Here is a 43,823-nt window from a genome sequence, read left to right on the forward strand (position 1 = left end):
ATAGGTCAGCCACTCGACCCCCTCGACATGGTCGCCCAGGACGTCCAGCAGATAGGCCATCGCATCCGGCTCGGGGCGCGGATGGACCAGATCACTGAACAGCCACTCTCCTAACAGGGCCTGATAGACCTTGCCATCGGACAGCAGGAAATAGTCGTCAAGGCCGATGGTTTCGGCAAAGTCGAAGCTGAAGTATTTTTCGGTGGTCGCGACCCCGGCGTCCCTGGCCATTGTCGCCAGCAGCGATATCCCCAGCGCGGGATGCTGCAGCGAGGAAAACGGCATCGACACCAGGCACAGGCGCTGACCCGCCGCAGGTTGCGACGTCACATGACCCGGCGGCGTCTCGCTCATGCGGGATTACGCGCAGCGCGGGCGAAGCACACCGTCGGATGTCTGTTCGTAGGCTGCCTTGATGTCCTGCATCGCGGTCTTCAGATCCGACTCACCGGCAAAGACCGAACTGATGGCGCCCAGAAGCTTGCGCGCGTGGTCATCCTGATCCAGCGTGATGCCAAGCCGGTCCACGACCTCTTCGGGGTTCTTGATGAACGCGTTGCGGAACGCCTCGTCCAGCACCCCGCGCCCGATGATGGTCTGGACGTCTTCCAAAGTCAGTCCACGAGTATGGTGATCGGTCATTTCTGCCCCCAATTTCTTAAAACCATGCGCGACTGGTATAGTGTTATTGGAGAAAACTCAACGATTAAGCACCCTGCGCCCTCGGCCAGTCCCGGCGGCGACTGCGCCGATGATCTGGCGTCGGCCATACGGATCGGGCTGGAATATTCCGGGCGGACCAGACATACTCGCATCCGACCGGGGGGAGCCTTCGAGAATGCGGAGTCGGGTACAGATCGAGCCAACCGAGCGCCGAATGTGTTCGGTGCTTTTTGCCGACATCGTGCGTTCGACCATGATCATCGGCGACCTGGACCCCGAAGACGCGGTCAGCCATCTGGGGCCGGTGATCGAACAGATCATGACCATCTGCGAAAAGAACGGCGCGACCACGCTGTTCACCGGGGACGGCGCGCTGGCGGTCTTCGGCACGCCCCACGCCGACGAGGACCACGCCGCAAAGGCGATTGCCAGCGCGCAGGAGATCATCCGCCAGATCGCCGGGAAGGGAGATCAGAGCCCCGACGTCCGCATCGGAATCCACGCCGGCGAACTGCTGGTCAGCGATCTGCAGCACACCCAGGGGCGCGAGCAGGCCTTTCTCGGGCCGGTCATGAACATCTCGAGCAAGATCGAGGCCGCCGCCCGCAAGAACGTGGTGACGGTCTCGGAAACGGTCATCCAAAGCGTCGGAACCCTGTTCGACCATGAACCCGTCGGCGAATTGCAGATCGACGGGCGCAACAAGACGCTGAAACTGTTCGAGATCAAGGCCCGCAACGAGCAACTGTCCCGGTGGGCATCGCAGGCACGTCGCGACCGCTCGCCCCTGGTCGGGCGCGAGGCCGAATTGGCCCGGCTGCGCGAGGCCTGGTCCAGGGCCTGCCAGGGTGAGGGCAACTCGGTCCTGCTGCTTGGCGCGGCGGGGGTCGGAAAGTCGCGCCTGACCCACGAACTGGTGGAAGACATCGCGCCCGAGGCGGTCGATCTGTGGGAGTTCAATTGCTTCTCGCTGGATCAGACGGCTGCCTATCTTCCGATCATCCGCGCCTTGAACGCCCGCCTGAAACTGTCCGACTGCCGGTCGGACGCCGAGTTGGAAGCGAAGCTGTCGAAGGGGATCGGGAACACCAGGTTCCTGGACAATCACACCAGACAGGCCCTGTTTTCGATCTTTCGCCGCGCCCGCACCGAAGTCGAACAGGCCGCCGGCGACCCATCGCGCCGGCGCCGCAAACTGAACGACATCCTGTCCAGGATGATCCTGTCGACCCGGAAAGAGAAACCGCTTCTTCTGTTGTTCGAGGATCTTCACTGGGCGGACCAGGGCACATTGGACGTGGTTCAGGAGTTGCTCTCACGCATCTCCTTCCTGCGGGTTCTCGTGGTGCTCACTTCACGCAACGCGACGCCCTTCACAAGCGATCAGAAAGGCAGGTTGCAGCTGCTTCCGGTCCCCCCGCTTGGCGAGGACGACTGCAGGGAATTGATTTCGCGCCTGTTGGGGCCACGGGGCGACGACGGCCTGCTGCGCGACTTCGTCGACACCATGAGCGGCCGCACCCCGTTGTTCGTCGAGGAATTCGCCCACCATCTGCGAGACCGGCTGGACCGGACACAAAACAGCCAAAGCCTGCACCGCAACCTTGCCGATCTGGAAGTGCCGGCCCGCATCCAGCCTCTCATCGCCTCACGGATCGACACGCTGGACAGCGAAAACAAAAAGGCGCTTCAGGTTGCCGCGGTCGGCGGTCTGCGCTGGACGTGGAGTACGCTGACCGAAACGCTTCAGCGCCTGGGATTCGAAGCCCAACCCCGGCTGACGGCCCTGATCGAGAACGGCTTTCTGGAAACCTACGGCCCCGCGGAAAACCAGCAGATCCGGTTCAGCCACGCGCTGGTGCAGAAAGTCGGCTATCGCAGCATTCCGCGTCTGCGCCGATCGCGCCTGCACCGGGCCATCTTCGAGGCCCTGCACGCCGGCGCGGACACCGATGATCTGGAAATCGCCCAGGCCATCGCCCGCCATGCCGATCAGGGTAAGCTGTGGCAGGAGGCAACCGAAGCCTATCTGCGCTGCGGCGAGCTTGCCAGCCGAATGTTCTCGTTCGAGGCGGCGGTTTCGTATTTCGACAACGCGCTGCGTTGCGTCGGCAGGCTGAAGGCCGAGACCGGGGCTCAGAACGTGTACGAACTTGAACTGCGGGTTCGTCGGGGCCTGCGCGTCTCGCTGGTGGCCAGCGGAAATTTCCGCCGCATTCTCGAAATCTCGCAAGAAGCCGAGAAATTATGCGATGACGCGGGGGACAGGGTCTCGAAGATCACGTCGCAGATCGATCAGGGGATCATGACGACGATCCTGTTCGATATTCGTGACGCGCGCCGAATTTCGCAACGCGCCCTGGACAGCGCAACCGAACTGGGCGATGCCCGGCTGCAGGCCAACGCAGCCTTTGCCTTGGCGCAGGCCGCCTGGTTCCACGGAGACTACGAGAGCGCCAAGACGGCGATCGACCATCACGCCGGTCTTTTTCAGAGCGAGTTCCGCACCGTCGAAACCGGAACGACCGGGTCGATTTCAGTGCTGGGAATCGCGACCCGGGCCAACGCCCAAAGCATGTTGGGCCAATTCGACAAGGCCGAGGACGACATTCGCGAAGCGCTGGAAATCGCGGCCGAGACGGGCAAGGTGTATGACCGCAGCTTCGCCCTGATCGCGCGCGGGATCAGTTGCTGGAAGGCAGAAGACGACACGCGAGCAGCAGAGGCATTGCGCATGGCACTGAAGATCTCCAGCGAAGCCGGGATCGATGTTCTCAGTTGCTTTGCAGCAGCGCCGCTCGCCCGTGTGCTGACCCGAAACAGGGACTTCACGGATGCGCGACTTGTCCTGACCAAGAGCCTAGGTCTTGCGCGGGAAATGCAGATGGAAGCCTTTGTCGCCTGGCTGTTGAGTGCCGAGATTTGCGTTCTGCAGGAAGAGGGCCGCGCCGGCGAAGCCGAGGAAGCCGCCGCGGAGCTGGCAGACCTTTGCCGGCGGAACGGATATTTCGGATGCGACCCAACGTTGACTTGTTTCTAACGGCACCAATCACATTCCAGGCAAACTGTCCGCGCCGCAACTTCTGCTGCTCTCCAATCTTTGGGCGGACTTCGACGTAACTCAAGGCCCTCTTTGTTGCGGCTGATAGGGTTGGTTTCGTTTTTTTCGGCCGATGGGCCATAATCGGGGGTTTGCCGCCAAGGGCGGAACGTGGGCGCATGCGAATATAGAACTCGACCAACATGCGGTCGCCTGCCTTTGCCTCTGCCCCCGTCTCCCAAGCGTGCAAGTATGCGCAGCCGCACTTCAGGCTCGGCCACAATCGCTCGACGAAGATGTGACGTTGCTGAACTGATGCGGTGGATGCCCCTTGGAGGAGTTGGCGCACACGAGCTTTTCGCGCGACCACTGGGCCAAATTCCAAAGCACAAACCCACTGGAGCGTCCGAACAAGGCGATCAAGCGCCGAACCAACGCGGTCGGCGTCCGGACGCTCTCTCGAACCGGTGGCGATCACGCGGCGCCGAATGATGCTGGAAACCGTCGCCGCCAATTGCGCCACTGACCCCATGGCCCCGGTGAAGATCGCCGCCCCGTAACTGCGGCCGAGCCAAAGTCGAAGCGCAAGGTTGCATCATGCCCCGGGACACGATCATGAAGTCCGGCGCGAGGCCGAAGTTGCCACAAGGAGGTTCACCAGCACTGTTGAGATTGATCCAGGATTCGCGGGTACACCTGCGACGGAAAATGTTTCGGCACGGACCTGGACACGACACAGCCTTTCGTTCTGTTTCGTTTTGACAAGTCAGCCTCCGGGTCGGCGGCGCAGATACTGGCCAAAGTTCTGAATGCCGAAGCCGTCACAGACAGATTTTTAAGATGTGTGGCTCCGGGACTTTCCCCGGAGATTGCTCTGACAGTCACTCGAAAAGGTTGTTGAAAATCAAACGCCCGCCAAGCGAAAAACCGGCCGGCGTTGCTGTTGTGTCCCGTAACCCGGAATACGCCCCCAGATTCTTTGGGCCTTTTTCATGGCAGCAGAATCGTGCTGCCGGTGGTCTTGCGCGCCTCGAGCGCGCGATGCGCCTCGGCAACTTCATCCAGCGCAAACCGCTGGTCGATATGGATCTTGACCTCGGCGCCGGTGACCTTGTTGAACAACCGGCGGGCCATTGCCTGACAGACCGAGTGGTCGGCGATGTGGGTGAACAGAGTCGGGCGGGTGATCTTCAGCGACCCTTTCTTGGCCAAAATCCCGATGTCGAACAGCGGCACCGGCCCCGAGGCATTCCCGAACGAGATCATCATGCCCAGCGGCTTGAGGCAGTTCAGCGACCCGTTGAACGTGTCGGCCCCGACCGAATCCATCACCACGTCGACACCTTTGCCGCCGGTGATCTCGGCCACGCGGGATTCGAAATCTTCGGTGCGATAGTTGATGCAATGGGTCGCGCCGTTGAACATCGCCAGCCGGCACTTGTCATCGGTGCCCGCGGTCCCGATCAGCTTTATCCCTTCGGACTTGGCCCACTGACAGGCGATCAGGCCCACGCCCCCGGCCGCGGCGTGGAACAGAACCGTGTCGCCCCGCTTGAGCGGCGTGGTGCGGTGGAACAGGTATTCGACCGTCAGCCCCTTGAGCATCATGGCCGCCGCCGTCTCGAATGAAATCCCGCCGGGCAGCGGGCAGACCTGGGCCGCCGGCATCACCCGCGCCTCGCAATAGGCGCCCGGCGGCATGGCGGCATAGGCCGCGCGCTGGCCGGGTTGCAGATGGGTTACCCCCTCGCCCACCGCCTCGATCACGCCGGCGGCCTCCATGCCCAGCGCATGCGGCAGGTCCAGCGGATACAGGCCCGAACGTTGGTAGACATCGATGAAATTCAGCCCGCAGGCATGGTGCCGGATCACAACCTCGCCGGGCCCGGGATCGCGCAGCGGTCTGTCCTCGATCTTCAGGACCTCGGGGCCGCCGGTTTCATGGATGACAACGGTACGCGCCGTTTTCTGCATGCTCACCTCCTGAAATCTGCTGCCAAGCTAGCACGCCTGCACGACAGGGCAATCACCCGATCTCGGAACAGTGAAGTGCATGGCTGCCGGAATGTGGTAGATTGAAGTTGGGCGTTGCCGGGTCATCCGGCCACGGACAACCCGATGCCGGATGCACTCCGCGGCGCGAATGGGCCAAGGAAAGGGATCAAGATGGCAAAAACGATCGGCAATCCAGTCAGCTGGGCCGCCCGCAATCTGGGTGCGACCAGCGAGCATATCGCGGAAAACGTCACAGGCATCGGCAGCGCAGATACACGGCACCTGCCGCAGGTGCGCAGGCTGACCCTGCAGGACCTGCGGGCCTGCCTGAAGGCCGGATACGAGGATTTCAAGGCGGTTCGCGCCGACGCGATCTTCATCGTCCTGATCTATCCGATCGCCGGGCTGGTGATGTTCGGGCTTGGCATGCAGGCCGACATGGTGCCGCTGCTGGCCCCGCTGATCGCGGGCTTTGCCCTGATCGGACCGGTGGCGGCACTTGGCCTGTACGAAATCAGCCGCCGACGCGAACAGGGGCACGAGGTGCATTGGCTGGACGCGTTCGGCGTGTTCCGCTCGCCGTCACTGGGCGCGATTCTGGCGCTGGGCTTCTACCTGGTGATGTTGCTGCTGGTGTGGCTGGCGGCGGCGCATGCGATTTTCTTGCACACGATGGGGCCACAGGCGCCAACCGCGCTGGGCCAGTTCCTGATCCAGGCCGTCACAACCAGCGCAGGGTGGACCATGATCCTGGCCGGTACCCTGGTGGGCTTTGGCTTTGCGCTGGTCGCGCTGGCCATCAGCGTGGTCAGCTTTCCCCTGCTTCTGGACAGGAAGGTCGGCCTGCCGGTGGCCGTCGTCACCTCGGTCCGGGTGCTGCGGCGCAACCCCCGGGTCATTTTGACATGGGGATGCATCGTGGCCGCATTTCTGGTTCTGGGGGCGCTTCCGCTGATGCTGGGGCTGATCGTGGTGATCCCGGTTCTGGGTCACGCCACCTGGCACCTGTACCGCCGGGCCGTCGCCTGAAGCACGCGGGACAGCCCTCCTCAGCCCGACACCTTCAGAACGATCTTGCCGATATGGTCCGAGCTTTCCATCCGCGCATGCGCGGCCGCCGCTTCGGCCAGATCGAACGCGCTGTCCATGACCGGCGCAACCTTGCCCGCCTCCAGCAGCGGCCAGACCGCCTCGTGCAGGTCCTGCGCGATCCGGGCCTTGGCCAGGTCGCTTTGCGGGCGCAGGGTACTGCCGGTCAGGGTCAGGCGTTTGACCATCATCAGGGCAAAGTTCAACTCGGCCACCGGCCCCTGCAGAAAGGCGATCTGGACCAGCCGCCCATCCTCGGCCAGCGCCTTGACGTTGCGGGGGATATAGTCGCCGCCCACCATGTCGAGGATCAGGTCGGCCCCACCCTCGGCCCGCAGGGCGGCCACGAAATCGTCGGTCTTGTAGTTGATCGCCTTTTCCGCCCCCAGCGCCACGCAGGCCGCGCATTTCTCGTCGGACCCGGCGGTGGCAAAGACCCGGGCGCCGAACGCGTTGGCCAATTGGATCGCGGTGGTGCCGATGCCGCTGGAGCCGCCATGCACCAGGAACCGCTCGCCCGCCTTCAGCCCGCCGCGGGTGAAGACGTTCGACCAGACGGTAAAGAAGGTTTCGGGCAGGCAGGCGGCCTGTTTCATATCCATGCCGTCGGGCACCGGCAGACAATGCGCCGCGGGCGTGGCGACATATTCGGCATAGCCGCCACCGGGCAGCAAGGCGCAGACCTTGTCGCCCAGAGCCAGACCCGAGACCCCCGCACCGATGGCGACCACCTCGCCCGACGCTTCGAGCCCCGGAAGATCGCTGGCCCCCGGCGGCGGATCGTAGGCCCCGGCCCGCTGCAACGCATCAGGGCGGTTGACGCCGGCATAGGCCACCTTCAGAACCACCTGACCATGGCCGGGTTCGGGTATGGGGCGCTCGGTCAGTTGCAGAACATCCGGGCCACCCGGCGAGGTGATCTCGACAGCGCGCATCATCTTGGTCATCGGCAAATCTCCTTTGCGCAACGGGTATCAGGCAAATCGGCAAAGGCCCAGCGGGAACAGCCGCTTACCTGCGCGGGTGCAGCATGCCCGGCAGGTCGGCGCGCATCCGGGCCGGAGCCCGCACCTGGCCGGCCAGCCAGTTGGGAACGGCCAGAAACGGCCGCATCAGCGGGTTCTTGTTCACCTGCGCCTTGAGCTTTTCGAACTGCATTACGTTTTCGATGCGACGGTCCAGAAAGTCCCATGTGCGCTGATGGTCGGGGCTGTCATCACCCAGCCAGAACAGCACGGTCGAGGAATATACCCCCGACAGCGTCGCGCGTTTGGTGTACCAGTTCACGTCTTCGGACGTGTCGCCCAGCGCATTCCAGATCAGGTCACAAGTGCCCCAGACCGCCTTGGCGCCGTCACCGGCATACATGGGCAGGGAAAACAGGGCCACGCCCCGGCGCACGGCCTCTTTGTCGGGAACCGCCTGCAGGCGGAACCGAACCGCCGCCGCGATCCGGTCGCGGAATTTCAGATCGCTCAGATCCTCGGATTTCAGCCGTTCCAGCATCGCTGCATCACCCCGGTCGTGAAAGGCCAAGGCCAGATCGACCGCGCCGCGCGGACAGATCGCGCGCGCCAGCCCCTCGTCCAGGCCACAATCGGCAATCGCCGCGCGAAAACTGATGTCAGACCATCCGTCGAAGGGCACATGGGTCAGGATGGCGTCCAGCAGCTGCTGCTTGGCGTCTTCATAGGTCACGGTCATGGCGGCTCTCCAACTGTCTGGCATAGTACTAGACAAGTTGGGCCCGCTTTGCTATACGGCCAATTCCTGCAATTTCCTTGCAACTCGAACTTAGAAAGGTGGTGACAACCACATGCAGGTTAGTGTTCGCGACAACAATGTCGATCAGGCGCTTCGTGCCCTGAAGAAAAAGCTGCAGCGCGAAGGCGTGTTCCGCGAAATGAAGCTGAGGCAGCATTTCGAGAAACCGTCCGAGAAAAAAGCGCGCGAGAAAGCTGAAGCGATCCGCCGTGCCCGTAAACTGGCACGCAAGAAAGCCCAGCGCGAAGGTCTGCTCTGAGCAAACCTCCTCCAGCTTTGGATGACACTATTTGACGACCCCCGAGGCCTGGCCCGGGGGTTTGTCGTTTCAACCTTTGGTCTTGTTTCACCGGCTTGACCCTGTGTGCGCGGCAGGTCGCCATTTCCCGAAAGGCAATTTTTTGCCCGGCATTTTGCAGCGCAGCGCATCTCGCCTCGGCAGCATCGTGTCACCAATGCGCGCCTGCCCAGAGCAGCCCGCCAACACCGTCGATATCCCGCCCCTCATGTGAGCGCCACCGGAAGGACAAAAACACGAATCGAGGCAGAAAATACCGACTGCAAGTGCATTCGAACGCACGATGCTGGACCTGATCAACCAGGACCGCACATCCCGCGGGTTCGAGAGGTTCCAGCGCGACGCAGCGGATGCAAGACGCCGGGTTCGACCTTTGGAGAACCTGGCGGACCGGCGAAAGCATCGCATGGCAGTCCGAACGCGGGCAGCCCTGCATCATCGATGACGTGGCGCATTTGCACCAGAACCTGATCAACAGCCCGAGCCACCGCGCTATATTCTGAACCCGGAACTCAAATATGTCGGGATCAGGGTCGAGAACGGCGCCATGCGGGGTTTCGAAGCGGTGATGCTCACCCAGAACTTTGCCGCAACCGCCGCGGCAGTCATGCTGGAGATCGGCGATACGAATAATCCGCCGACGACGCCGGACGAAGTCGCCGTTCCGAAAGAGCCACGGCCGGAAACGCCGGAAGTGGACGCGGTTGACCGCGGTGAGTCCGACCCCTTCTGCTTTGACGCTCAGGCCTTCCTGGATGAAATCGCCGGCTTTCTCTAAAACCTGCAAGCGCAGATCGACGAATTCGATTGAACGGACGACAGGAACAGCGACACGGTCATGGCAGGCACCGATGATCTCGACATGATGGCGACCGCCGGCGCCACTCCGGAAACCGGATCCGAACCCGTGGGCCCCGAAACAGCGCGCGGCCGACCATACCGGCCTCGCGCGTTCCGGCTCAGGTCTCTGGCCCTCTTCAATAGATCTTGGGCACGTACAACTCGTCGGGCAGCACGCGGCGCTCGTATTCGGGGTTGTATTTCCGGTCGGGCAACGTGACCTTTTCGTGCGGGACTTTGTCATAGGGGATCTTGGTCAGGATGTGCTCCATGCAGTTCAGGCGCTCGCGCTTCTTGTCGTTGCCTTCGACGATGTACCAGGGCGCCTCGGGGATGTTGGTGCGGAACAGCATGTCCTCCTTGGCCTTGGTATAGTCCTCCCAGCGGATGCGCGATTCGAGGTCCATCGGCGACAGTTTCCACTGTTTCATCGGGTCGTGGATCCGCATCAGGAACCGCAGCTGCTGTTCCTCGTCGGTGATCGAGAACCAGTATTTCAGCAGGATGATGCCGGACCGGACCAGCATCCGCTCGAATTCCGGAACGTCCTGGAAGAACTGTTCGACCTGGTCTTCGGTGGCAAAACCCATTACCCGCTCGACCCCGGCACGGTTGTACCAGGACCGGTCGAACAGCACGATCTCACCCGCGGCCGGCAGGTGCGGCACATAGCGCTGGAAATACCATTGGCTCTGTTCGCGCCGGCTGGGGGCCGGCAGCGCGACGACCCGTGCGACCCGCGGGTTCAGGCGCTGGGTGATCCGCTTGATCACGCCCCCCTTGCCCGCCGCATCGCGGCCTTCGAACAGAATGCAGACCTTGGCGCCGGTATGCTGAACCCAGTCCTGCACCTTGATCAGCTCGGCCTGAAGACGCAGCAGGTTGCGGAAATAGACCCGGCGATCCAGCATGTCGGGGTGCTGCTCGCGGTAGATCTTGCGCACCTCCATCGACAGCATCGGCTCGCTGAACTCGATTTCGATATCCTCGTCCAACGTGTCCTGAAGCTCGGCCTCCAGCCAGTCGGGGGTGTCGTCCTCGGCACCGCGGTCGTTTTCGTTCTGGTCGGCCATCGGGGTTTGTTGTTCTTCTTCGGCCATTTGGTTGCTCCTTGTCTTTCGTGGATGCGGGTCTTAGCCATCCCATGTAACCGGGACATGACGCGGCGGCGGCAGCCACCGGACCCCGATCTTGGCCCGGCCGCCGGGCAGACACAACCGCCGCCGGCCGCGCTCAAACCGGCAAAGCCGTGGTCTTGAACACCGTCCGCAACGCGAACGAACTCTGCATCTGCGCCACGCCCGGCAGCCGAGACAGATACTGGCGGTGAATGCGCGCGAAATCCTCGGTGTTTTCGGCCACGACCTTCAGCACATAGTCGGCGGTTCCGGCCATCAGGTGGCACTCCAGCACGTCGGGGATACGCCGCACCGCCTTCTCGAAAGCTTCCAGAACCTCTTCCGCCTGACCCTGCAGGGTGATTTCGACGAAAACGGTGGTCGGAACGCCCAGCTTGCGCGCATCCAGCAGGGCGACATAGTCGCGGATATAGCCGTCGGCCTCGAGCCGCTGCACCCGACGGTGACAGGCCGAGGGCGACAGGTTCACCTGTTTGGACAGTTCCGCATTCGACATCCGCCCCTTGCGCTGCAGCGCGGACAGAATCTTTCGGTCAGTCGCATCCAGGCTCATTCGCGCACTTTCCTTGCGGTTTTGTTTGCAGTTTTCGCATTATCTCCCTCATTTTAGGTCAACCGCGCACCGAGTTTCACAAAAATTGCGCGGCTTTCTGCACATAATTTGTGCAGTTTGTGAACGGAGAGCCCAATGAAAATCGGTTGCCCAAAAGAAATCAAACCGCAGGAGTTCCGCGTCGGCATGACCCCGAACGCCGCGCAGGAGGCCGTCGCGCGCGGGCATGAGGTCATCATCGAACGCGGCGCCGGCCTGGGGTCGGGGTTTGACGACGATGCCTATGTTGCCGCCGGTGCCCGTATCGTGGACACCGCCGCCGAGGTCTTCGCCACCGCCGAGATGATCGTCAAGGTCAAGGAGCCCCAGGCGGTCGAGCGCAAGATGCTGCGCGAAGGCCAGGTGCTGTTCACCTATCTGCACCTCGCCCCCGACCCCGAGCAGACCAAGGATCTGCTGGCGTCCGGCTGCACCGCGATCGCCTATGAAACCGTGACCGATGCCAATGGCGGGCTGCCCCTGCTGGCACCGATGTCCGAAGTCGCCGGGCGCCTGGCCCCTCAGGTCGGTGCGTGGACGCTGCAAAAGGCCAATGGCGGGCGCGGCGTGTTGATGGGCGGCGTGCCGGGCGTGGGGCCGGCCAAGGTCGTGGTGATCGGCGGCGGGGTGGTCGGCACTCATGCCGCGCGCATCGCAGCCGGGATGGGCGCCGATGTCACGGTTCTGGACCGTTCGCTGCCGCGGCTGCGCTATCTGGACGATGTGTTCCGCGGCCAGTTCAAGAACCAGTATTCGACCGCCGGCGCCACGGCCGAGCTGATCCGCGATGCCGACATGGTGATCGGCGCGGTGCTGATCCCTGGCGCGGCCGCGCCGAAACTGATCACGCGCGAACAGCTTTCAACGATGAAGCCCGGCGCGGTTCTGGTGGACGTTGCCATCGACCAGGGCGGGTGTTTCGAGACGTCGAAACCCACCACCCATGCCGAGCCGATCTACGAGGTCGACGGGATCATGCACTACTGCGTGGCCAACATGCCGGGCGCGGTCGCCCGGACCTCGACCATCGCTCTGGGCAACGCAACCATGCCCTTCATGCTGGCGCTGGCTGACAAGGGCTGGCGGCAGGCCTGCCAGGACGACCCGCACCTGCTGGCCGGGCTGAATGTCCATGCCGGGCAGTTGACCTACTACGCCGTCGGCAAGGCGCTGGGGATCGACGTGGTCTCCCCGTCGGTTGTGATCAAGGGCTGATCCCGCATCGGCAGAAACAACCGCGCCGCGCGTTTCGCGCGGCGCCACGCCCAACCGGAACAGGGCATTTCCAATGCCCGCCTGACGGGCGGGAGCGCTCAGCCCTCCTTGTGGATCTCCACGGAATGCGGATAGGGGATCGAGATGCCCTTGGCATCGAACGCCTCTTTCACCGCCTTGGTCAGATCGAACTTTACGTCCCAATAGTCGTCGGCGGCACACCACAGGCGCGCGGTCAGATCGACCGAGCTGTCGCCCAGGTTGGTCACCCGCACCCAAGGCTCGGGGTCGGCATGAACGCGGCCGTCTGCTTCTGCGACATCCAGAATGATCCTCATCGCCTCGTCGGCGCTGTCGCCATAGTCGATCCCGAACACCAGGTCCACGCGCCGCGTGTCATGGGCCGAGTAGTTGGTGATGATCGACCCCCAGGCCTGACCGTTGGGCACGATGATCTGAACGTTGTCCGGCGTCACCAGTTCGGTGGTGAACAGGTTCAGATCCTTCACCGTTCCGGCCGTCCCGCCGATATCGACATACTGCCCCAACTTGTAAGGTCGAAACACGACCAGCATCACACCGGCGGCAAGATCGCTGAGCGTACCTTGCAGCGCAAGACCGATCGCCAGCGAGGCGGCGCCCAGAATGGCAACGATGCTGGTTGCCTCGATTCCGAAAATGCCCAGCACGGCGACCAGCACGATGGCCAGGATCACCCATTTGACCGAGCTGGCGGCGAAATTCCCCAGGGTCGGGTCTATCTGCGGGGTCGAATTGATCCGCCGGCGCACAACGCCTGCCACGGCGCCTGCCGCGACCCAGCCCACGATCAGAACAATTGCCGCCTTGATCGCGTTCATGATCACCGGGGCAAAAGCCCCGACCTCGTTCACAACATCCTGCAATTTCGCCTCCTTTCACGCGGGCAATCCCGCGCGGTTCGTACGGGATTTCAACAAAGTCTGGGCGAAACCGGGGCCTGGGTCTAGGAGGGAATTCCCGCCGATTTCCCCCTGCGTGGGCCCACCTGCCTAGCCGGGCAGTTTCCCGGTCAGCACATAACGCAGAATCTCGACCACCTGACGAGGCTCCTCGGCTACCGCCAAGGCGGCGGCATCCACCTCTTTCAGCGCATGCTGATGCTCGGGACCGTGCAACACGATGATCGACTTGCCCAAGGCTGCCGCATAGCCCGCGTCAAAGGCCGCGTTCCACTGCTTGTACTTGCCCCCGAACCGCACCACGACGACATCGGCATCGGCGATCCCCTTTCGGGTTCGGATCGCGTTGACCATCGCGCCTTTGTGGTCGTGCCAGTACTTGTTCGGCTCGGCCCCCAGAATTGCGACCCCGCAATCGTCGCTGGCCGCATGATCGGTCACCGGGCTGTTGAACGTGACATCCAGCCCCTGCGCGCCTTCGATGATCTGTTCGCGCCAATCCGTGTGGATCTCGCCCGACAGGTAGACATTCAAACCCATTGCACCCTCCGCATTTTGCTTCTGGCCCTGCTTACTGTCCAAACCCGCAAAGCCCAATGCGGAAGTTGCCTGCCGATGCGGCGCTGGCGTCACAGTTTGCGGGCCACCAGATAGCGCGAGGGCGGTTTCGCCGGGAAATTCCCGCTTTCGATGATCTCGAACCCGGCCTTTTCAATGGCCGTTTCCAGCGTCTTGATGTCGAATTGGCTGACGAATGGCGCCTTGCCCAAAAGCTGCATGACCGGCAAGAGCAGCTTCAGCAAGCCGAACTTGAACCCCAAACCACCTTGGGCAAGGCACGGCGTTTTCGAGATGAACAGACCGCCGGGTCTCAACACCTCATGAACCCCGGCCAGCGTCGCCTCTAGATCCCGGATCAGGTGCAGCAGATTGAACGCCATCACCACATCATAGGCCCAATTCGGGGGGCGGTTGGCGTCGGCCTCGACAAAGACAACGTTTTCGATCTGCTCCTCTTGCGCCAGCCTGCGGCCCACGGCCAACATGCCCGGAGAGACATCGCTCGCCGTGATCGTATCCGCATGGCCGGACAGCCGCAGCGCGGTGCGCCCGGTTCCGCAGCCCAGTTCCAGCACCTGATCGGTCGGCTTCAGATAGGACACCGTGCGTTGCAACGTGTGCTCATAGGACTCCATGTCCCGGATCGGGGATTTCGCGTATTTCTCGGCGATTCCGTCCCAGAATTTGGCTGTGGCGGTCATGTCGGCTCTCCTTTGAGCGCAAGGTAGTGATACGCGTTTCAAAGGTGAATTGCCGAAATTCGCAGAATCCTTATACATTCATGCATGGATGATCCGCGCAAATTCGACTGGAACCATATCCGCGCCTTTCTGGCCACGGCCGAGACCGGCTCGCTCTCGGCCGCGGCACGACGATTGGACCAGACACAACCGACCCTCAGCCGCCAGATCGCCGCGCTTGAATCCGACCTGGGCGTGATGCTGTTCGAACGGGTCGGCCGATCACTTCAGATCACCACCGCCGGGGTCGAGCTGTTGGAGCACACCCGGACCATGGGCGCAGCTGCAGATCGCATTGCGTTGGCGGCGTCCGGTCAGGCGCAGTTGATCGAGGGACTGGTGCGGATCACGGCAAGCGACGTGATGTCGGCCTATATCCTGCCGGATCTGCTGCGCCAGATCCGCGCGCAGGCCCCGAAACTGCGGATAGACGTGATCGCCGCAAACGACATTCGCGATCTGATGCGGCGCGAGGCGGATATCGCCATCCGCCATGTCCGCCCCGACCAGCCCGACCTGATCGCAAAACGGGTGCAGGAGGCCGACGGGCATTTCTATGCCGCCACCGCCTACCTGAACCGCGCTGGACGCCCCAAGTCCCTGTCGGACCTGTCCCGGCACGCGTTCATCAGTTTCGGCGACACCGCGCAGATGATCGCCTATTTCGAACCGATCGGCCTGCACCTGACGGAAGAGAACTTCCGGCTGGGGTCGCAGAGCGGCATCGTCGCGTGGGAGTATGCCCGGCAGGGCTTTGGCATCGCGCCCATGTCCGAGTCGGTGGGCGATGCCACGCCGGACATGGAGCGCGTCCTTCCCGACATGGAGCCGTTGCGGTTCCCGATCTGGCTGACCACCCATCGCGAGCTGCATACCAGCCGCCGCATCCGTCTGGTCTTTGACCTGCTGGCGGAGTTTTTCGCAAAATGAAACACGCGCGCCATCGGCGCGCGTGTCACTTCGGGTTCAAGCCACCTCAACCGCGCAGAACGCCGCCGGTTGCCTTGGTGACCTTGGCGATGATCTTTTCCGCCACCGCCTCGATGTCTTTTTCCTTCAGCGTCTTCTCGGTCGGCTGAAGCCGGACGGTGATGGCCAGAGATTTCTTGCCCTCGCCCAGGCTGCCGCCGATGAATTCATCGAATACGCGCACCTCTTCGATCAGCGCCTTGTCGGCTCCGGCGGCGGCATTCACCAGCGTCAGCGCCTCGACATCGGCATCGACGACAAAGGCAAAGTCACGCTCGACCGCCTGCAGGTCGCGCAACTCCAGCGCCGAGCGGGTGGTGCCGGATTTGCGCGGCAGCGGCACCTCGTCCGGCCAGATGGTGAAGGCCACGGCCGGGCCCTTGATGTCCAACTGCTGCAGCACGCGCGGATGCAGCTCACCGAACACGCCCAGAACCTTTTTGGGGCCCAGGCAGATCTTGCCGTGACGGCCCGGATGCCACCAGGCGTCGCCATCGCGCAGGATCTGCACCTTGGCCGGGGCGCCGATGGCGGCCAGCACCGCCTCGGCATCGGCCTTGGCGTCGAACACGTCGACCGCGCGGGCGGCGACATGCACATCCTTGGGTCCGGTCCGCCCGACCAGAAGGCCCGCGATCTGGGTGCGTTCCTCGCCGGGTTCCCCGCCGAAAAAGACGGGGCCGACCTCGAACAAGGCCAGATCGGCAAAGCCGCGCGCCTGATTGCGGGCCGCAGCCTGCAGCAGGCCGGGCAGCAGGTCGGGGCGCATGTGACTCATCTCGGACGAGATCGGATTTTCCAGCATCGTCGCGTCATCGCCGCCGCCGAACAGCGCGGCCGAAGCCTGATCGATGAAGGTATAGCTGACGCATTCATTGTACCCCAGCGCCGCGCAGGTGCGCCGCGCCATCGACTGACGCCGCTGGGCCGGCGTCATGACCGGCTTGGGAATACCATCCGTGACACGCGGCAGGGGCTTGCCCTGCAGCTTGGTCAGCGAGGCGATGCGGGCGACCTCCTCGACCAGATCGGCCTCGCCCTGGATGTCGGGGCGCCAACTGGGCACATGGGCCATGTCGCCTTCCAGCCGGAAGCCCAGCCGCGTCAGGGTCTGACGCTGCTCGCTTTCGGGGATGTCCATGCCCACCAGCGACTGCACCCGCGCCGCATCCAGCCGATAGGCGCGCGAATGGTCCGGCGCCTTGCCGGCCTCGACCACCTTCGAAACCTCGCCGCCGCAGATGTCCAGGATCATCTGGGTTGCGTGCTCCAGCCCTTCCAGCGTGTATGCCGGATCGACCCCCCGTTCGAACCGGTACCGCGCGTCCGAGTTGATCTTGAGCGCACGGCCCGCCAGCGCGATCTGGACATGATCCCAGAAGGCGCTTTCCAAGAACACGTTCACCGTGTCCTCGGTACAGCCGGTCTCTTGCCCGCCCATGATGCCCGCGATGGATTCCGGGCCGTTGTCGTCGGAAATCACCATCATGCCGGGCTGCAGCGTGTATTCCTTTTCGTCCAGCGCCACCAGCTTTTCGCCGCCCTTGGCGCGATGCACCCGCAGGTTGCCCTTGACCTTGTCGGCGTCAAAGACGTGCAGCGGGCGGTTGCTGTCGAAGGTCATATAGTTGGTGATGTCCACCAGGGCCGAGATCGGACGCAGACCGATCGCTTTCAGCTGATCCTGCAGCCATTGCGGGCTGGGGCCGTTCTTGACGCCGCGGATCAGGCGGCCGGTGAAATGCGGACAGCCATCCAGCGTGTCGTCGTCGATCGTCACCTTGATCGGGCTTTCGAAATCCCCCGGCACCGGGGCATAGTCGCGCTGCTTCAGCGTGCCCAGACCCCGCGCCGCCAGATCGCGCGCGATGCCCGCAACGCCCAGCGCATCGGGGCGGTTGGGGGTGATGGCGATCTCGATCACCGGGTCGATCTTGGCGGGGTCGTTCTCGGCCAGCCAGTCCACGAACCGCTGGCCCACCTCGCCCGAGGGCAGCTCGATGATGCCGTCATGCTCGTCCGACAGTTCCAGCTCGCGCTCGGACGCCATCATGCCAAAGCTTTCGACGCCGCGGATCTTGCCGACGCTGATGGTTGTGTCGAGGCCGGGGATGTAGGTGCCCGGCTTGCAGACCACGACGGTAATGCCCTCGCGCGCGTTCGGCGCACCGCAGATGATCTGCAACTCGCCTTCGTCAGTGTCCACCTTGCAGACGCGCAGCTTGTCGGCATCGGGGTGTTTCTCGGCATGTTTCACATAGCCCAGGGTGAAATCCTTGAGCTTGTCGGCCGGGTTGATGACCTCTTCGACCTCGAGCCCGAGATCGGTCAGCGCCTCGGCGATCTCATCAACCGAGGCGTCGGTGTCCAAGTGGTCTTTCAGCCAGGAGAGGGTGAATTTCATTGCACGCGGCCTTTTTTGGCAAACATCCAGTCGGCACAGGCAATGGCAAAGAATGGGCCAAGGTGCAAGCCTTGGGCGGGGTGGATGGGCCAACCTGTGCGCTTTGCGCCAAGCCGCGCCATCGCCAGACCGCGGGGTGGCGATCCTCGGGCTACGGTGGGCAATTTATGCCAGCCAAGTCCGTATGACGTTCAAACGGGGTGCCTGCGGAGACAAATCGCCAGCCCGTGCGGGCGGTCTGGCGATGGCGCGGCGGCCTATCGGCCTTGGTTCCGCGCAATTCGTATTATGAGTTTCTGTTGCGATCTCTTATCGAACGACCAAAAGGGGTCACCGATATCAAATCGGTCTCCGAAATTTGCGTCTTTCCCAGATTTTCTTCACGGATTGCCTTCATCAATGCGGCAAGAATTCCATCAAATTCATCGTGGGGAACCTTTGTTTTTGCCGTGATTTTCTGATCGAAAGCCACAAGTTTTTGCATGGTCGTATCTGATGCGACGACTGCAAACTTCATCTTCGCGGTAAAGTAAGCAGCTAGGGCATCGTCGAAGCCTTCACCATCTCGGTTGAAGGCATTAGCCATTTCACAAATGGCTTCTATCATCTCCACATAGATGTCGAAATGTCTCTTCTTGATCTGTTCTCGTCTATCAAACCAAGCCTTCACAAGGTATCCGGCAAACAACAAAACAAGCGCCGAAATAAACGCAATGTTTTGTTGCAGCCAGAAGCTAGGTTCACTCACCGCGACAAGCCACCATGCAGATTGGGCATATCCAGCGCCGCGAACCCGTAGTGGCGCAGCCAGCGCAGGTCACTGTCAAAGAACGCCCGCAGATCCGGAATGCCGTATTTCAGCATCGCCAGACGGTCGATGCCGATGCCGAAGGCAAAGCCCTGATAGACCTCGGGGTCGATCCCGCCGGCGGCGATCACCTTGGGGTGGACCATGCCGGAGCCCAGAATCTCCATCCAGTCGTCGCCCTCGCCGATCTTCAGCTGGCCGCCTTCCCACGAACAGCGGATATCGACCTCGGCCGAGGGTTCGGTGAACGGGAAATGCGAGGCGCGGAAGCGCAGTTCGACGTCGTCGACCTCGAAGAACGCCTTGACGAATTCCTCCAGCACCCATTTCAGGTTCGCCATCGAGATGTCCTTGTCGATGGCCAAGCCTTCGACCTGGTGGAACATCGGCGTGTGGGTCTGGTCATAGTCGGCGCGATAGACGCCGCCCGGGCAGATCACGCGGATCGGCGCGCCCTGTTTCTCCATCGACCGGATCTGCACCGGCGACGTGTGGGTGCGCAGCACATGCGGCGGGCGATTGTCGCCCGGCGCGCGGTGCATGTAGAACGTGTCCATCTCGGCCCGCGCGGGGTGGTGACCGGGGATGTTCAGCGCGTCGAAATTGTACCAGTCGGTTTCGATCCGGGGGCCTTCGGCGACGGAAAAGCCCAGCTCGGCAAAGATCGCGGTCAGTTCCTCGGTCGCCTGGCTGACCGGGTGGATCGAGCCCTGGCGGCGCGGGCGCGCGGGCAGGGTCACGTCCAGCCACTCGGTCCGCAGACGTTCGTCCAGCGCGGCATCGGCCAATGCGGCCTTTTTGGCGGCCAGCGCCGCGTTGATCTCGTCTTTCAGCGCGTTCAGCGCGGGGCCGGCGACCTGGCGTTCCTCGGGCGTCATCTTGCCCAACTCGCGCATCTTCAGCGCCACTTCGCCCTTTTTGCCCACCGCGGCCACGCGGATCGCTTCCAGCGTGCTTTCGTCGCCTGCGTCAGCGATCTGACCCAGGTATTTTGCCTTAAGATCGTCCATGACGGTCCCCTGAATTCTGTTGCTGTCCTGCTATCACAGCAGCGCGCGAAAGCAAGAGGGCCGGGCTGCGCGATCAGGTCGCGCGCAGAACCGCTGCCTGTCGATCACATCGGACCGGGCGGATCGTGGAGCCATAGCCCTGCGGATGGGTCCGCAGGTCAGGGAACAGCGCAAACAGCTCACGCGCGGCCTCCTGCTCCAGCCCCGAGAGCGCCTCCTGCCCCGGAAAGAAGCTCTCGGACACAAGGCCCGAAGTGGTGACCAGCTGATGCCGGTCGAAGAACAGGTGGACATAGCGGACGATGTCGCAGGGCTGCACGGTGACGGTATCGCCGTTGACCAGCGATTTGGCCGGAACCAGAACCTCATCCTCGCCGAACAGAAGCTGGGCCTGCCAGCCGCCGACCAGAATGCGGTGCTGGGGCGAGACCAGAATGTCCGTCGTGGCGCCCAGAACCCCCGCGCGGATGCGCACCGGCGCGAACCGGCCCACGCCGCGCACCGTGCGGCCGCCGATCCAGCGCACCCGGCAGGGGCCGTCATCGACGGTCAGGACCGTGTCGCCCGGCCGCAGCGTCTCGATCCGGCGCGGCCCCTCGGGCGTATCCACCAGGGTTCCGGCCGTGAAACAGGCCGCCCCGGTATCCCCGGGCGACAACGGGCCATATGTCAGCGTGTCGGGATCGGGCTGGTTGAACTGCAGCGTCGTCGTGGTCTGGTTCGGCCCGACCAGCACCGGCAGGTTGACCGAGGTCTCCCCGGCCGCCAGCCCATCGACCGCGACGATGTTCCGCGTGCCGCCGCCGATGTCGTAGAAATCGATCACCTCGCCCGTGGCTGTATTGGTCAGCGCATAGGCCTCGTAATTGTTGGCGCCGCCGCCGTTCGGGTCGGTCAGCAGAATCGGAAAATCATCGGCCGAGATGACATGGACGATCTCGTTGTTGTCGGGGTCCACGGTGACCTGAATGGCGGGATCGTCCAGCGGGATCTCGATCCCGACCTGTCCGTTGGCCTGATAGAAGGACACGGTGAAATCCGCCGGGTCTTCACCTGGGCGCAAGGACACCTCCAGGAACTCGGACACGCCCGAATTCGCGGCATAGGCATTGGAATAGTGCAGCTCACTGATACGCGCCATGAAAGCACCACGACCGGAAAACCTGACCCGAATGTATCGCGCAAACACCACCGCCGAACAAGGCGCGATCCGGGAAAGCGGCTAACAGGCCCTTAATTGCAACAGGTCGCGGTCAGTAGCTGTATTCGGGATAGATCTGCGTCAGATCGCCCTGCCAATCGCCGTGGAAATGCTCGAGCAGTTCGTCGGCCGGCACCTTGCCGGACTGGATGCTTTCCTTCAAAGCGTTCAGGAAATGCGTCTCGTCCGGGACAAGCCCGCCCGCACCCGGCCGCGCCCGCTCCTTCAGGCCGGACTCGGCGATGGCCACCACCTCGCGCGCCAGATCGTGCATGTTGATGCCGCCGACCTGCGCCTGCAGCCCGTCCCGGGCCGCGGCGACGCGCAGCCCTTCGCGGGTTTCGGCGTCCCAGCCCTTGACCAGATCCCATGCGGCATCCAGCGCGGATTGGTCATAGGTCAGCCCTACCCAGAAGGCGGGCAGCGCGCACAGGCGGCGCCACGGGCCGCCGTCGGCCCCGCGCATTTCCATGAATTTCTTGATCCGCGCCTCGGGGAATGCGGTGGTCAGGTGATCGGCCCAATCCGAAAGCGTCGGCGTCTCGCCCGGCAGCGCGGGCAGCTTGCCCTGCAGGAAATCGCGGAACGACATGCCCAGCGCGTCGATATATTTGCCGTCGCGATAGACGAAATACATCGGCACGTCCAAGGCATATTCCACGTAGCGCTCGAACCCGAAGCCGTCCTCGAACACGAAGGGCAGCATGCCGGTGCGCGCGTCATCCAGATGCCGCCAGATGTAGCTGCGCCAGCTTTTGTGGCCATTGGGCTTGCCCTCGAAGAAGGGCGAGTTGGCAAACAGCGCGGTCGCCACCGGTTGCAGGGCCAGCGCCACGCGCAGCTTCTGCACCATGTCCGCCTCGGAGCCGAAATCGATGTTGACCTGCACCGTGCAGGTCCGGCGCATCATGGCGCGGCCCATGTCGCCGACCTTTTCCATGTAGTCGTTCATCAGGACATACCGGCCCTTGGGCATCAGCGGCATGTCCTCGTGCTTCCAGATCGGTGCGGCGCCCAGCCCGATGAAGCCTACGCCGATCTTGTCGGCGATGTCCTTCACGTCGCGCAGATGCGCGTTCACCTCGTCGCAGGTCTCGTGGATGGTCTCCAGTGGCGCGCCTGACAGCTCCAACTGTCCGCCCGGTTCCAGCGAGACGTTGGCCCCGTCCTTTTCCAGCCCGATCAGCTTGCCCGCCTCTTCCACCGGGGTCCAGCCATGCCCGTCGCGCAGCCCCTGCAGCACCGCCAGGATCGAGCGTTCGCCCTCATAGGGCAGCGGCTTCAGCGTGTCCTTGCAATAGCCGAATTTTTCGTGCTCGGTCCCGATGCGCCATTCGCTTTTGGGTTTGCAGCCATCGGCCAGGTATTCGGCCAGTTGTTCGTGGCGTTCGATCGGCCCGCCGCCGGACTGAGGAATGGACATGAACCGTGCTCCGATCCTGATGTGTCGAGTCGTGGGGGTCAGTGGTGGTCGCAATCTCCCCCGGTGTCAATGCACCGTCAGTTCAACCGGATGTGTGCCGGGCGCGAGGGATGGCGTTCCCAGATGACCACCGGATGCGACGCCCCGGACCTCAGTTCCGACAGCATCCGCTCGGTCCGCAGCCCCGGCAGGGCCGAGAACACGTCGAACAGCGCCTCGGCGCCCTCGGCATTCACGGGAATGTGAAGCGGCGGCTGGCCGGGCTGCTGCAGCACCCAATGCGCGGGGCTGGCGGTGGGGTCCAGCGTCAGGCTCTCGATTTCGCGGGTGGCGACGATGCCGCCTTCCAGCGGCCCCAGATAGGCAATCTGCCCTTCATCCACCGACACCACGCCCGGCCCGCCCGCGCCCAGCCGGAACCGCGCGCGCTGTACGCCGATCACGGCCAGCGCGGCCGAAACCACCACAAGCACCCAGCCCAGCCAGCCCAGCAACCCGCCCGGACCGCCGATCCAGCTGAGACCAAGGAGCAGAACGAAGCCTGCGGCCAGCACCTCGCGCCAGCGCCACAGGGCCAGTTTGGCTTCGGGTCGGATGAAACTCAAGACGCGGCCTCCATCTGATTGCCGAACAGGACCAGTGAAAAGGTCCCGGCGGGGGCAAACCCAATCGCAACATAAGCACGCGCGGCGGATTTTGAAGCCGCAAACAGAACGGCCTTGCGCACTCCGGCGGGTTTGCGTGGCCGCGCCGGACGCCACATCAGGACCAGTCCCCCAGCGCCTGTTGCCACAGGGTCATCGCGGCCACCGCCGCCGTATCGGCCCGCAGGATGCGCGGCCCCAGACTGACTACATGGGTAAACGGCAGATCCTTCAGCCGCTGGCGCTCGGCATCGGAGAACCCGCCCTCGGGGCCGATCAGGATGGCCCACGCCCGGCCCTTGTGCTGTTCGGCCAGGCGCAGGGCCGACCCGGCCTCGGCCTCGTCGCAGAACATCAATTGGCGGCCATCGGGCCAGTTGTCCAACAGCTTGTCCAGCCGCTGCAGGTCGCAGACCTCGGGCACGAAGGTGCCGCCGCACTGCTCGGCCGCCTCGACCGCATGGGCCTGCAGCCGGTCCTGGCGGATGCGTTCGGAATTGGTGAAGGCGGTCTGCACCGGCATGATCTTCGCGGCCCCCATCTCGGCCGCCTTTTCGACGATGAAATCGGTCCGCGCCTTCTTGATCGGGGCAAACAGCAGCCACAGGTCCGGCGGCAGTTGCAGTGGCCGGGTCTGTTCAAAACAGCTCAGAACACCGCCCCGTTTGCCCGCCTCGGCCACCTGCGCCAGCCACTCGCCATCGCGGCCGTTGAACAGGGCCACCCGCCCGCCCACGGCCAGACGCATCACGCCGAACAGGTAATGGGCCTGCTCGCGCGTCAAAGGAACCGATTGCCCCGCACCCAAAGGGTGATCTACATACAGCCTGATCTTCGCACTCATGAGACCCTACATATGCAAGGCAATGCCCCAACACCAGACGCTCAGGTCGCCGACGCCGTCACCGGCAACTGGGTGGATACCCGCGCCCCGGCCTTTGCCCGCCCCTATCTGCGTCTGTCACGCGCGGACCGGCCGATCGGGACGTGGCTGCTGCTGATTCCGTGCTGGTGGGGCCTGGCTCTGGCGATCCTGCATGACGGTCAGCCGCGGTGGGGCGATCTGTGGGTTGCCGTGGGGTGCGCGGCCGGGGCCTTTTTGATGCGTGGCGCGGGCTGCACCTGGAATGACATCACCGACCGCAAGTTCGACGCGCAGGTCGCCCGCACGCGCTCGCGGCCCATCCCCTCGGGTCAGGTCAGCGTGCGGCAGGCGGTGATCTGGATGGGCATCCAGTGCCTTCTGGCGCTGGCGATCCTGCTGACCTTCAACCAGGCGGCCATCGCGATGGGCGTCTTGTCGCTGCTGCCGGTGACGATCTATCCCTATGCCAAGCGGTTCACCTGGTGGCCGCAGGTATTTCTGGGGCTGGCCTTCAACTGGGGCGCCCTGCTGGCCTGGGCGGCGCATCGCGGCACGGTCGAATGGCCCGCGATTCTGCTGTACCTGTCCGGCATCGCCTGGACGCTGTTCTACGACACGATCTATGCCCACCAGGACGCCGAGGATGACGAGTTGATCGGCATCAAGTCCACCGCGCGTCTGTTCGGGACCGACACCGCGAAATGGCTGAAGTACTTTCTGGTGGCGACCGTGGCGCTGATGGGGCTGGCCATCATCGAGGCCGCCCTGCCCGATGCAAGTTTCCTGACACTGGTCGTGGCCATCGGCGGGCCCTGGGCGATGGGGTGGCACATGGCGTGGCAACTGCGCGGGCTGGACATCGAAGACAACGCGAAACTGTTGCAGCTGTTTCGCGCCAACCGGGATACCGGCCTGATTCCGCTCATCTTCCTCTGTGTCGCATTGCTGCTGTGATTGCACCGCTGTACCGCAGCCTGTAAAACCCGACCTCAATCGCCCGAGGAGATCGAAGCCCGTCCATGCGCCTGCCCTATTTCCTGACATCAGCCGTGGTCTTTGCCCTGTCGGCCGCCCTCTGCCTGCTGGCCGCCAGTTTCGCCGTGACCCGGGTCGAGGAGGATTCGGAACTGGCCGTGCGCAGGGCGCTGAGCCTGCAAGGTCACGAATGGGCCGAGGTCGAGGCCGACGGGCTGCGCGTCGTTCTGACCGGCACGGCACCCGACGAGGCCACCCGTTTTGCCGCCCTGACCGCCGCCGGATCCGAGGTGGACACCTCGCGCGTCATCGACGAGATGGACGTGGCGCCCACCGCCGACCTTGCGCCGCCGCGCTTCTCGGCCGAGATCCTGCGCAACGACAGCGGCATTTCGGTGATCGGCCTGATCCCGGCCAGCGTCGACCGGGACGCTTTGATGCAGCGGCTGCAAAGGCTGGACACAAGCGTTTCAGTATCGGACCTGATGGAAACCGCCGATTACCCCAAACCGAAAGGCTGGGATGCCGCCATCGACTATGCCGTGCTGGCCTTGTCCAGGCTGCCGCGGGCCAAGATCTCGGCCAGTCCCGAACTGGTCAAGATCACGGCCATTGCCAACAGCCGGAAAGAAAAGGAAGCGCTCGAACAAGAGCTGACCCGCGCCGCGCCGCCCGGCTTGCGCATCGGGCTGGCGATCTCGGCCCCGCGTCCGGTGATCACCCCGTTTACCCTGCGCTATCTGATCACGGACGGGGGCGGGCGGTTCGACGCCTGTTCGGCGCAGGATGAACAGGCCCGCGATGCCATCATCGCCGCCGCGCAACAGGCCGGGCTGACCGGGCCCTATTCCTGCACGATCGGGCTGGGCGTGCCGTCGCCCCGCTGGGCCACCGCCGCCGCGCTGAGCATCAAGGCGCTGGCCGAAATCGGGCGCGGCTCGGTGACGCTGTCGGATGCCGACATCTCGTTGATTGCAGAACCCGGCACCGATCCGGCCCTGTTCGACAGGGTCGTGGGCGAATTGGAAAACGCCCTGCCCGAGGTTTTCGCCCTGCACGCGGTGCTGCCGAAACCCGAAACCGACAAGCAGGACGGCCCGGTCGAATTCACCGCGACGCGCAGCCCGGAAGGCTTGGTGCAGCTGCGCGGGCGCCTTGGCGACGAACTGCAGCGCGAGATGATCGACAGCTACGCCCGCGCCGCATTCGGATCCGACGTGGTTCATACCGCCGCGCGCGTGGTCGACGGGCTGCCCCAGACCTGGGCCGTACGTGTCCTTGCCGGGCTTGAAGCCCTGTCATGGCTGAACAATGGCGTTCTGACCGTGACGCCGGATAAGGTGGCGATTTCCGGCATGAGCCACGATGAGACCACGCGGGCCCAGGTCGCCGGCCTTCTGTCCGAAAAACTGGGCGAAGGGCAGGATTTCGATCTGTCGATCACCTATGAGCCCGCCCCCGAGCCCGAAGACGCCCTGCCCGACCCCGAGGACTGCATCGCCCGCATCGTCCAGGTCCAGTCCGAGCGCAAGATCACGTTCGAGCCGGGTTCGGCCGCGGTCTCGGCCGATTCACGCGACAGCCTGAACCGGATCGCCGACATCCTGCGCGAATGCGGACCGATCCGGATGGAAATCCAAGGCCACACCGACAGCCAGGGCCGCGAGGAAATGAACCAGTCGCTCAGCCAGGCGCGCGCGCAGTCCATTCTGAACGAACTGCGTGCCCGTCGGGTTCCGACCTCGAGCTTTTCGGCCGTGGGGTACGGCGAAACCCAGCCGATCGCCGACAACGGAACCGAAGAAGGCCGCGAAGAAAACCGCCGGATCGAGTTTCACCTGATCCGGCCCGAACCGGTCGCCCCCGAGGAAACCGGGCTCGAGGCGCTGGAAACTCCGGCCGAGGCGGAAGCGACCGGGCAAGCGCAGGACAACGCACAAGAAAACGTGTCCGACACGGACGCAGGGGACCAGTAAGTTGAACAGAACCGAATTCATCATCGCCACCGCCCTGATCCTGTTCGCAGCCTTCTGCATGGGCTGGTTCGCGAACTGGCTGGTGCATCGTCTGACCCGGGTCCGGCAAAGCGACGTGGCCGATCTGGACCGCATGAGTCAGGAGTTGCACGAGGCCGAAGAGGCGCGCGATCAGGCCATCACCTATCTGCAGCAGCGCGAGGCGGAACTGACCAACCAGCTGACCCAGACCGAGGCCGAGCTGGCCGCGGCCATGGACGGGCTGCGCGCCGCCCGGCAAGAGGCCGAGGAATTGCGCGGCCGGATCAACAACGCCGACTGAGCGCCTACCAGCGCGACAGCGCGTCCTCGTCCTCGTCCTTGGCGGCAACCCATTCGGCACCGGACGCGGTGATTTCCTTTTTCCAGAACGGGGCGCGGGATTTCAGGTAATCCATCAGGTATTCCGCGGCCTCGAACGCATCCTTGCGGTGCGGGGCTGCCGTCGCGACCATCATGATCCGGTCACCCGGGGCCAGCCGCCCATGGCGATGGATCACCAGCACGTCGCCCAGCGACCACCGGGTTTTGGCTTCCTCGGCGATCTTGGCGATGGCGCGTTCGGTCATGCCGGGATAATGCTCGATCTCCATGCAGGCCAGATCGGTCTGCGCCAAATCGCGCACGACGCCGGTAAAGGTGACGATGGCACCATTGGCCGTGTCACCCGCGGCAAAGGCATTGGCCTCGGCCCCCAGATCGAACGGCTCTTGCTGGACGGAAATCCGCATCGTCCTACCCGCCGGTCATAGGCGGGAAAAAGGCCACTTCGCCGACGCCGGCCAGGGGCGCGTCGAAATCCGACAGTTCCTGATCCAGCGCGACCCGCAGGGCCGACAGGTCGGCAAAGGCCGCCGCATAGCGGTCTTCGCGGGCGCTGAGTTCCGCCACCAGATCGGAGACCGTGGCCGCGGTGGTTTCCACCTTTTCCTTCGGCACGCCGATCCGCTCGCGGACCCAGGCGAAATACAGAACATCCATGTATCAGCCCTCCTTCAGATGGGGCATCGCTTTACGTAGGTAGTCGTAGCCGGTGATCAATGTCAGCGTCGCCGCGACCCACAGCAGCCACAACCCGATGCGGCCCGACCAGAACATTCCATCCAGCTTCCATTGCAGGCCCGCGATGTCTTCGACCTGGCCCGACAGGATCCGGTCGATCAGATCGGTATCCATGCCGAAGGTGGACATGACGAAATAGTGCTCGAAAATGCCCTGCGAAAACAGCACGGCAATCGCCACCATCTGCGCGGTCGTCTTCCATTTGGCCAGCTTGGTGACCTTGAGCGTTCCGGCCACGTCGCCCAGATACTCGCGCAGGCCCGAGACGAAGACCTCGCGGAACAGGATCACGGTGGCGGGCAGCACCAGCCAGGGCGTCCAGTGCTCGGTCGAATAGCCGACCAGGATCATCAGCGCGATCACCACCATCGCCTTGTCGGCGATCGGGTCCAGCATCGCGCCCATCTTGGTTTCCTGCTTCCACGCGCGCGCCAGATAGCCGTCGAACCAATCGGTTATGGCCGCCGACAAGAACAGGATCAGCGCGAACCAATCCGCGTAGGGCCGTGTGAAATACAGAAACATCACCGCCAGGCCGGGCGCGGCCAGTAGGCGCAGCAAAGTCAGAATATTCGGCAGGTTCCACTTCATGCGCCGGACCCTACAACCATGGCCGGGAACAGAAAAGACGGCACGACAAAAAACTGCCAAGAACACAGGTGTTTGGACCACGACAGGTCAGACCGTCACAGGCGGAGGATCGATGACCGTTTCCCCCTTGGCGCGGCGCGAAGAACGGGTCAGGTTGCGCGGGTATCGGCACACCAGGAAAGATCCGCCCCGTGACCTCACATATCAGAACCGATGCGCGCGCCAACCTGATCGGCAGCGCCTGGATGATCGCGGCCATGGCCGGGTTCGCCCTGGAGGACGCGCTGTTGAAAAGTGCCGCCAAGGTGCTGCCCATCTGGCAGGTTCTGGTGCTGTTCGGGCTGGGCGGCGCGCTGATTTTCGCCGGGGTCGCGTTGCTGCGGGGGCGGCGGTTGCTGCACCCCGATGTCCTGTCGAAGCCGATGAAGATCCGGGTGCTTTTCGAAGTCTTCGGGCGCCTGTTCTATGTGCTGGCCATCGCCCTGACGCCGCTGTCCTCGGCCACGGTGATCCTGCAGGCCACGCCGCTGGTCGTGGTGGCGGGTGCCGCGCTGTTCTTCGGGGAAACCGTCGGCTGGCGGCGCTGGAGTGCCATTCTGGTCGGACTGATCGGAGTGGTGATCATCATCCAGCCGACCGGAGACAGTTTCTCGGCCCTGTCCATTCTTGCGGTGCTGGGAATGCTGGGCTTTGCCGGCCGCGATCTGGCCAGCCGCGCGGCACCGGCCACGCTGGGTACCACCGTTCTTGGGTTCTACGGTTTTCTGTCAATTGTCGTCGCCGGTGGTCTGTACCGGGCGTTCGAAGGCGCCGCCGCGGTGCCCGTGGACGCCCAAACCGCCCTGCACCTGACCGGAGCCGTGGTGATGGGCGCGGTGGCCTATGCCTCGCTGATGCTGGCCATGCGGACGGGCGAAGTGTCGGCCGTGACCCCGTTTCGCTATACCCGCCTTCTGTTCGGCATCGGACTGGGCGTGCTGATCTTCGACGAGCATCTGGACCAGACCATGTGGCTGGGCAGCGCGCTGATCGTGGCCTCGGGGCTGTACATCCTGTGGCGCGGGCGCCAGCGGCCTCAGCCCTTTTCGTGAAAGAAATCATAGACTTTCTGCGCCAGACCGGCCGAGATCCCGTCCACCGCCTTCAGATCCGCCAGATTGGCGCGGCTGACCGCCTTGGCGCTGCCGAAATGTGCCAGCAGGGCGCGTTTGCGGGCCGCGCCCACGCCGGGGATTTCATCCAGCGGCGTCGCCCCCATCGCCTTGGCGCGTTTGGCGCGGTGGGTGCCGATGGCAAAGCGGTGCGCCTCGTCCCGTAGCCGCTGTATGAAATACAGCACCGGGTCGTTGCGTTTCAGGGCAAAGGGGCGCTGGCCGATGCGGTGGAACTCTTCCTTGCCGTGGTCGCGATCGACGCCCTTGGCGACACCGACCATGGGGATGTCCTCGACCCCGTGTGCCTGCATGATCTCGTGCACGGCGCTCACCTGCCCCGCACCCCCGTCGATCAGCAACAGGTCGGGCCACAGGCCCTTGTCGCGGTCGGGGTCCTCTTTCAGCAGGCGGGTGAAGCGGCGGGTCAGCACCTCTTTCATCATGCCGAAATCGTCGCCCGGCGTCAGGTCATCGCCGCGGATGTTGAACTTGCGATAGGCATTCTTCATGAACCCCTCGGGTCCGGCCACGATCATCGCGCCCACCGCGTTGGTGCCCTGGATATGCGAGTTGTCATAGACCTCGATCCGGTTCGGCGGCGCGTCCAGATCGAACGCCTCGGCCAGGCCGCGCAGCAGCTTGGCCTGCGTCGCGCTTTCCGACATGCGCCGTGCCAGCGCCTCGCGCGCGTTGCGCAGCGCGCCCGAAACCAGTTCGAGCTTTTCGCCCCGCTGCGGAACAAGAATTTCAACCTTTCGCCCGGCCTTTTCCGACAGGGCCTGCTGCATCAGGTCGGCGTTCTCGATCCCGTCCGACAGGATCAGTTGGCGCGGCGGTTCCTTGTTGTCGTAGAACTGGCCCAGAAAGGCCTCCATCACCTCGGTCGGCGAGACGTCGGGGCCGACCCGCGGATAGAAATCGCGGTTGCCCCAGTTCTGGTTGGCGCGGATGAAGAACACCTGAACGCAGGCCTGCCCGCTGTCCATATAGAGGCCGATCACATCCGCCTCGGCCACCCCGCGCGGGTTGATACCCTGTGCCGTCTGCACCTGCGTCAGCGCGCGGATCCGGTCGCGCAGGGCCGCGGCACGCTCGAACTCCATCGCGTCCGAGGCTTCCTGCATCTGCGCGGCCAGTTCCTCCTGGATCCGGGTCGAGCGGCCGGACAGGAACCGCTCGGCATCGCGCACGCTTTCGGCATAGTCAGCCTGCGAAATCATGCCCACGCACGGCCCCGAGCAGCGCTTGATCTGGTAGAGCAGGCAGGGCCGGGTGCGACTGTCGAACATCGAATCCGAACAGTTGCGCAGCAGAAACGCCTTCTGCAGCTGGTTCAGCGTGCGGTTCACCCCGCCCGCACTGGCGAAGGGGCCGAAATAGGCGCCCTTTTCCTTCTTGGCACCGCGATGCTTCTTGATCTGCGGAAACGGGTGATCCTTGGCCACCAGAATGTTGGGAAAGCTTTTGTCGTCGCGCAGCAGCACGTTGTACTTGGGCTTGAGCTGCTTGATGAGGTTCTGCTCCAGCAGCAGCGCCTCGGTCTCGGTCCGCGTGGTCAGGAACATCATCGAGGCGGTCGAGGCGATCATCCGCTCGATCCGGGGCGAATGGCCCGGGCGGGTATAGTTCGACACCCGCGCCCGCAGATTGCGCGCCTTGCCGACATACAGAACCCGGCTGTCCGCATCCAACATCCGGTACACGCCAGGCGAATTGTCCAGCGTCTTGACGTAGCGCTGAATACAGGCATAGCCCGTGTGCCCAGGCCGGGAGTGAGGAACGCTGTCCGAGGTCATGGAAGTCAGATACGATTCTCAGCCCTCGGCTGCAATCTTGTGCGCCCCAGATCAAGGGAAAACAAATCCACGATTCCTGTGGATAACTGTGCGGACAAGTTTCCCTGAATTGGAATTCTTCCTTGATTCCTTGCGTTTTTGCCGCTTTGCACAAAAAATAAGCAGAACGTCAAGCCTTTGTTTTTCATAGATATTTTTTTATCCACCGTACAAGTGCATGAAAAAAAAGACATTTTTGTAACGGGCATGTAACACGATCGCGAGCGGTGCAAAACTTGCACCGGCTTCACCTATTCAACGCCCAGAACGTCCGGTGTCTGCCAGCCCAGATGCTGCCCGCCATCGACGCACAGCAGCTGCCCCGTGACCGCATGCGCATCCAGAAAATAGCCCAGCGCGGCGGTGATGTCCGACGGGTTTGCCCCCCGTTCCAGAATGGTGTTCCTGCGCTGCGCCTGAAAATGTTCGGGGCTTTGGCGATGGCCCTGCAAGGTCGGCCCCGGCCCGATCGCATTGACGCGGATCGCTGGGGTCAACGCCTGCGCTGCGGTGCGGGTCAGGGCCCACAACCCCATCTTGGCGATGGTATAGGACATGAATTCGGGCGTCAGCTTGCGCACCCGCATGTCTATCATGTTGACGACCAGACCAGTCGCCACCGGCTCGCCGCTGCCATCGATTTCGGGCTCGAGACCCTGCCGCGCCATGGCCTGTGTCAGCACGAAAGGGGCGCGCAGGTTGCTTTCCATGTGCCGGTCCCAGCTTTGGCGCGTCGCGGTATGGATGTTGTCGTATTCAAAGATCGAGGCGTTGTTGATCAGGCAGGTGATCGGCCCGCCCAGCGCCTCGGCCGCGCGGGGCAACAGGGCCTCGACCTGGGATTCCTCCAGCAGATCGGCCTGCAGCGCCGCCGCCTTGCGGCCCAGGGATTCGATCCGGGACGCGGTCTCGGACGCCGCCTCTTGCGAGGTCGCGTAATGCACGGCCACATCCATGCCGCGCTGCGCAAGATAAAGCGCCATCGCCCGCCCCAGGCGGGCCCCCGCACCGGTCACCAATGCTCGGGTCATGCGCAGCCTCCCCTGGTCAGATCACGCCAGCAGCGCCACCACATAGGCTGCGTAGAGAAACGTCAAGACAAAGCCCCAAATGCGGGTGATGTCGCGTTTGAAGAACACGAAGGGAACCAGCAGAAGCGACGCCGCCAGCATGACCCACAGGTCGAAACGCAGGAATTCGGGATCGACAGGGATGCGCCCGAACAGCGTGGCGATACCGACGATGGCCAGCAGGTTGAACATGTTCGACCCAATCACGTTGCCCAGCGCAACATCCGCCTGCCGTCGCAACGCCGCCATCACCGTAGTCGCCAGTTCCGGCAACGAGGTGCCGACGGCCACCAATGTCAGACCGATCACGGTCTCGCTGACGCCATAGGTGCGGGCAATGATCGTGGCGTTGTCCACCAGCAGATGCGCCCCCATCGGCAGGCCGACCAACCCCAGGATCAGGAACATCGCCACCTTCCAATAGGGCATGTCCGGGTCGGCCTCTTCCAGAAGCTCAATCTCTTCCTGCGCGGTGCAGGCGTTGCGGTGGGCCCGCGCCTCGCGGAAGGCGTTCAGCAGGATCAGGGCCAGCCCCGCCAGCAGGATCGCGCCGCTGAACAGGGTGAAGACCCCGCAAAAGGCCAGCCCGATGAACAGCACCGTGGCCAGGATCATGTAGATGAAGTTCCTGCGCGTGTCGCATTCGCTGCTGTGGATCGTCGCCAACAGGGCCGGCAACCCCAGGACCAGCAGGATATTGGCCGTGTTCGACCCCACGACATTGCCGAGCGCGATGCCGGGCGCGTGTTCCTGAACCGCCTTGATCGCGATCAGCAATTCGGGCGCCGAGGTACCGAACGCCACGATCGTGAGGCTGACGATTAGTGCCGGAACGCCCAGCCGCAGGCTGAGGTTCACCGCGCCGCGCACCAACGCGTCGCCCGCCAGCAAAAGGATCAACAGACCAAGGCCAGAAAGCAGCCAAGCCGTCATCCACGGCCTCCTTTTTCACAGGCACACGGGCCTTTTCCAATGCGAAACCGCCCGCAGCGCGGGCATTTGGCCGAGCTCAGACGTCTCTGACCGGGAAAGCGCAGCTTGCCGAACATCGCCAGCACGCCCATCGCGATCAGGAAAAGAGTGACGGCCTTGATGATCATGTCACATGCCGAAACGCGCGAAGGCCGCGCGCTCCTCGAGCATTGCCAGCGCGTCCTGGGCCACCTCGGCCCCGAACCGCGACCAGATCGGCCTGCGCAGGCCATAGCGGCGGAACCGGACCTTGTCGCCGAACAGCTCCTGCATCTTGGGTTTCAAATGCGCGATACCGTCGATCAGGCCCAGATCCTGCGCGCGCCGCGCCAGCCAGACTTCGCCGGTGAACAGATCGGCCGTTTCGTCCAGCCGGTCGCCCCGGCGGGCTTTGACATGCGCGATGAAGTTGTGATGGATATCCTCCAGCAGCCCCTTCAGCCGCGCGACATCCTCGGGCTTTTCCGGGGCAAAAGGGTCCAGCATGGATTTCGACTGCCCCGCCGTATGCACGCGCCGCTCGATGCCCTGACGCGCGATGAAGACATGCGCACCGAACCCCGAGGAAATCACTCCGATCGACCCCAGAACCGAGTTGTCGTCGGCCCAGATCCGGTCCGCCGAGGCCGCCAGCCAATAGCCGCCCGAGGCCGCCACGTCCTCGACGAAGGCATGCACGGGCACGTTCAACTCGTCGGCGAGCCTGCGGATCCGCGCGCCGATCAGCGAGCTTTGCACCGGAGAGCCGCCGGGCGAATTGATCTCGAGCGCGACCGCGGCGGGCTTGCCCTTGCGGAACGCTTTTTCAAGAACCGGCGCCAGCGCGGTATCGCTCATCGAGGCGCGACCGGCCATGCCGATGGCGCCCGACAGACGGACCACGGCAACGACGGGGTGCTTTTTCAGAAACGGCAGGCTGAGTTTCATGGGTGCCGATGTAGAGTGCACCCAACCCGTAAACAAGGGACCGGAACCGGCGGAAACGCGACGTGACTGAAATTCGCGGCCGTGATCGGCAAAAATGCAACGCTAGCTGCGGATGCGCCACCCGGTTTTGAAGATCCAGCCGATTACCGCAAGGCAGATGCCGGTAAAGGCAAGGATCGCCAGCAGACTAAGCAGGATGGGCACGTCAGACAGCCCGTAGAACGACCAGCGAAAGCCTGAAATCAAATAGACCACCGGGTTGAACAACGAGATCGTCTGCCACACCGGCGGCAGCATCGAGATCGAGTAGAACGTGCCGCCCAGAAAGATCAGCGGCGTCACCACCAGCTGCGGCACCAGCGACATCTGCTCGAAATTGCTGGCCCAGATCCCGATGATGAAGCCCAGCAGGGAAAAGCTGAGGCAGGACAGGATCAGGAAGGCGGCCATGGCAAAGGGGTGTTCGATGCGGATATCCACGAAGAAGGTCGCCGTGACCAGGATCACCAATCCCACGAACAGCGCCTTGGTCGCCGCCGCGCCGACATAGCCGATCACGATCTCGATGAAATTCACCGGGGCCGAGAGCAGTTCGTAGATCGTGCCAAGGAACTTGGGAAAATAGATGCCGAAGGACGCGTTCGAGATCGACAGCATCACCACCGACAGCATGATCAGCCCCGGCACGATGAAGGCGCCGTAGGACACGCCCTCGACCTGCTGGATACGGCTTCCGATGGCGGTGCCGAACACCACGAAATACAGCGAGGTCGACAGCACCGGAGACAGAAAACTCTGCGCGAGCGTACGGAAGAACCGGGCCATTTCGAACCGGTAGATGGCGGCGATGGCGGTCCAGTTCATGCGGCGTCTCCAGACACGAGCGTGACGAAAATCTCCTCGAGGCTCGATTGCCGGGTCTGCACGTCGCGCAGGATCAGCCCGGCCTCGGCCACGTCGTTCAGCAGGGTGGTGATGCCGGTGCGTTCGGCATTGGTGTCATAGGTATAGATCAGCGCATCCCCCTGCCCGTTCAGAACCAGGTTGTGATGGGCCAGGCTGTCGGGAATGGACGGAATCGTGCAGGTCAGCATGACCTCGATCTGCTTCTTGCCCATCTGCGCCATCAGGGTCTTCTTGTCCTGCACCAGCAGCAGCTCTCCCTTGTCGATCACGCCCACGCGGTCGGCGATGGCCTCGGCCTCTTCGATGTAGTGGGTGGTCAGGATGATGGTGACGCCGGCGGCCTTCAACTCGTCGACGATGGCCCACATGTCCTTGCGCAGCTCGACATCCACGCCGGCGGTGGGTTCATCCAGGAACAGCACCCGCGGCTCGTGCGCCAGCGCCTTGGCGATCAGCACCCGCCGCTTCATGCCGCCCGACAATTCCTTGATCGCGTTCTTGCGCTTGTCCCACAGCGACAGCTTGCGCAGGATCTCCTCGATCCGGGCGCTGTCATGGCCCAGGCCGAACAACCCGCGTGAAAAGCGCACGGTGTTCCAGACCTTCTCGAACGGCTCCAGCGCGATTTCCTGCGGCACCAGGCCGATCATCCGCCGCGCGGCCCGGAAATCGGCCTGAATGTCGTGCCCGCCCACGGTGACGGTGCCCGAGGTCGGCGTGGTGATCCCGCAGATGGTCGAGATCAGCGTGGTCTTGCCGGCGCCGTTGGGCCCCAGAAGAGCCAGTATCTCGCCCTGCCGGATGTCCAGCGACACGCCTTTGAGCGCCTCGAACCCATCGTCGTAGGTTTTTCGCAGATCCTTGATCGAAAGAATGGTTGTCATGCGTTCTTCCAGTTCCGGCGCAGACCCTAGCGCGCCGATCCCGCCCGGAACAGGCCAAATCCGCACAAGGGCATGCGCATCCGTGCAGACCTAGTCGCGCCCGGTCAGGCGGCCCAGCCACCCTTTCTTTTCGGGTTCCGCCTCGGGGTCGGCGCCCTCGTCGGGTTGGGCGGGGCCTTCGAAATGCTCCTGCAGGTTGGCAAAGAATTGGTCGGCCATCTTCTTGGCAAAGCCGTCGATCAGGCGGCTGCCCAGTTGCGCCAGCTTGCCGCCGACCTTGGCCTCGACGTCATAGGACAGCACGGTCCCGCCGCTGTCACTGGGCGCGAAGGTCACGGTGGCGCCGCCCTTGGCAAAACCCGCGGCCCCGCCCTTGCCTTCCCCCGCGATGGTCAGGCGCTGACCCTCGACCATGTCCGACATGGTCACCGTCCCCTTGAACGTCGCCTTCACTGGGCCGACCTTCTGCACCACGGTGGCCTCGTACCCGTCGGACGGATTGCCGGTGACCTCTTGCGCGCCGGGCACGCAGGCCTTCAGGACCTCGGGGTCCAGCAGGGCCGCATAGACATCCGCAGGTGCCGCCTGAATCTCGCGCGTGTCACTCATCTGCATGGGTGCGCCCCTTTCCTGCTTGGCATGGTTCCCAAAAGACCTAGCCCCGAAAGACGGTACCTTGCAACCGCCATCACGCGCTGGCGGCGCCGTCCGCCTGCCGCGGCCTGGCCTGTGCCTGCAATTCGGCGACCCGTTTCTGGACCAGATCGACATGCAGCCGCGCATCATACTGGCCCTGCCGATCGGCGGCCGGCAATCGAAGTTCGGCCAGCCGCTCATCCAGTTCGTGCAGACGCGCCTGCATGTCCCCAATCTGATCCGGCGACGGATCGTTGGCAAGCTCAAGCTCGATCTGCCGGATTTCGGGGTAATGCTGCCAGACGCGCCACCGCTGCATATAGGCATAGGCCTTGGGCAGCAGACGCACCAAAGGAACCACGATGAAAAAGAACGGCAGGAACAGCAGCAACACCCGGTTGACCTGGGCCGCGATCCAATAGGGCAGAAGATTGTGCCACGTGCTGGGGCCTTCGTCGATCAACCGCCGGGCGGCATTGCTGACCGGCAGGCCCGTTCCCTCGACCCCCGGAAACTCCCCTGCATCGGTGATGATGCCCCGCGCCCGATGCAACTCGACCGCGGCCATCGTCAGACGGTTGACCAGGGCGGGATGGATGTCGGCCTGCACGACCAGCCGCGCCTGCAGCGCGATCAGCTTGACCGGCCGCGGCGGCAGAACCGGGTCCAGCGACATCCCGCCGGCCGGAACCGTGACCACCGTCGCATAGGACAACCGGCGCGAGATCGCTTCGACATGCTCCAGTTCCAGCACCTTCAGCTCCGGCTCCTGATAGGCCGCCAACAGGTAGGGTGCCTCGATCGGAGCAACGAAGACGGCGATATCCAACCTGTTGTCCAGCAAGGCCACGGCAGCCTGATCATAGCCCAGCGACATATGGATGTTGTCCCCCTCGGACAGGCCGACCACCCTCTCGAAATCACGAAAGGCATCGGCCGTGCCCGACCCCTCCGCGCCGCGGTTGATTTTCAGACCGCGCCAGAGCGCCGGGTTTCGCGGAATTCTGGCATCCGCCCGCATCATGAAGATCAACGGCTCGTAGAAAACCGTACCGATTGCCTCGACCGTGTCGGGATCGACCGCGATCCCGCCTTGCAGCAGCGCGGCATCGACCGCGCCGCTTTCGATCAGACGGGCATTCTCGACCGAGCCTGCAGTTTCCAGTATTTCTACCCGGATTTCGTCACGCGCCAGAATCTCGGCATAGTCCTGCGCGATCTGCTCATATGCGCCGCCGCCCGGGCAGCCTGCGCATGGCCGGAGGGTGCAGATGCAGGACGATCGCGGTCAATGCCGCCGCCACCAGCGCCGCGCCGATCATGATCCAAAGCCGCATTCCAGCCCTCGCTCCACATCCCGCCGAAAACGCTAGGCCAGCCGACCGCTGCTTGCAAGCGCGCCGAAGACCGGATCATTCGTCGGTTTTTTTGCCCGACGCCACGTTTTCGGCACCCAGCCCTTGCATTCGAATGACCCAGCCGAAAGCATCGCGAACCGGGAGGACACATATGCTCAACGAAATCCGCGTCGTCGAAATCGAGGGGCTCGGCCCCGGCCCGTTCGCCGCCATGCTGCTGGCGGATCTGGGGGCCGACGTCGTGACCATCCACCGCAAGGGGGGCGCCGTCACACCCGGCATGCCGGACCGATCCGTGCTGGACCGGGGCAAGCGGTCGATCGCGCTGGACCTCAAGGACCCCGGCGACCTCGAAACCGCCCGGCGCCTGATCGCAACCGCCGATGCGTTGATCGAGGGCTTCCGCCCCGGCGTGATGGAGAAGCTGGGTCTGGGGCCCGAAGCCTGCCACGCCCTGAACCCGGCACTGGTCTATGGCCGCATGACCGGCTGGGGCCAAAACAGCCCGCTTGCCGACACCGCCGGACATGATCTGAACTACATCGCCCTGTCGGGGGCACTCTGGTACGGTTCCCCTCCAGGCGCCGAGCCGATGACCCCGGCCACGCTGGTCGGCGATATCGGCGGCGGCGCGATGTATCTGGTCACCGGCATTCTGGCCGGGCTGCTGAACGCGCGTGCAACGGGCACGGGCACGGTGGTCGACGCCGCCATCTACGACGGGTCCGCGCACATGATGAACCTGCTGATGAGCCTGCGCCAGACAGGCAACCTGTCCGAAACGCGCGGCCAGAGCCTGCTGGACGGCCCGCATTGGAGCCGCACCTACGCCTGCGCGGATGGCGGCTTTGTTTCGGTCCAATGCCTCGAACCGAAATTCTATGCCCAATTCCTCGAAATCCTGGGCCTGTCCGAAGATCCGGCGTTCCAGCGACAATACGACAGCACGCTCTGGCCAGACCTGACCCGGCGCCTGGCGGAAATCTTCGCAACCAAACCGCGCGACCATTGGGCCAAACTGTTCGAAGGCTCAGACGCCTGCGTCGCCCCGGTGCTCAGCCCCGACGAGGCCGCAACCCATCCGATGAACACCGCTCGCCAAACCTGGCGCACGGCAGACGGCACCCTGCAGGCCGCCGCCGCCCCGCGCTTCTCCACCCACCAATGGCAACCGAAATCCAGCCCGGCCCGCGGCCAACACTCGGCCGAAATCCTGATCGAACTCCAGGGCACCAAGACAACCTGACACGCCCTTCATCTGGCCAAAAATATCCCGGGGGTGAATTGGCCAACGGCCAAGAGGGGGCTGGCCCCATCCCGCGCCGCCTACCCGCCGCGCACCGTGTCGATCATCAACTGCACATTCTCCGGGTCTGCATCCGGCGTGATGCCATGCCCCAGGTTGAAGATGTGCGGCCCCTTCGAAAAGGCGCGCAGGATGCGGCGGGTCTCATCCACCAGCGCCTGCCCACCGGTCACCATGTGCGACGAGGCCAGGTTGCCTTGCACGCAGCCATCCACCTGAACATGTTGGGCCGCCCATTCCGGCGCAACCGAGTTGTCCAGCGCCACGCAATCGACACCGGTGGCCTTCGCGAAACCGACATAGCCCTCGCCCGCCTCACGCGGGAAGCCGATGACCGGAATGCCCGGGTGCCGTTCCTTGAGCGCCCGGGTGATGATCCGGCACGGCTCGACCGCGTATTTGGTGAAAGCCTCACCCTTCAGCGATCCGGCCCAACTGTCGAAGATCTTGACCACCTCGGCCCCCGCTTCGATCTGAGCCGACAGATATTCGATCGTGGCCGCAGTGATCCGGTCCAGCAACGCCTCGAACAGCGCGGTGTTTGCCTCGCGCAGGGCATGGGCGGGGCCCTGATCGGGGGTGCCACGCCCAGCGATCATATAGGTCGCAACGGTCCACGGGGCGCCGGCAAAGCCGATCAACGTCGTCTCGGACGGCAACTCGCACGACAGGATCCGCACGGTTTCATAGACGGGCGACAGGGTCTCGTGAATCGCATCAACGGGTTTCAAGGCGTCGAAATCCGATTGCTGCGTGATCGTCGACAGGCGCGGTCCTTCGCCGGTGACGAACCAAAGATCGGCGCCCAGCGCCTGCGGCACCAGCAGGATGTCGGCAAACAGGATCGCGGCATCGAACCCATAGCGGCGGATCGGCTGCAGCGTCACCTCCGCCGCCAGATCGGGGGTGTAGCACAGCGACAGGAAATCGCCCGCCTGTTCCCGCGTCGCGCGGTATTCCGGCAGATAGCGTCCGGCCTGTCGCATCATCCAGATCGGCGGCGTGTCCAGTACCTCGCCCGCCAGCGCCCGCAGCAGTTTCTTGTTCTCGGCCATGTCAGCCCCCACTATTCCGGTTTGCGCAACGGGTCCGCCTTCAGCGGCAAAATGTCAAGCGTGGCCCCCATTGTCAGGGCAATGTGACGCGACTAAAGCTGTGCCCATGACTTTGACCCTGCCCACCCCCGCATCGCCGCTGAAGATCGGCACCCGTGGTTCGCCGCTGGCGCTGGCCCAGGCCCATGAAACCCGTCAGCGGCTGCGCGATGCCTTCGACCTGCCCGAACAGGCGTTCGAGATCGTGGTGATCAAGACCACCGGCGACAACCGCGCCATGATCGACGCGGACCGCCCGTTGAAAGAGATCGGCAACAAGGGCCTGTTCACCAAGGAAATCGAAGAGGCGATGCTGGCTGGCGATATCGACATCGCCGTGCATTCGACCAAAGACATGCCGGTCGATCAGCCGCAGGGGCTGGTGCTGGACACGTTCCTCCCGCGCGAGGACGTGCGCGATGCCTTCATCTCGCCCCGCCTCAACTCGATCCATGACCTGCCCGAGGGCGCGGTCGTCGGCACTTCGTCGCTGCGGCGGCGGGCCCAATTGCTGCACCGCCGGCCTGATCTGAACGTGGTCGAGTTCCGGGGCAACGTGCAGACCCGACTGAAGAAGCTGGCCGATGGCGTGGCCGAATGCACGTTCCTGGCCATGGCCGGCCTCCGCCGACTGAACATGCAGGGCGTGCCTGCCACCGCGATCTCGCCCGACGACATGCTGCCGGCCATCGCACAAGGTACGATCGGCATCGAACGTCGCGCGGACGACCAACGGGCCGCCGCAATGCTGGAGGCCATTCATCACTCTGAAACCGCCCACCGCCTGACGGCCGAACGCACGTTGCTGGCCGCGCTGGACGGGTCCTGCGAAACGCCGATCGCCGGCCTGGCCGAGATCACGGAAGGCCAGCTGCGCCTGCGCGGCGAAGTCCTGCGCCCCGACGGCTCCGAATCGATCTCGGAAACTCTGACCGGCACCATCGAAGACGCGGTCGAGATGGGGCGCGACATGGCAACCAGGTTGCTTGGGCAGGCAGGGCCGGGCTTTTTCGATTGGCGCAAAATTTAGAAAAATTCCTGAAATGTGAACTGTTTCACAGTCGCGGAAGCTGATCACCGGCATAACGGGTTTGCCGGGTCGGGCAAGACGCTGGTCTCGAATGTATCGAAGATTTTATTTCGTACTGATTGTAGTTGGTATTCGAGGGGGCGAGACCGGATTGACAGCCCGACCCAGACGGGCCGCTGCCAAATTCCTGGCGGCGGTCCGCCCTCAAACTCGCCAAAGGTACCGTCAGACTGGAGGCTGTTCACAGCCCATATTCCTGCGACTCGCCGACCGCACCCATCGCGCCTGTATGTGATCCTACCGCACGTAAATGGGCCGCCGTCATGTTTGGAAACGTGGAAAATCAGAATGGGCACAGTGGCTATCGCCGGGTTCCGACCCTGCGGAGAGATGCGGGCTAGCAGGTGTAAAGACAAGCCAGTGGAGCGGCCATGGCGACGCGAGGGGCTGAAAGTGGCAACAAAGCCACCGAGGCAAGGGCAGCCATGGCTGAGCCCTCTCGGGCCATTGCTGCGCAATGCCCTGCCGGGCAGCGGACGGATCGTGTGTACGACCGAGTCCAGAGTATCACAACCCCGTCTGGTCGCATGACTTCGTGCACTGGCGAACCGACAACAGTAAGGCATTTCGGACCCTGATCATCATCGATGAGTTCAAGCCCCGACGCTTTCGCTTTATGATGTGACCTGAGCCCCAGGTTTCCTCCACCCCGCGGGGAGTCCCTGGGGTTGATTGAGGCGATGCCCGTCTTTGGACCAGCGGCAAGCAGAGTTTTCCGACTTCAATCAGGATGACGGGCTGGTTGCGTCTCCCGATTTCGTCAGCAAGATCGGTGGCTTGTTTCCAATCGCGCTGTGCGGCCGTTCTTCGTTGTAGTATCTAAGCTGAACCGTCCCGGGTTTACCGGAGAGAAAAACGCTCAAAGGATAAGCCCTATGACAAAGCAGAGATAAACCTCCGCCTATCCGGCTGAACTTCGCGACAGCGGCATTCGGCTGTTCCGAGAGAACCGCGCCGATTGCTGCAGCGACAGCGCTGCGTATCGTGGAATTTCCCCGAAGCTGGGCTGTTCGCCCGACAGTCTTCGGGTGTGGTGCCAGCAGGCCGAGCACGATGCCGGAAAGCGGGCGGGGCTGACGAGCGCCGAGAAGAATCGGATCAAGGAACTGGGGCGCGAGGTCCGTGAGCTGCGGCAGGCCAACGAGATCCTGAAGAAGCCCAGCGCGTATTTCGCGGCGGCGGAGCTCGACCGCCCGTTCCGCAAAAGATCGCGTTCATCGATGATCATCGTGGCGTCTTTGGTGTCGGGCCGATCTGCCGGGTTCCGGGAATCGCACCATCGACCTTCCATGCGCATGAAGCTGTCGAGCGTGACCCAGAGCTGGCGTCTGCGCGAGCCAAGCGCGACGCGTCTTATGAACCCGCTATCAAGCGTGTTCATGGTGCCATTGGTGGGCGTTACGGCGCTCGCAAGGTCTGGCACGCCCTGCGCCGGGAAGGGCGCGACATCGTCCGCTGCACTGGGGAACGGTTGATGCGAAGCGCGGGATTGCAAGGCGTTGTACGCGGCAAGAAGGTGACCGCTACCAATCCCGATGCGGCCCAGCCGTGCCCGGATGACAAGGTGAACCGGGCCTTCGTGGCCAAGGTGCCGAACCAGCTCTGGGTGTCCGATTTCACTTACGTCTCAAGCTGGCAGGACATGGTTTATGTGTAAAACACACGACTTGATCTGACATTTCTGCTCTTTTGGAGCGCAAGCAAGGAGTGTCGATCAATGACAAGCATTCAGGAAAAGATCATCAAA

Annotated in this window: 44 protein-coding genes, 1 pseudogene and 1 other annotated feature (1 of these 46 cut by a window edge); of the genes and pseudogenes, 16 read left to right on the top strand and 29 right to left on the bottom strand. The window is 63.6% G+C overall.

The genetic code is table 11. The annotated features are described in order from the left end of the window. Window positions 1–354, bottom strand: the 5' end (the start) of a protein-coding gene (locus tag F3H26_RS11775) for a RiPP maturation radical SAM C-methyltransferase (RefSeq protein WP_149776247.1). Its footprint begins 1,629 nt before the window's first position; 354 of the gene's 1,983 nt are visible here — the first part of the coding sequence; it begins with the start codon at window positions 352–354; its stop codon lies beyond the left edge, outside the window. A 6-nt stretch (window positions 355–360) separates the two neighbouring features. Then, window positions 361–642: an Os1348 family NHLP clan protein gene (locus tag F3H26_RS11780; protein WP_149776248.1), complete on the bottom strand. Its 282-nt coding sequence runs from the start codon at window positions 640–642 to the stop codon at window positions 361–363. A gap of 235 nt (window positions 643–877) precedes the next feature. Here F3H26_RS11780 and F3H26_RS11785 point away from each other — a divergent pair, with 235 nt between their 5' ends. Next, complete coding sequence (locus tag F3H26_RS11785) at window positions 878–3,703, top strand: ATP-binding protein (RefSeq protein ID WP_188127756.1); 2,826 nt, start codon at window positions 878–880, stop codon at window positions 3,701–3,703. 340 nt (window positions 3,704–4,043) lie between these two features. Continuing rightward, window positions 4,044–4,229: a transposase gene (locus F3H26_RS20010; RefSeq protein ID WP_394349774.1), complete on the top strand. Its 186-nt coding sequence runs from the start codon at window positions 4,044–4,046 to the stop codon at window positions 4,227–4,229. A 464-nt stretch (window positions 4,230–4,693) separates the two neighbouring features. On the opposite strand, the gene F3H26_RS11795 is transcribed toward F3H26_RS20010, so the two are convergent. Further along, entirely contained in the window at window positions 4,694–5,677 is a 984-nt protein-coding gene (locus tag F3H26_RS11795) for a quinone oxidoreductase family protein (protein ID WP_149776250.1), read from the bottom strand. Between the two features lie 192 nt (window positions 5,678–5,869). Here F3H26_RS11795 and F3H26_RS11800 point away from each other — a divergent pair, with 192 nt between their 5' ends. Then, on the top strand, window positions 5,870–6,727 hold the full coding sequence (locus F3H26_RS11800) for a DUF2189 domain-containing protein (RefSeq protein ID WP_149776251.1): 858 nt from the start codon (window positions 5,870–5,872) through the stop codon (window positions 6,725–6,727). A 20-nt stretch (window positions 6,728–6,747) separates the two neighbouring features. Here F3H26_RS11800 and F3H26_RS11805 read toward each other — a convergent pair whose 3' ends face one another. Then, complete coding sequence (locus tag F3H26_RS11805; protein WP_149776252.1) at window positions 6,748–7,734, bottom strand: NAD(P)H-quinone oxidoreductase; 987 nt, start codon at window positions 7,732–7,734, stop codon at window positions 6,748–6,750. Window positions 7,735–7,798: 64 nt separating this feature from the next. Further along, window positions 7,799–8,491, bottom strand: coding sequence for a COQ9 family protein (locus tag F3H26_RS11810; protein WP_149776253.1), 693 nt, complete (start codon window positions 8,489–8,491; stop codon window positions 7,799–7,801). 112 nt (window positions 8,492–8,603) lie between these two features. Between F3H26_RS11810 and rpsU the strand changes: the two genes are divergently transcribed. Both rpsU and F3H26_RS11820 read left to right on the top strand, forming a co-directional pair. Continuing rightward, complete coding sequence (rpsU, locus tag F3H26_RS11815) at window positions 8,604–8,810, top strand: 30S ribosomal protein S21 (protein ID WP_007818122.1); 207 nt, start codon at window positions 8,604–8,606, stop codon at window positions 8,808–8,810. Between the two features lie 586 nt (window positions 8,811–9,396). Continuing rightward, the gene (locus F3H26_RS11820) at window positions 9,397–9,627 is read left to right on the top strand and encodes a hypothetical protein (protein WP_149776254.1); all 231 of its coding nucleotides are present in this window, start codon (window positions 9,397–9,399) and stop codon (window positions 9,625–9,627) included. A gap of 199 nt (window positions 9,628–9,826) precedes the next feature. Here F3H26_RS11820 and ppk2 read toward each other — a convergent pair whose 3' ends face one another. Beyond that, complete coding sequence (gene ppk2 / locus F3H26_RS11825; protein WP_149776287.1) at window positions 9,827–10,762, bottom strand: polyphosphate kinase 2; 936 nt, start codon at window positions 10,760–10,762, stop codon at window positions 9,827–9,829. A gap of 160 nt (window positions 10,763–10,922) precedes the next feature. Beyond that, window positions 10,923–11,381: an Lrp/AsnC family transcriptional regulator gene (locus tag F3H26_RS11830; protein WP_149776255.1), complete on the bottom strand. Its 459-nt coding sequence runs from the start codon at window positions 11,379–11,381 to the stop codon at window positions 10,923–10,925. Between the two features lie 135 nt (window positions 11,382–11,516). Here F3H26_RS11830 and ald point away from each other — a divergent pair, with 135 nt between their 5' ends. Further along, the gene (gene ald, locus F3H26_RS11835) at window positions 11,517–12,635 is read left to right on the top strand and encodes an alanine dehydrogenase (RefSeq protein WP_149776256.1); all 1,119 of its coding nucleotides are present in this window, start codon (window positions 11,517–11,519) and stop codon (window positions 12,633–12,635) included. Window positions 12,636–12,733: 98 nt separating this feature from the next. On the opposite strand, the gene F3H26_RS11840 is transcribed toward ald, so the two are convergent. The 3 genes from F3H26_RS11840 to F3H26_RS11850 form a co-directional block, all read right to left on the bottom strand. Beyond that, on the bottom strand, window positions 12,734–13,540 hold the full coding sequence (locus F3H26_RS11840) for a mechanosensitive ion channel family protein (protein WP_149776257.1): 807 nt from the start codon (window positions 13,538–13,540) through the stop codon (window positions 12,734–12,736). Between the two features lie 126 nt (window positions 13,541–13,666). Beyond that, on the bottom strand, window positions 13,667–14,116 hold the full coding sequence (locus tag F3H26_RS11845) for a YtoQ family protein (protein WP_149776258.1): 450 nt from the start codon (window positions 14,114–14,116) through the stop codon (window positions 13,667–13,669). Window positions 14,117–14,205: 89 nt separating this feature from the next. After that, window positions 14,206–14,838, bottom strand: coding sequence for a class I SAM-dependent methyltransferase (locus F3H26_RS11850; RefSeq protein ID WP_149776259.1), 633 nt, complete (start codon window positions 14,836–14,838; stop codon window positions 14,206–14,208). Window positions 14,839–14,922: 84 nt separating this feature from the next. Here F3H26_RS11850 and F3H26_RS11855 point away from each other — a divergent pair, with 84 nt between their 5' ends. Then, window positions 14,923–15,807 (top strand): LysR family transcriptional regulator, encoded by an 885-nt coding sequence (locus F3H26_RS11855; RefSeq protein WP_149776260.1) that lies wholly within the window; start codon window positions 14,923–14,925, stop codon window positions 15,805–15,807. Between the two features lie 46 nt (window positions 15,808–15,853). Here F3H26_RS11855 and pheT read toward each other — a convergent pair whose 3' ends face one another. The 7 genes from pheT to F3H26_RS11895 all read right to left on the bottom strand — a co-directional run bounded on the left by pheT (window position 15,854) and on the right by F3H26_RS11895 (window position 24,180). After that, on the bottom strand, window positions 15,854–18,250 hold the full coding sequence (pheT, locus tag F3H26_RS11860) for a phenylalanine--tRNA ligase subunit beta (RefSeq protein ID WP_149776261.1): 2,397 nt from the start codon (window positions 18,248–18,250) through the stop codon (window positions 15,854–15,856). A gap of 286 nt (window positions 18,251–18,536) precedes the next feature. Next, window positions 18,537–18,998, bottom strand: a complete 462-nt coding sequence (locus F3H26_RS11865) for a hypothetical protein (protein ID WP_149776262.1) — start codon at window positions 18,996–18,998, stop codon at window positions 18,537–18,539. Continuing rightward, window positions 18,995–20,068, bottom strand: a complete 1,074-nt coding sequence (gene pheS / locus F3H26_RS11870) for a phenylalanine--tRNA ligase subunit alpha (RefSeq protein WP_149776263.1) — start codon at window positions 20,066–20,068, stop codon at window positions 18,995–18,997. Before pheS ends, F3H26_RS11865 begins: the two co-directional genes overlap by 4 nt. A gap of 73 nt (window positions 20,069–20,141) precedes the next feature. Further along, the gene (locus tag F3H26_RS11875; RefSeq protein WP_149776264.1) at window positions 20,142–21,209 is read right to left on the bottom strand and encodes a Hint domain-containing protein; all 1,068 of its coding nucleotides are present in this window, start codon (window positions 21,207–21,209) and stop codon (window positions 20,142–20,144) included. Between the two features lie 112 nt (window positions 21,210–21,321). Further along, window positions 21,322–22,692, bottom strand: a complete 1,371-nt coding sequence (locus F3H26_RS11880) for a glutamate--cysteine ligase (protein WP_149776265.1) — start codon at window positions 22,690–22,692, stop codon at window positions 21,322–21,324. 77 nt (window positions 22,693–22,769) lie between these two features. Next, a complete protein-coding gene (locus F3H26_RS11885) occupies window positions 22,770–23,297 on the bottom strand; it encodes a hypothetical protein (protein WP_149776266.1) in 528 nt (175 codons plus the stop codon). A gap of 157 nt (window positions 23,298–23,454) precedes the next feature. Then, the gene (locus F3H26_RS11895; protein ID WP_149776267.1) at window positions 23,455–24,180 is read right to left on the bottom strand and encodes a 16S rRNA (uracil(1498)-N(3))-methyltransferase; all 726 of its coding nucleotides are present in this window, start codon (window positions 24,178–24,180) and stop codon (window positions 23,455–23,457) included. A 12-nt stretch (window positions 24,181–24,192) separates the two neighbouring features. Here F3H26_RS11895 and ubiA point away from each other — a divergent pair, with 12 nt between their 5' ends. The 3 genes from ubiA to F3H26_RS11910 all read left to right on the top strand — a co-directional run bounded on the left by ubiA (window position 24,193) and on the right by F3H26_RS11910 (window position 27,474). Then, the gene (gene ubiA / locus F3H26_RS11900; protein WP_149776268.1) at window positions 24,193–25,155 is read left to right on the top strand and encodes a 4-hydroxybenzoate octaprenyltransferase; all 963 of its coding nucleotides are present in this window, start codon (window positions 24,193–24,195) and stop codon (window positions 25,153–25,155) included. 65 nt (window positions 25,156–25,220) lie between these two features. Continuing rightward, window positions 25,221–27,152, top strand: coding sequence for an OmpA family protein (locus F3H26_RS11905; protein ID WP_149776269.1), 1,932 nt, complete (start codon window positions 25,221–25,223; stop codon window positions 27,150–27,152). A 1-nt stretch (window position 27,153) separates the two neighbouring features. Further along, window positions 27,154–27,474 carry a hypothetical protein gene (locus tag F3H26_RS11910; protein WP_149776270.1) on the top strand — a complete coding sequence of 107 codons (321 nt, stop codon included), beginning with the start codon at window positions 27,154–27,156 and terminating at the stop codon, window positions 27,472–27,474. 4 nt (window positions 27,475–27,478) lie between these two features. Here the strand turns inward: F3H26_RS11910 and F3H26_RS11915 are convergent, their stop codons facing one another. Genes F3H26_RS11915 through pgsA form a run of 3 tightly spaced genes read right to left on the bottom strand, consistent with a single transcriptional unit; the run spans window position 27,479 to window position 28,844 of the window. Further along, window positions 27,479–27,922, bottom strand: a complete 444-nt coding sequence (locus F3H26_RS11915; protein ID WP_149776271.1) for a molybdenum cofactor biosynthesis protein MoaE — start codon at window positions 27,920–27,922, stop codon at window positions 27,479–27,481. A gap of 4 nt (window positions 27,923–27,926) precedes the next feature. After that, window positions 27,927–28,172, bottom strand: coding sequence for a molybdopterin converting factor subunit 1 (moaD, locus tag F3H26_RS11920; protein WP_149776272.1), 246 nt, complete (start codon window positions 28,170–28,172; stop codon window positions 27,927–27,929). Between the two features lie 3 nt (window positions 28,173–28,175). After that, window positions 28,176–28,844, bottom strand: a complete 669-nt coding sequence (gene pgsA, locus F3H26_RS11925) for a CDP-diacylglycerol--glycerol-3-phosphate 3-phosphatidyltransferase (RefSeq protein ID WP_149776273.1) — start codon at window positions 28,842–28,844, stop codon at window positions 28,176–28,178. 191 nt (window positions 28,845–29,035) lie between these two features. On the opposite strand from pgsA, the gene F3H26_RS11930 reads away from it, so the two are divergent. Beyond that, on the top strand, window positions 29,036–29,935 hold the full coding sequence (locus F3H26_RS11930) for a DMT family transporter (protein ID WP_149776274.1): 900 nt from the start codon (window positions 29,036–29,038) through the stop codon (window positions 29,933–29,935). Here F3H26_RS11930 and uvrC read toward each other — a convergent pair. From uvrC to F3H26_RS11970, 8 genes are all read right to left on the bottom strand, one after another. Next, window positions 29,920–31,794 carry an excinuclease ABC subunit UvrC gene (gene uvrC, locus F3H26_RS11935; RefSeq protein ID WP_149776275.1) on the bottom strand — a complete coding sequence of 625 codons (1,875 nt, stop codon included), beginning with the start codon at window positions 31,792–31,794 and terminating at the stop codon, window positions 29,920–29,922. The genes F3H26_RS11930 and uvrC overlap by 16 nt on opposite strands. 290 nt (window positions 31,795–32,084) lie before the next feature. Continuing rightward, complete coding sequence (locus F3H26_RS11940; RefSeq protein ID WP_149776276.1) at window positions 32,085–32,864, bottom strand: SDR family oxidoreductase; 780 nt, start codon at window positions 32,862–32,864, stop codon at window positions 32,085–32,087. Window positions 32,865–32,885: 21 nt separating this feature from the next. Then, entirely contained in the window at window positions 32,886–33,836 is a 951-nt protein-coding gene (locus tag F3H26_RS11945) for a calcium/sodium antiporter (protein WP_149776277.1), read from the bottom strand. Window positions 33,837–34,004: 168 nt separating this feature from the next. Further along, complete coding sequence (locus tag F3H26_RS11950; protein WP_149776278.1) at window positions 34,005–34,802, bottom strand: S49 family peptidase; 798 nt, start codon at window positions 34,800–34,802, stop codon at window positions 34,005–34,007. A 102-nt stretch (window positions 34,803–34,904) separates the two neighbouring features. Continuing rightward, on the bottom strand, window positions 34,905–35,666 hold the full coding sequence (locus F3H26_RS11955; RefSeq protein ID WP_149776279.1) for an ABC transporter permease: 762 nt from the start codon (window positions 35,664–35,666) through the stop codon (window positions 34,905–34,907). Further along, window positions 35,663–36,592 carry an ABC transporter ATP-binding protein gene (locus tag F3H26_RS11960; protein ID WP_149776280.1) on the bottom strand — a complete coding sequence of 310 codons (930 nt, stop codon included), beginning with the start codon at window positions 36,590–36,592 and terminating at the stop codon, window positions 35,663–35,665. The genes F3H26_RS11955 and F3H26_RS11960 overlap by 4 nt, the downstream gene beginning before the upstream one ends. Before the next feature lie 90 nt (window positions 36,593–36,682). Further along, window positions 36,683–37,207, bottom strand: coding sequence for a CoxG family protein (locus F3H26_RS11965; protein WP_149776281.1), 525 nt, complete (start codon window positions 37,205–37,207; stop codon window positions 36,683–36,685). 73 nt (window positions 37,208–37,280) lie between these two features. After that, window positions 37,281–38,501, bottom strand: coding sequence for a TAXI family TRAP transporter solute-binding subunit (locus tag F3H26_RS11970; RefSeq protein ID WP_149776282.1), 1,221 nt, complete (start codon window positions 38,499–38,501; stop codon window positions 37,281–37,283). Window positions 38,502–38,737: 236 nt separating this feature from the next. Between F3H26_RS11970 and F3H26_RS11975 the strand changes: the two genes are divergently transcribed. Beyond that, the gene (locus F3H26_RS11975) at window positions 38,738–39,832 is read left to right on the top strand and encodes a CaiB/BaiF CoA transferase family protein (protein WP_149776283.1); all 1,095 of its coding nucleotides are present in this window, start codon (window positions 38,738–38,740) and stop codon (window positions 39,830–39,832) included. A gap of 80 nt (window positions 39,833–39,912) precedes the next feature. Here the strand turns inward: F3H26_RS11975 and hemE are convergent, their stop codons facing one another. Further along, entirely contained in the window at window positions 39,913–40,947 is a 1,035-nt protein-coding gene (gene hemE, locus F3H26_RS11980) for a uroporphyrinogen decarboxylase (RefSeq protein WP_149776284.1), read from the bottom strand. 106 nt (window positions 40,948–41,053) lie between these two features. On the opposite strand from hemE, the gene hemC reads away from it, so the two are divergent. From hemC to F3H26_RS20015, 4 genes and pseudogenes are all read left to right on the top strand, one after another. Further along, window positions 41,054–42,016 (top strand): hydroxymethylbilane synthase, encoded by a 963-nt coding sequence (gene hemC / locus F3H26_RS11985; RefSeq protein WP_149776285.1) that lies wholly within the window; start codon window positions 41,054–41,056, stop codon window positions 42,014–42,016. Between the two features lie 344 nt (window positions 42,017–42,360). Next, window positions 42,361–42,668, top strand: a pseudogene (locus tag F3H26_RS19630) (hypothetical protein); the annotation flags it as partial. Window positions 42,669–43,104: 436 nt separating this feature from the next. Then, on the top strand, window positions 43,105–43,551 hold the full coding sequence (locus tag F3H26_RS19640; RefSeq protein WP_223162491.1) for a hypothetical protein: 447 nt from the start codon (window positions 43,105–43,107) through the stop codon (window positions 43,549–43,551). Further along, window positions 43,239–43,355: a sequence feature (AL1L pseudoknot), on the top strand. It overlaps the preceding gene by 117 nt. Beyond that, window positions 43,464–43,733: an IS3 family transposase gene (locus F3H26_RS20015; protein ID WP_394349775.1), complete on the top strand. Its 270-nt coding sequence runs from the start codon at window positions 43,464–43,466 to the stop codon at window positions 43,731–43,733. Before F3H26_RS19640 ends, F3H26_RS20015 begins: the two co-directional genes overlap by 88 nt. Window positions 43,734–43,823: the final 90 nt, after the last annotated feature.

Origin of the sequence: Ruegeria intermedia, from assembly GCF_900129345.1 — a bacterium.
Taxonomy (GTDB): Bacteria; Pseudomonadota; Alphaproteobacteria; order Rhodobacterales; family Rhodobacteraceae; genus Ruegeria; species Ruegeria intermedia.

Coding starts and splice junctions, on each gene's coding strand:
- F3H26_RS11950 (WP_149776278.1), bottom strand. CDS start 34,802: ATGAAACTCAGCCTGCCGTTTCTGAAAAAGCACCCCGTCGTTGCCGTG.
- F3H26_RS11805 (WP_149776252.1), bottom strand. CDS start 7,734: ATGACCAAGATGATGCGCGCTGTCGAGATCACCTCGCCGGGTGGCCCG.
- rpsU (WP_007818122.1), top strand. CDS start 8,604: ATGCAGGTTAGTGTTCGCGACAACAATGTCGATCAGGCGCTTCGTGCC.
- F3H26_RS11875 (WP_149776264.1), bottom strand. CDS start 21,209: ATGGCGCGTATCAGTGAGCTGCACTATTCCAATGCCTATGCCGCGAAT.
- F3H26_RS11965 (WP_149776281.1), bottom strand. CDS start 37,207: ATGCAGATGAGTGACACGCGCGAGATTCAGGCGGCACCTGCGGATGTC.
- uvrC (WP_149776275.1), bottom strand. CDS start 31,794: ATGACCTCGGACAGCGTTCCTCACTCCCGGCCTGGGCACACGGGCTAT.
- ald (WP_149776256.1), top strand. CDS start 11,517: ATGAAAATCGGTTGCCCAAAAGAAATCAAACCGCAGGAGTTCCGCGTC.
- F3H26_RS11905 (WP_149776269.1), top strand. CDS start 25,221: ATGCGCCTGCCCTATTTCCTGACATCAGCCGTGGTCTTTGCCCTGTCG.
- F3H26_RS11895 (WP_149776267.1), bottom strand. CDS start 24,180: ATGAGTGCGAAGATCAGGCTGTATGTAGATCACCCTTTGGGTGCGGGG.
- F3H26_RS11800 (WP_149776251.1), top strand. CDS start 5,870: ATGGCAAAAACGATCGGCAATCCAGTCAGCTGGGCCGCCCGCAATCTG.
- F3H26_RS11795 (WP_149776250.1), bottom strand. CDS start 5,677: ATGCAGAAAACGGCGCGTACCGTTGTCATCCATGAAACCGGCGGCCCC.
- ppk2 (WP_149776287.1), bottom strand. CDS start 10,762: ATGGCCGACCAGAACGAAAACGACCGCGGTGCCGAGGACGACACCCCC.
- F3H26_RS11785 (WP_188127756.1), top strand. CDS start 878: ATGTGTTCGGTGCTTTTTGCCGACATCGTGCGTTCGACCATGATCATC.
- F3H26_RS11975 (WP_149776283.1), top strand. CDS start 38,738: ATGCTCAACGAAATCCGCGTCGTCGAAATCGAGGGGCTCGGCCCCGGC.
- F3H26_RS11955 (WP_149776279.1), bottom strand. CDS start 35,666: ATGAACTGGACCGCCATCGCCGCCATCTACCGGTTCGAAATGGCCCGG.
- F3H26_RS11810 (WP_149776253.1), bottom strand. CDS start 8,491: ATGACCGTGACCTATGAAGACGCCAAGCAGCAGCTGCTGGACGCCATC.
- pgsA (WP_149776273.1), bottom strand. CDS start 28,844: ATGAAGTGGAACCTGCCGAATATTCTGACTTTGCTGCGCCTACTGGCC.
- F3H26_RS11940 (WP_149776276.1), bottom strand. CDS start 32,864: ATGACCCGAGCATTGGTGACCGGTGCGGGGGCCCGCCTGGGGCGGGCG.
- F3H26_RS11845 (WP_149776258.1), bottom strand. CDS start 14,116: ATGGGTTTGAATGTCTACCTGTCGGGCGAGATCCACACGGATTGGCGC.
- F3H26_RS11880 (WP_149776265.1), bottom strand. CDS start 22,692: ATGTCCATTCCTCAGTCCGGCGGCGGGCCGATCGAACGCCACGAACAA.
- F3H26_RS11960 (WP_149776280.1), bottom strand. CDS start 36,592: ATGACAACCATTCTTTCGATCAAGGATCTGCGAAAAACCTACGACGAT.
- F3H26_RS11945 (WP_149776277.1), bottom strand. CDS start 33,836: ATGACGGCTTGGCTGCTTTCTGGCCTTGGTCTGTTGATCCTTTTGCTG.
- ubiA (WP_149776268.1), top strand. CDS start 24,193: ATGCAAGGCAATGCCCCAACACCAGACGCTCAGGTCGCCGACGCCGTC.
- F3H26_RS11915 (WP_149776271.1), bottom strand. CDS start 27,922: ATGCGGATTTCCGTCCAGCAAGAGCCGTTCGATCTGGGGGCCGAGGCC.
- F3H26_RS11850 (WP_149776259.1), bottom strand. CDS start 14,838: ATGACCGCCACAGCCAAATTCTGGGACGGAATCGCCGAGAAATACGCG.
- F3H26_RS11820 (WP_149776254.1), top strand. CDS start 9,397: ATGCGGGGTTTCGAAGCGGTGATGCTCACCCAGAACTTTGCCGCAACC.
- F3H26_RS11855 (WP_149776260.1), top strand. CDS start 14,923: ATGGATGATCCGCGCAAATTCGACTGGAACCATATCCGCGCCTTTCTG.
- hemE (WP_149776284.1), bottom strand. CDS start 40,947: ATGGCCGAGAACAAGAAACTGCTGCGGGCGCTGGCGGGCGAGGTACTG.
- pheT (WP_149776261.1), bottom strand. CDS start 18,250: ATGAAATTCACCCTCTCCTGGCTGAAAGACCACTTGGACACCGACGCC.
- F3H26_RS11830 (WP_149776255.1), bottom strand. CDS start 11,381: ATGAGCCTGGATGCGACTGACCGAAAGATTCTGTCCGCGCTGCAGCGC.
- hemC (WP_149776285.1), top strand. CDS start 41,054: ATGACTTTGACCCTGCCCACCCCCGCATCGCCGCTGAAGATCGGCACC.
- F3H26_RS11780 (WP_149776248.1), bottom strand. CDS start 642: ATGACCGATCACCATACTCGTGGACTGACTTTGGAAGACGTCCAGACC.
- moaD (WP_149776272.1), bottom strand. CDS start 28,172: ATGGATGTTCTGTATTTCGCCTGGGTCCGCGAGCGGATCGGCGTGCCG.
- pheS (WP_149776263.1), bottom strand. CDS start 20,068: ATGGACGATCTTAAGGCAAAATACCTGGGTCAGATCGCTGACGCAGGC.